The sequence below is a fragment of the Deltaproteobacteria bacterium genome (genome assembly GCA_015233135.1).
Classification (GTDB): Bacteria; UBA10199; UBA10199; order JADFYH01; family JADFYH01; genus JADFYH01.
Map to the genome: position 1 here is coordinate 1 of JADFYH010000019.1, position 53961 is coordinate 53961.

A 53961-nucleotide genomic window follows, 5' to 3' on the forward strand; every position below is an offset into this window, starting at 1 on the left:
AGATAAAAATGATTCCCCAAACCCAAACCGAAACATTTGCCCGCAATTGGATGGATTCCTGGAATAGCCATGGATTATCACTACGGCAAGTGCTTTGCGTATCACAACTGTACTCGAAGAACTGAATGAGGGAACAAAATTTCTGTCATAAGTCTCCATCAATTAAGGTATTTATTTTTTTCTTAGGGATGAGGAATTATGGCAAGTCCCGTGAGATGTGTAGATACCTATGCCCTCGAGGGGAGAGGATTAGGGATTTCTAATAACTCGGGGACTAGGATTCGAACCTAGATAGCTGGAGTCAGAGTCCAGAGTCCTGCCGTTGGACGATCCCCGAAAAAATTTTCTGGATAACTATTGGTTGGTTGGGCCTGAGAGTTCTTTTGCGGCGAATATTTTTTTCGCTAAGATCCCAAGGAGGTACTTCTCATAAACCTTCTAGTCGGCTCTCTCAAATTTTCTAAAGAAATAAAGGGATCCGTAACATCATCCTCTTCGCTGAACCCCGCATCTTCCATACTTAAAAAATCCTTCATCTCTTCCTGAGTAATACTGGCTCTTCTGAAAGGAGTAGGCTTTTTAACTGCCTTGATTTTTGGAAGCGCCTCTACCTGCTGTGCATCAAGTAACAAAGAAAACTGGTTTATTTTTTCCACGTTGGCCGGCTCTGGCCTAGAAGGAGGCAGATTTGTTGCCAAGTTTACTTTGGCTTTAGGCGGAATTTCGCTCTTCCTCGGAAGCTCCAAAAAGGAGGCATGAATCAGTTTCTGTATAGAAACAACAGCATTACTTCCCCTCCGAGTAATCTTCAGCCTGAACAACTCGAAGTTCATTCCTCTTAGGTAGGGAAGCAAGGGTTCTAGCTCGCTATTTACTGCTTGGGTCACTATCCAAAACTTAGGAGCTCGATTTTCTAGGCCTTGTAGCTCTGGAATCTGGCTATAGACCGATTTCGCTTTTTTCTGAATCACTTCAAACTGAGCAAAAAGTTCTAAGAAAGTCTCCACTTCCAATTTTTTAAAGTGCCAAGCAAAAATAGCCTCGCCCATTTGATTCTTGGCCACAAAAGGAACACAAAAGGATTCTGCAGCTAAAGAAAAATTGTACCTCAACAAACTCACCCCTGAATCAAGACGCAGCAACTGCCCCGATAAAAATTTAATCTTCGGGTTAAGTTGGGTGAAATGAATCGGATGCGTTAAATTCACTTCCCCACCACTTTCTGGGGGTCTGCGCTTCAAAAAACGAGGGATCAATCCTTTTACCTTTTTAAACTTCATCGTTAACTCTTTGGCTCTAATAATCCGAAATATGATTTATAAATAGCTTCTTCTTCTTGTATTTTCTCCCAAGCACGAAATTGATGATAAATTTTCTGGGCAATCCCTTTTAGGCAAGCCGTCACAAAAGAGCGAGGATGAGAAAGAACAACCGGCTCCTGAATAGATATGGAATGCAACAAATAATGATCGTAGGGAATATAACCCAAATAATTCATTTTTACGGAAGTTAAATGCTTGGCGACTACCTTACGCAATTTCTGAATAGCCAACAAGGAATCGCGCCTATCCTTCACACGATTGAGTATCACCTGAACCTCGACTGCCTGATGGGAACTCCAGGAATCTAGACATTTCACCAAACCGTAAGCGTCCATCATTGCCGTAATTTCTGGGTTGGTAACAAGAATAATCCCGTGTGCAGGTGTCAAAAAACGCATAATTTGGGGAGAAACCCCCGCAGCCAAGTCCACCAAAATAACATCAAAACTGGGCTCCAAACAGCTTAATTCTCGAGAGAAAGTTTTCCATTCGTGTTCTTCAAGCTCTGAAAGGTGCGAAGAACCTACACCACCTGGGAGCAAATACATCCCGGAAGGACATTCCACCAAAATATCTTTCAGATCTTTTCTACCCGCAAGCACATCCCCAATATCGCCCTTGGTTTCTACCCCCAACAGCAAATGGTCATTCGCCAAGCCAAAATCCGCATCAATCACAAGGACACGAAGCCCAATACTCTGCAGTGAAATGGCCAGGTTGGTGGTAATGGTCGTTTTCCCAGTTCCCCCTTTACCACTCGCTACGGCAATAACCTTGCTTTGGGCAGGAGGAATCGACTCTTGAATAAGAGACTTCACCCGGCCAATTTCAAAAGGAACCACAAAAGCAGAAGTATCTGCTGTCTCCTCCTCACCCAATTCAATCACCCAACTACTGCTTTGGACAACATTTGATGTTTCATTTTCCACAATAGAACTCCAAACACTTGGCCCATAGGAATATAATTCAATCTATGCTCTCTTCCCCATGGGAACATAATCTCTCGTATCGTAGCCAAGATAGATCTGTCGCGGACGGGCAATTTTTTGTTCTGTATCATTCACCATTTCTCCCCACTGCGAAATCCAACCCGCCGTGCGGGGGATGGCAAACAGCACGGGGAACATGGATACAGGAAATTTCAACGCTTGGTAAATGAGACCCGAATAAAAGTCAACATTGGGATAAAGTTTTCTCTTCACAAAATATTCATCTTCCAAGGCAATTTTTTCTAATTCGATGGCGATGTCTAGCAAAGGGTTCACCCCTGTCACCTCAAACACTTCGTAAGCAGTCTTCTTGATAATCTTTGCACGAGGGTCATAATTTTTATACACCCGATGTCCAAAGCCCATCAACTTTCCCTCTCCTGCCTTTACCTTCTTGATGAATTCTGGAATTTTATCTTTATGACCAATCTGCTGGAGCATAAGAAGTACGGCTTCGTTCGCACCTCCATGCAAAGGGCCATAAAGCGCTGCTATGGCCCCAGCCATCGCAGAATAAGGATCCACATCCGAGGAAGCAATAGAGCGCATGGCATTGGTAGAACAGTTCTGTTCGTGATCGGCATGCAAAATAAATAAAACATCCAAGGCCCGTTCCAGAACTGGATTAGGCTGATACTTGGGCTCCGACATTCGATAGAGCATGTTCAAAAAATTTCCAGAATAGGAAAGATCATTGTCCGGATACACATAGGGCATTCCCAAACTATGGCGGTAAGCAAAGGCGGCCAAGGTAGAAATTTTCCCAATCAGACGGTAAGTAGATTCTTTACGAATTTCGGGATCATGAATTTTTTTTGCATTGGGGTAAAAGGTGGAAAGTGCCGCCACCGCGCTCACAAGCATGCCCATGGGATGAGCATCGTAATGGAAGCCATCCATGAATTTTTTAATATTTTCGTGAACGAAGGTATGATGAATGATCTGATTATTCCATTCTTCCTGTTGTTTTTGAGTAGGCAATTCCCCGTGAATTAAAAGATAGGCAGTTTCGAGGTAGTTACTTTTTTCGGCAAGCTGTTCGATGGGAATGCCACGGTATCGTAAAATACCTTTATCGCCATCAATATAAGTGATTTTACTTTTACAGGAGGCCGTGTTGGTAAAGGCGGGATCATAAGTCATGAGACCAAAATCATCTTCCGATGTTTTGATCTGCCTTAAGTCCATGGCCTTAATCGTGTTGTCTTGAATGGAAACTTCGTAAGTTTTACCACTGCGGTTGTCGGTAATACTTAGGGAATTTTTTGGCATAGTGACCTCTGTATTAGGAGTTAAAGTTTTTTCGATGCGTAGTACTAAACTGTTTTATTTATTTTTTGAAGCATTTATCGTTCAGAAAGTAAAAAAAATTACAAAGAGGGCAAAGACTGTTCTGCATCATGTCTTTGAGAGGCATGAACCTCAGTTTCGCCCTCTGGAGCTTCTAAAGTTCTGAGCCGACTCGAGGGAAATACTTCGTGACAGTTCTTGTAATAGGAATAAAAATTTACTTCGTAAAAATCTCCCTCTATTTTTATCACTCTTCCTCTATTCCATTTCCCATTGCGAAACACCTCCACTTTATCCCCGGCCTTGTATACTTCCTCTTGTGCTGAGCTAAGAGAAGAAAAGGGCAAATGAATCACTAAAATGGCAGTCAAAATAAGAAAACACTTTTTCATGAAAATCTCTCTTAGCTGAATAGTGTAAAAAGAGAAGTAAAAAGAGGCGAGCAATTCTTTTTTTATGGATGAAGAAGTGCAGAGTTGCATGTAAACGGCTAGAAGCTATTGAATAAGAGGCTTGAGCAATTGGTCGATATAATCCCAATTGATAGCAGGATTTTGAGAGCTGTCTGCAGAGAGCAAATTCAATTCTTCGGGGATATTGCTCGCAGAGGGAAGGCTGGTTTCTTGAAAAAGGGCCGAAAAATTTACAATCGTCCCCTCTCCCGTTATAGGCTGCGGTGAACGCAAGGTGATGGAATCGGAAACAGTATTCAAGATTTTTTTATAGTTTTGCTCATCCCCGGCAGCGAGTCGCCACGCTATCCAACGGTCTGTCAACGATCCATTTAAAGGAGATTGAACAAAAGTGTCCCAATCGTTAAAAGCCGACCGCAAGAGATCTGCCTTGGAAACAATGCGACTTGCTCCTTGCGAATCCAAATCGCCAAAACGGGTATCCGAAGCGGACAATTGCCCATTGATGTCTCGGTAAAAATTTGGAGAAAGTGGCCAGCTGGGAAACTTGTCAAAACCCCAGTCATAGCTGAAAACTCCCTGAAAACCATAAGCCAAAAGACCTGTCGCAAATTTGGCGAAGCGGAAGTCTTTGGGAGTGATTTCAATTTTCTGATTCATTCCAAACAGAAGACCTTCTATAGAGACATTGGAATTCACATAAGCATCTTCAGAGGCCAGACAGCTTTGAACTTCTGCTAAATCAGACCCCAACTGACGAAGCGAGGTATTTAAATCTTCTGTGGCGATCTGCCCACCCAGCAAAGGCGTCCCCCATTGAACAGCAAGGTCGCCAAGAGAAGTGGACTGGCTGGAAGATTTTAAAAATAATTCACCAAAAATGATTTTTTTGTTCGCCAACAAGTAAGCCGGCGATTGGCCTTGAAGCTCTTCATAACGCAGGGGATTGTAACCGATAAAACTGGAAAGCCTTTGAGTATTTTCGTTGGATAAAATTTGCAGAAACTTGGAGACACAGCAAGAAAGCCCTGCGGTAGCATCGCTCGGGTTTTGATATTTCAGCGCACAATAATTTTCGCTGGCACAACCCAAATCACTTTGTTGCAGACAACTCCTTGCAGCCTCGAGGGAATACTGAGTTGGGGCATGGGTGGTTGAAAGACTGGGACTATTCGTAGAGGCACTCGAACCGCAGGCGGACAAGAAAAGTAAAAAAACAAAAATGATTTTTTTCATGAACATTCCCTCCCTTATGGAAGGGCTAGAGGAGATCTATGCACTTGTCGATAGAAAAGAGCTGTTTTGACGCAAAGTAGTAGTGCAGTGCGGCAATTTGAACCACTGTCGACTAGAAGTCACCCTCTCCCTCGACGGGAGAGGGCCGGGGAGAAATCTTGCGAGGCATTTTTCTTCTCCAGATTTTCATCATAAAAAGAAAAATTCTGGGGATTCCATTTTAAGGTTTCAGACCATTTTTTAGAAACAGAAAAATATCAACAAAGCGAAAATAAATTTATTTTTCATACTTTTTTCACACGAGTGAAATACAGTGATTATGGATTCTTAAACTTCAATCCTTTTACCAATTTAAAATGCTTATCGCAGGTCAGCAGAGTTCCATTTACTTTCAGGGTACAGGCTGCAATCCAGATATCGTTAGTGGGAATGGGTTTACCGATTTTACGAAGATCAGAATAAATCTCTCCATAAATCTTCGCAGTTTCAATATCCACTTCTATTACTTTTATATTATAATGACCCAAAAAATCGTTCAGATGAGAAATGTTCCTATGACAACGTTCACCATAAGAAAAACCATAAAAAAGTTCGCCGTATACAATGGAGGGAAAATAAAACTCTTCAAATGAGGTCAGAATTTCAACTCCATTTTGAGCATAATGATCACAAAAAGTATAGAAACACGTATCAATCACAGCTCTCATTTCCACATTTCCTCATCAATCTCAGAAAACACTTTCAAACGCTTATCAATTTCTTCATATTCTTTCTTATCCATTTTCCCAAAAAACTTTAAAAGTTTTTTCTTTCGCTGAGATTTTTCATCAAAGCCCAACTGCTTCTTCAATAACTCAAGCACCACTTGAGTTTTTGTTTTTCCACTCTTTTTGGCCTGTTGAATAATAGCTTTTTCCAACTCTTTTGGCATAGAACGTATACTTAATACACTCATAGAACCTCCTTGTACTACGTATTAGCATAACTGTAGTACAAGCTTAGTCAAACATAGTTCCGATTACAACCCCATCTTCTTTGCAATAATTTCTTTCATGATTTCCGAACTTCCCCCACCTATCGTCATCAAACGGATATCCCGAGTGTAACGCGACAAATCATATTCTTCCATGTAACCCGCACCCCCATGGGCTTGCAGACAATCATAAGCCACTTTTTGGGCTAAATCGCAGGCAAAAAGTTTTGCCATAGAAACCTCTTTGCTACATTCTACCCCTGCATTAAAAAGTGTCACCGCGTGATAAACGAGTCGCCTTGCGGCTTCGAGGGCAGTGGCATGTTCAGCAAATTTATGTTGCCATACCTGAAAATCAATCACTCTCTTACCAAAGGCTGCTCTTTCCTTTGCATAACGAATGCTGTCTTCGAGGATCAGCTGGGCGCTGGCCACACAGGTAACAGCCGCCACCAGGCGTTCTCCTTGAAAATTTTTCATAATGTAAGCAAAACCCATATTTTCTTGCCCCAAAATGTAACGCTGAGGAATTCGGCAATTCTCAAAATAGAGTAAGGCAGTGTCTGAAGAATGATTCCCCATTTTTTCGAGTTTTTTACCCACCGAAAAACCCAGGGTATCCGTGGGGAAAGTTACCAAACTAATTCCCTTATAACCTGCAGCCCCCGTCCTTACGGCAAGTGTAATAAAATCAGCACGACTCCCGTTGGTGATGTACATCTTGGCGCCATTGATAATGAGATCACTGCCTTCTTTTATAGCTCGGGTTTGAATATTCGCCACGTCTGATCCACAACCTGGTTCGGTAATTCCCAAGGCCGCAATTTTTTGCCCCTGAAGAGCTGGTATTAGAAAAAGTTTCTTCTGCTCTTCAGTTCCCAACACACTAAGGATAGGCGTGGCAATATCCGCCTGCACCATCAAATCCATCGCAAGCCCCGCCATTTTACAGCGAATAATCTCTTCGCAAAAAACCACTTTGAACCAATAATCCCCCCCACTCCCTCCAGACTCTTCTGGAAAACAAACCCCCAATATGCCAAGTTCCGCCGCCCTGGCAAAAATTTCGCGGGGGAAAGTACAGGCTTTCTCCCATTCTTCTTTGTGGGGAAGCAGCTCTTTCTCTGCAAAATCACGCACGGTTTTTCGAAAAAGTTCATGTTCGGAGCTAAAAGGAGAGAGATGGGTCATATTCAATTCCATTCAGTAAGTTTTGAAGTTTTGAAATTAGTCCTAATTTTCCGCAGGAGAACTGGCCCAAAAAACTTCCAACATCTTTATGAGTTCTACATATTCTTTAAACAAAACAGGTTTTTTGATAAAAAATTTAGCGCCTAACTTATAAGAATTATTTCTGTCCTCTTCATTAATGGACGTAGTGAGAACAGTGATTGGAATACCTTTCAAATCGGGAAAAGTCCCAATTTCTTTTAAAACGGCTCGACCATCTTTTTTAGGTAAATTTAAATCCAGAATAATCATCGAGGGAAGCGGATATTTTTTTTTATCCTGGAAAACGCCTTCATGATGAAGATATTGGAGAAGGTCCACTCCATTGGTGACACGACACAACTTTGCTTCTAATTTTGCTCCTTGAAAGGCATTCTGAATCAGAAAATAATGGTCATCATCGTCTTCTGCTATAAGCAGAACATTTTTTTTTGTAATCTGATCTTTCATAAAATCTTGTTTGTCATACCTCCACACTCCTCTCTTTTACAAGGCAAAGTCACTGAGAAAATAGCCCCTTGTTCGGGGACACTTTTTGCCTCAATTTTCCCGCCATGACGGGAAATGATTTTTTGGCAAATCGCCAACCCCAAACCACTCCCTTCGTACTCTCCCCGGCTGTGTAATCGCTGAAAGGGTTCTAAAATTTTACTGGAATATTCTGGTTCAAAACCAATACCATTGTCTTGCAGGCGAATTTCAACAAAGCATCTTTCTGAGGGGTGTACGCTGATTATAAGCTCCAAGGGAACATCCTTCTTCCTGTATTTAATGGCATTCATAATCAGATTTTGAAACAATTGCCTCATTTGGAGTTTATTCGCATACACTTGGGGAAGTGGATTAACCTGTATCATGGCCCTGGATTCTTTGATTTTCAAATCGAGCTCCACCAATATCTCCTGAATCAGGAGATTTAGATCCACCCTTTCGAAAGAGTCTTTTTGGACATTCACTTTTGCATATTGAAGAAGGTCTGTAATGAGCTGACTCATTCGATGAGAGGCCTTCTGAATGCGACCCAACAAAAACAAGGATTCTTCATCCAGATTTTGAGCCCCTTGTTCTCTAATGCTATCTGCAAATCCTCCGATAATATAGAGCGGTTCTTGTAGATCATGGGAAGCGATGTAAGCGAATTGTTCCAGCTCTTTATTAGAACGTTCCAATTCTTCCGTTTTTAGCTTTAAAGCCGCCTCCGCTCTTTTTCGTTCAGCAATTTCTTTTTTTAATTCCTGATTGGTCTTTGATAGCTCCAAAGTCCTTTTTTCTACGTTCTTCTCCAGCTCTGAATGGACTCTTTTAAGCTCTTCTTCATTTTTTTTACGTTCTGTTAAGTCTCGCGTCACCTTTGCAAAACCAAGGAGTGTTTTCTCTTGATCGTAGATGGCAGTAATAACCGTGCTTGCCCAAAACAAGGTTCCATCCTTGCGTTTTCTCCAACCCTCTTCTTCTACTCTTCCTTTCAAGGCAGCAAATTGAATTTCTTGTGCAGGCTTGGCCTTACCTTGATCTTCCTGAGTATAAAAACATGAAAAATGTTGCCCTACAATCTCTTGCTCAGCATAACCCATAATCCGCTCCGCTCCAGGATTCCAGGTTACAACAAAGCCTTTGGAATCGAGCATGAAAATCGCGTAATCCTGAACATGCTCAATCAATAAACCTTGCCGTTTCCAACTCTCCAACAACCCATTTTCTAATTTTTTTCCACGGAGGAGGGAATTTTTCGAAGAGATTATTTTTTTAATAAATTCAAACATAATTTCTCTTTGATCTTAGAAAAGAAAGGTGTAGAAATAAAGCCCTAAGTTGTCTACCCAATCCAGAGGGGAATCATGACCACAAAAAAAATAAAAGTTCTGATCATCGACGACGATATGGATTTACTTCATCTTCTCACAAAAAAACTGCATAAGAACGATGTTGAATGTATGTCTGCCACCCTGCCAGGGGAGGGCTTAAAGAAAGCCCAGGAATATAACCCCGACTTAGTTCTGTTAGATTTGAATTTACCAAAAATGAGCGGCTTTGGATTTCTAAGAGAATTCAAACGTCATTCCCAATTGTCTAATATCCCTGTAGTGGTTCTCACCTCAATCGCTGATGAAGATGTTTCTCAAGAGGCCCTCAACCTGGGAGCAGCCACTTACCTGACCAAAGCTTGCAGCGACCAGGAATTGCTTTCGGCAATCAATAAACATACCCCTTCCCATCCTTACTGGGCCCAAAAAAGCACTTAGACCTCACTTAAGATTTCAGAAACCGCTTCGCTTTTTAAAGGGAGAGTGATAATAAATTGGGTCCACTCGCCTTCTTGACTGAGAGCGCCGATTCTCCCCTGATGTTGCTCCACAATTTTTTTACAGATCGCAAGCCCAATACCGCTTCCTTCATACTGATTTCGACTATGGAGGCGTTGAAAAGGTGCAAAAATTTTCTCGACATATTCCTTCTCAAAACCAATCCCGTTGTCTTGGACTAATATTTTTACAGAAGTATCCGAATTCATTTCGCTCCTTACCTGTATGTGGGGGGCAATGTCTTTTCTGCGAAACTTGAGGGCATTGGAGAGAAGATTTTGGAACAATTGTCGCATCTGGAGTTCGTCAGCACAAACGGTAGGCAGAGAATCATATTCTATTTTTGCCTGACACTCTCGGATACGAATCTCGAGATCTCCTAGAACTTCCTGAAGGGTTTGATTGAGATCTACCCTTACAAAAGGCTTTGAGCACATCGTAATACGCGAAAATTCCAACACATCATAAATCAGTTGGCTCATACGTGCGGCAGCATTCCGAATTCGTTCAAGAAGAATCTGCATTTCCGGATCAATCTTCTTTTTGTACTGAGTTTGGAGGGTGTCGATAAAGGCCTGAATTACGTACAAAGGTTCCTGGAGATCGTGGGAGGCAATATAAGCAAATTGCTCCAACTCGGTATTCGATCGCTTCAACTCCTCTGTTTTTTGTTTTAAAAGATGGTTCGATTTCGCCAACTCTTTGGTGCGGTCTTTGACGCGAATTTCAAGCTCACTGTAGAGTTTTTGCAGCTCTTCTTCCGCTTTCTTACGGCGACTGATATCCCTGCTAATCCCCAAAACTCCCACCACTTCTCCTTTAATCAATTGGGGTTTGGAAGCACTTTCAACCACAAGATACTGCCCTGATTTTGACTGGATACGCATTTCAAAAACCGGAGGAGTGGTTCCCTTAAGCACTCTTTTGAAATTTTCCCTGATGCGGGGTAAATCGTCCGAATGAATAAGCGGGGCAAAATTTTTCCCTATCCACTCCTGAATCGTCCAGCCGGTAATCTTTTCAAAAGCTGGATTCAGAGAAATGATTGCTCCCTCCCTATCCACTATAGAAATTAAATCGGGTGCTGTTTCAATGAGGGTTTTATACCTCTGCTCCGAATAACGGAGAGCTTCTTCTATTTCCTTACGATCCTTGATTTCATCATTTAAACGACTAATGGAAGTTGTGTTTGTTTCGAGAGCTTCTGCCATTTGATTGAGTGAATTTGCCAACATTCCAAGCTCGTCTCCTCGATTGAGTAATACCCGGGCCTTGAAGTTTCCCTTTTTAATTTCCTGGGTGGCCTTTAAGAATATGGGAAGGGGTTTGGTGATAATCGACGAAGTGATGAAAGCCAAGACTGCACCAATAGCCATACAAACCAGGGTAATCAAAATATTAAAACGCGTTGTATGATTAACGATTTGGTACAAGCGCCCAAGCGTAAAGTCGATTTGAAGATAGCCCACCACATTGCTATCGGGAAGCAAAACAGGCCCCCCAATTTTAAGGAGATCTCCTTCTGTCTTAGAAATCCATTCTTTGGCCTTGAGAACTTTTTTATTAAAGGCCCCCTGTAATTTTTGATCACTTAAGCTGTTCTTGAGGGTCCCATCCGAAAGGATATTCCCCTCCATATCCATCACATAAATATTAATGATATCGGGGTTGATCCGAGTGTCTTCCAGATGCAGGCGGATGGCATTCGAATCCAAAAAATAGATGTCATTCATTAAGGTTTGTGCGATAAGATCCGTGATCTGCGTGCATTTTTTTTCATAGGTGCTCAAGATGAGTTGCTGACCTTCATGAATGGAAAATAAAGAAATAGCTCCACCGACAATGAGAATCAGCAAAAAAGTATAAGCAATCAGTTTTAAACGAATGCTGGTCTTCATTGGAAATTGAATTCGGAATTAAGATATTTGTTGGCTTTTAATAAAGGATCCAAGGCGTTGGGAGGGATTTCTACGAACTTAGAAATTTCGTCTAGATCTTTCAGAATGACCTTCCCTTCATCGGTCTTATGCATATTTTGAAGGACGAATTTGAGACGAGTCAGCAGTTTAGGAGATAGATCGGATCGATAGCCAATTAAAAGAGAAGGAAGAGAAATAGTCTTCTCGATAATTCTCAGTTGATCCAGGGATTCCTTCGCCTGTTTTGCATAAATGTGCGAATCTACCGCTCCTGCATCCACCTTTCCTTTTTTTACCCAAAGCAAGGTATTGATGTCGTCCCTGCTGAAGATATAGCCCAATTCTCCCATCCCCACCTCATCGGTAACTTTTTTAAGAAGCTTAAGTTTCAGGCCTTTTTCCATCAATAGCCATTTCGGCAACAGATAACCCTCAGCAGAAAGAGGATCTTCAAACGCGATTTTCCTGCCTTGTAAATCCGTTAACTTTTTCATTGCACTATTACTTTTCACAAAAATGACTGAGGGATGCCTATCTGCACCTTGAGAAAGCGCTTGAAGCAGAAACTTCATTCCGCTTAAACGATTGAGTGCAAGTGCCGTAAAAGGATTTCCAAAGTAGATATCCACTTTGTCTTCTTGAATCAATTGTCCGATTTTAATAATATTTTTCTCAACTCTGAGCTTTACTTTGTCCACTTCCTGCATTTGAAGTCTTTGGGCAATATAGTTGGAAAAGGGAAGCAACCTTTTGATTTCGTTACTCGGAGTTGAATTAAGGGTGGCAAGAACCAAGGGATCAGCCTGTGCAAGGGAAACAGGAGAAAGTAGGAAACCGCAACACAGCAAAATAGAAAGGGTAAAGGCCTGTCCGAAATGATTCGCTTTTTTAGACCCCGTATCCATGCCTAAAAGTGTGAGCCTGATCAAAAATGCTGTCAAGAGTTGTCAATGGGATCACTCATGTCGTAAAGCCTGGATAGGATTAAGCTGGGAGGCTTTCTTGGCGGGCCAAAGACCGAAAACAATTCCAATGCCTGCAGAAAACACAAAGGCTAGAATAATGGAGCCTGAAGAAACAATGGCCGCCCAACCCGAGAGTTTGGACATCAGATAGGTCACCGTCCAACCCAGACTCACTCCGATGAGCCCGCCCGTCACACTCACCACCATCGCCTCGATCAGAAATTGCATTAAAATATCACGACGCTTGGCGCCCAAGGCCTTTCTTAAACCAATTTCCCGGGTACGTTCGGTGACAGAAACCAGCATGATATTCATAATTCCAATCCCCCCCACCACCAGTGAAATGGTGGCAATCGAAGCCAATAACCAGGAAAGGGTTTTGCTGGTTTCGGAAAGTGCAGCCTGAATGTCAGCCATGTTTCGCACTTCAAAACTTTTTTGCTGCTGGTTGGGATCCAAACGATATCGCCGTTGCACAAGCTCCTGAATTTCATTTTGGGCCGTATCCAACAGAGAAGCATCCTTTACTTCGATATCGATAGAATCGACATAGTCTTTTCCTAAAAGGCGTCGCATCGCTGTATTGAGGGGAATCACAATCACGTCATCCTGATCTCTAAAACCGTTGGCCCCTTTCTCGGGCAATACACCGATCACCTGAAAAAGCACCTTGTTGATTTTAAAATATTCTCCCAGCGGATTATTGGTTCCGAAGAGTTCGCGCACAATGGTTTTTCCGATCACGGCTACACGGGCGCGTTTTTGATTTTCTTCTTCGTCAAAAAATCTCCCTGATGAAGGCTCTGAGGCACGCATACTCGCATAATCGGGCCCCACCCCCTGAATTTGAGTACTCCAGTTCTTATCCAGATAAACCACCTGCCCCCGACCTGTCACCGAGGGAGAAACACGCGAAACACTTTCCACATTTTGCTTCACATCTCGCGCATCCTCCAGGGTGAGACGGCTGACTGCTGCAGCCCCCAGAGAAACGCCTTGAGTTCGTGCTGCACCCGGACGAAGCACCAATAAATTGGAGCCCAGGGAGGCCAACTGTGTTTCCACCGAACTCTTGGCCCCTGCCCCCAAAGCAAGCATAGCAATGACTGCAGCGACTCCGATGAGAATTCCCAGCATCGATAAAATCGAACGAATTTTATTAGAAACAATAGACCCGAAGGCTTGACGGAAATGTTCGGCCATTTCCTTGAAAAAAGATCCCGAAGAAAATTTTCTACTTTCTTTTCCCCTCTCCCTCGAGGGGAGAGGGCCAGGGAGAGGGTGATGCTCGACCCGCTCATCCGACTGAATTTTTCCATCTCGCATGCGAATAATACGTTTAGTCCTTGCCCCTATTTCGGGCTCATGCGTCACTATAACCACGGTAATGCCCGCTTCATTTAAGCGCGTTAAAATCTGAATAATTTCTTCTTCACTTGCAGAATCCAGATTTCCAGTGGGTTCATCCGCGAAAACCAGGGGAGGATCATTAATGAGGGATCGGGCGATGGCCACCCGCTGTTGCTGCCCTCCCGAAAGCTCGCTGGGTTTATGGTCTAACCTATTCCCTAAACCTACTTGACCTAAAAGTTCCTGGGCATGATCGTCTGAGGCCTGAAAATTGGAATAAATAAGAGGAAGCGCAACATTTTGCAGTGCGGAACGCCTGGCCAAGAGATTAAATTGCTGAAAGATAAAACCGATCGTCCGGCTGCGGAGCAGGGCCAACTCATCTTCGCTCAAATGAGAAACTTCCTCGCCCAAGAGCTTGTAAGATCCTTCATCCGGCACATCCAGCAAACCCAAAATATGCATCAGAGTCGACTTTCCGGAACCGGAAGGCCCCATGATGGCCACGAATTCTCCCTTCTCAATCGTAAGAGTCACACCATCCAAGGCCTTCACAGGGGTATCACCCATCACATAGGTTTTAGAAAGATTGGTGATTTGTATCATGGTGTTGAATTCACTAATGCCGCGGTGTTCCTAACGGTGAGCCCAAGGGACTCGCCGAAGTCTTACTCTTATCCCCTTTCCCATTTTTATTTTTAAGCATCGCCTTTTCACCTTCCTGCAAACCTGAAAGAATCTCTACTTTCTTACCATCAGTCAAACCTACCTGAATCTCCTTCTGAATGGGATTTTGCGGATCTTGAGGATTGGTCTGCCAAACAAAATTTTTGTTTTTATAATGACTGATGGCTTCCAGCGGCAGAGTTAATACTTGCGATTTATTTTCCACATAAAAAGTGACATTGGCGGTCATCCCACTGCGCATAAACTCGGGAATTTCTTCTGCCAACACATCGACTTCATAAACCGTCACGTTGTTTACCGTCTTGGCTTCAAAGGCAATGTGGTCCACATGGGCCTGAATTTTTTGTTGGCTATAGGCATCCAAAACAAACTCCGCCTTTTGCCCCAGACGTACAGTGCTCATATCCGTTTCATCTACTTGCGCTTTCACGATGAGTTTATCAGACATCACCAAAACAGGATCTTGTCCCGTCACCGTTTGTCCCGATTGAATGGTTTTTGCGATAATCATCCCGTCCAAAGGAGCAATTAAAGGAGTAGGTTTGTAAAGAGTTTCCCAATATTTTAAAGTTTCCGATCCTTGTGCCCGAGCGGCGTCCAACAATACAGCTCTTTCGGTAGAACTCATCCAGGCCAGAATTTGTCCTTTGGTGACCCTATCCCCCTCATTCACCAGAACTTCTTCCGCTCGACCCGCAATAGGAGGCTTTATTTCCAATCGATTGTAAGGTTGAACCAGGCCTGTAGTCAGAATACTTTTTTGAATATCGGAGCGTGTGACAGAAAATATTTTGTTGATAGATTCTTCATCCGCCTGTTGAAAATAAAAATTCCAAATCAAAAAACCTAGACCTAAAATTAGAAGCAGAAGAATAAAATAAACCCATTTTTTGCTTTTTTTCTTCACGGTATTACTCCCTTTCCCTGAGCCTGTTCCCAAGCCGCTTCCGCCAGAACTGCATCATTCAGGCTGGAGAGAGTTGATTTTTGAGTATTGATGAGATCACTTTCGATGAGATCCCAATCTTGAAATGAAACCAGACCGTTTGCATACTGGCTACGGGCAATTTCTGCTCGCATCAGTGAAGATTCAAGAAACTTTTTTTGTACTTCACTCGACTGAATGGCATTCACAAAATCGGAATAAGTTTTTTGTAAATTATAAATGAGACCGTTTTGTACGCTCTGAAGGGCATAAACACTACGGCGATGTTCTGCCTCGGCACCTTTGACATCGAAGTAGGTTTTTCCTCCACTAAAAAAGGGGTAAGAAAGGTTCACCCCCGCTGCCCAGCGAGAGACGGCTTCACTGGTATCATTGCGCACACGCGAAAAAGAGGCAGTGGCATCCAGAGAGGGATACAACCCGCTTTTCGCAATTTTAGTAGATGACTTTGCTGAATCTACCTGTGCCTTGGATTGCAAAAAAGAGGGAGTTGTTTTGGCCAAGGCTTCAAAATCATTTATCTTGCTTGGCAGCGTGGTTTTAAAGTTCCCTTTTACCAAAAAATCTTCTGTGTCTTTTGATCCCAAAACCTGAAGCAACGCAGCACGAGCCACTTTCAGGTTCTGCCGAGCCTGAAGCACCTCAAACTCCGCCTGTTTGGTCTGAGCCTCTGTCCTCAGATAAGACCCTTTATTTTCTCGTCCGACTTCATAACGAAGATTCACCAATTTTAAATTTTGCTCTCGACGAGGGACAATGCTTTCAGTCAATTTCAGTTCTTCCTGAGCAAACAACAATCTATAAAAAGCCGTTTTCAAGTTAAAACTCACCTGTGTTTTCACCAGAGCCAGGTTGGCTTGAGCAGCCTCCAGATCGGCCCTGCTTTTTTCAATAGAAGCCAAGCTCTTAAAGCCTGAAAACAGATTTTGCTGAACACTAGGCCCCACCGAAACCTGATGCTGAACACCCCCATGACTGGAAGCATCAAGCGCGCTGGAGGATGAAATATCGGAATCGGAAGCCCCATAAGTGGCCATTCCCGAAAACTTGGGAACAAAATCGATATAGCTACCATTATAGGCTAACACGGCTTTTTTAACGGATTCTTCAGCGACCGCCAGATCAGGATTATACAGCGAGACTTCTTGCACACAATCTTCAAAAGTAAATATTTTTTGGCCTTGAGCTTGAGTAAAGGCTGGAATTAAAAAAAAGCAGAAAATAAAAATTAAAAGATTTTTTTTCGCAAGAAATTGGGGCACGGTCCGATTAAGGTAGTAAAATCCTCAGGCTTATTCAAGGATAAATAACTTCGATTAACTACGCGCTTCTAAGTGCCGCCAAGAGTTTTTGGTCCTCATTTACGACAAACTGGGACTTTATATCAGACAACACCTTGCCCAAGTTTTACCCTATTTTATCCAAAACTATTTTCAGATCATTCTCGGGCAACTGACAACTCTGATTCTCACACAAATAAAAAGTGACCTGATTATTTTGAATGCGGCGTCCTTTGAGTAAAGGGGGAAAATTCGACTCCTTTTCCGATCCCGTTAAAGTGAGATGAGGATGAAAAACTTGTGAAATCTTTTGAATCATTTTTTCCATTTCAGCGGATGCCGACATAATTACCAATTCCTGCTTGGCCTTGAGCAGAAAATCATAAGCAATCAGCATTTGTGAGCAGGCATGGGGATAGGCAGAGATGAGCTTTGAAAAATGGGAAAAAATAGTGAGGGCATCTTCTTTAAAAGAAGCATCCCCTGTTAAATGATAAAGGCGCAGCAAATTGAAGGCGCTCACCGCATTCCCACTGGGCAAGGCCGTATCCATACAGTCTTTGCTGCGAAGCAAAACGCTTTCGTCTAAGCCGTCGCTAAAAAAGAAGGCGCCTTTTGTAACATCCCAGAAGAGTTCTTTTTGTTTTTGTTGCAGTTCAACGACTCGTTGTAAAATTTGTGGATTCGGAGAGGCCTCTTGGAAATCGAGCAACCCTTGAATGAGAAAGGCATAGTCGTCTAAATACCCTGCGTATTTCACTTCATTTTGTGCATAGCGCGCAAAGAGCTTTCCCTCTTGAAAGAGTCCACTTTTCTCGAAAATAAAATTTATTGTGCCCTTTAAAGCACTCAAATATTTTTGATCCCCTAAAATTCGAAATCCTAGCGCAAAAGCAGAGAGCATTAAGCCATTCCAAGAAGTGAGAATTTTTTCATCTCGATGAGGTCGAATTCTTTTTTCTCGAACTGCGAAAAGTTTTTCTTGAGCCGATTTTGCAAAGAGATTTTCTTTGTCCTTCCAGGTAAATTGATCTTGAGGCCAAAGCACATTCGAGGAGTGCTCGAAATTTCCAGACTCCGTCACCCCATACATTTTTTGAAATAGCTGAAATTCATCTTCACTTAAAACTTGTTTCAATTCAGAATAGGACCAGGCATAAAACTTTCCTTCTTCTCCTTCGCTGTCGGCATCTTCCGCCGAAAAAAATCCGCCTTCCGGATGCTGCAAATCGCGCAACACATAATCCAAAATCTCTTTCGCAACACTAGCAAACATCTCTCGCAAATTCCCCTCTCCCCTTGGGGGAGAGGGACAGAGTGAGGGGTCTGCCAACACCTGACAAGCTTCCAGATAGGTTTTGGCGAGCAAGGCATTGTCATATAGCATTTTTTCAAAGTGAGGAATCAACCATTTTTCATCGGTAGAATAACGCGCAAAACCGCCACCCAAGTGATCGTACATTCCACCACGGGCCATTTTTTCTAAAGTGTATGTGACTGCATGCAAAAGTAACGGGGCCTTATTTTGATGGTAGAGACGCAGCAACAAAGAAAGTTGTGTGGCTTGCGGAAACTTTGGAGCAGATCCAAAACCACCCCATTTCGAATCGAAAGTAGCCAGAGAATGTTCAGTAAATTTTTTGAAAATTTCTTCATCCATTTCCACACGAGTAAGATCCGGATCTTTTTGAGCACGAATGTGTGCTAAAAGTTCTTCCCCCGATTTCTGAAGATTCGCCTGATCGGTTCTCCAAATTTCTGCAATTTTTTCAAGTAAACCTATAAATTGGACGCGAGGCCAGTAAGTGCCCCCATAAAAGGGTTTGAGGTCGGGCGTTAAAAATATTGAAAGCGGCCAACCTCCCCGCTGCCCCATGGCATGTACAGCGGCCATGTAGATTTCGTCGATATCAGGCCGTTCTTCCCGATCAATTTTGATATTGATAAAATACCGGTTCATCACTTGTGCCACCTGCTCATTTTCAAAACTCTCGTGTGCCATCACGTGACACCAATGACAGGTGGAATAACCAATGCTCAGAAAGATAGGTTTGTTTTGTTCTTTGGCAGCCTGGAAAGCTGCTTCACCCCAAGAGTACCAATTTACAGGATTATCTTTGTGTTGAAGGAGATAGGGGGATTTTTCATTTTGAAGTAAATTCATAATAATGAAATGTCTTTCGTTTCCATTCGTCCATGCAAAACACGATTCACAGAAACTGTTTTCTCAATCACTCGATACACGATGAGATATTCCCCCAAGAAAACTTCGTAATCGTTTTCTGAACCCCAATAAAATTTGTCTGTTACTTTTTTCCCACGTAAAGGAAAATACTGGAGAGATTTGATTTTGGATAAGATTTGTTTTTTGAAATTTGTCGCTGCTTTTGGTTTATCAAGACGAATATGGTTCACAATTTCTCGAATATCGTTGTTAGCGGGTCTAGAAATAAAAACGCCGTATTTTATCACATTTTCTCCAGTTCTTTTTTGAACTCTTCAAGGCTAACGCAATCCCCTCTTTCAATGGCGTCAGACCCTTCCTGCAAAGCCTTAATAAAAACCTCTCTTTCAAAACGTTTTTCAAAATCTTTTACATCCATACACACCATGGTCGCTCTCCCATTTTGTGTCACAAAAATAGGACGCTGTGTTTTTTGTAAACGTTTAATCACCTTACTTGCGCCATGTACCAGGTCACTAATGGGAATAATATCTTCAGTTAAAGATCTAATCATAAAATTCTCCTATTTAAATTATATTTAGATATAATCAATTCTTTCAGAAAAAATCAAGGCACTTTCCCCTTAATAAGTCCCGCCACCACACATCCCGGGAACTATCCATGTTTGAGGTGTTGAATCATAGGGAGAACCTTCATATTAAAGTTGACATAAATCTAGGCCCTTATCTAAGTTTATTTTTCTACTTCAATTCTCTTATTGATTTCGTCAAGGGAGGATGTTACCCGCGAACAATTATGGATGCTTCGCTGATTATACCCATCTTTAAGGCTGAATCTTTTTTAGAAGGCACTTTAAAAGCTGTCTCAAGCCATTTGAGTACTTCAACGCTAAATTGGGAGTTGCTCTTGGTTTTAGATGCAAGTCCTGACCGATCTAAATTGATTTGTGAAGCATTCGCCAAGCGAAAACATCCTTTCACAGTTCGAGTTCTGGAAAACTCAACAAATATGGGCAAGGGAGCAACCGTAAAAGCAGGCATGCTTGCGGCTCGGGGAAGATACCGGATGTTCACCGATTGCGATCTGGCTTATCCCATGAGCGAAGTGGAAAAGGTGTTTGAAAGCCTGAAAAATGGGGCGGATATTGCCATTGCTTCTCGCACTCACGATGAATCAAACTATCTCTTCTCCACGCATAAGGTTTCCAAAATTTACAAGCGACATTTCATTAGTCGCAGTTTTAATTTATTCGTCAATGCTATCCTCCCCTTGAACCACAAAGATACTCAAGCAGGCCTGAAAGGTTTTAGGAGCGAAGTTGCCGATTATCTTTTTTCTCAATCCAAACTTCAGGGTTTCAGCTTCGATGTAGAAATTCTTTATCTTGCCCAAAATGCCGGTCTGAATATCCAGGAAGTCGGTATCAGCTATCACCACCGAGACATCTCCACCATCAATTTCTCCCGAGAAGGTTTCCGCATGGTGAGAGATATTTTCAAAATCCGTTACTGGAAATTACGCAAACAATACAGTGACTTTATCTCCACCAATTCGATTGAAGAAATTAATCCTACATGCGGATGATTACGGCTTCGCTCCCAGCATCAGCGACGGCATTCTCAAGGCCTATGAATTTGGTCTTCTAAAATCCGCCAGCGCCCTGGTGAATTTTCCCTGCTCTCAAACTTATCTGAATAAAGCCAAAGAAACCAAGCTGGATCTAGGCTGGCATCTCAACTTGAGTCTGGGCCTTCCTCTTTCGGCTCCCAAAAAAATCCCTTCGCTGGTCGATCACAAGGGCTCCTTTTTTAGCTTAAAAAAACTTCTGCTGAAAAGCTTTTTGGGTTTGCTAGACAAAAAAGAATTAGAACTGGAATTACGGGCTCAATTAAAATTCCTGCAAACACATTATGGCCCTGTATCCCACGTGGATGGACATCAACATATACACGTTTTCCCTGGTATCCGTGAGACTCTGAAAAAAATCTTGTTAGAAGAAAAAATCCCTTACTTGCGCCTGCCGCGAGAAGTAAATTTTTTTCAAGGGAAACGAAAACTCACCCGACTTTTTCTCGCTCTTCAAAAAGGTTCAGGCTCACTTTTTTGGAAAGAAACAAAGGTCCAAAGCCCGGCCTTCTATGGTTTAGGGCTAGGCAAAGATTCTCATAGCCTGCACGCCTGGACCAAACTACTTTCTACGATTCACAAGGACTGCGCTGAAGTGATGTTGCATCCAGGTTTTCTCAATAAAGGAGAAAATCTTTACGGAGATGATTTTCCAGGAAATCGCGAAGCTGAACTTGAGTGCTTGCTCAGCGCTTCTTTTAAAGAATTAATTGCCACTAAAAATTTCGAGTGCAGGAGTTTTCGTTTGCTACTAGAACCCTAACTCTTTACGTAACTGCTCAGGTAGTCCTGGAAATTGCGAGGACTGCCGAGCAATCCTTGAGAAAAAATACAAATGGCCCCCCAATTTCTCGGGGATGATGCGATTTTTGTTTTCGTTACCTCCAAAAGTTGCGAGTTCCGCAGCAATTGGAAGGGGTACCTGAGCAGTTACCTTTTTATGCTAAAATCAAAATCTAATTTTCTTTCTGCCGGGCCCTCTCTTTTTTTTCTTTGGATCTTCTGCATCCTGCTCACCCGACTTCCATCTCTCTATCACGATTTTACTCAGGTGGATGAGGTGCTGTTCGCCCTGGGCACTAAAATCTGGCTAAAAGGCGGCATTCCTTACATCGATTTTGTGGAAACCAAGGCCTTGGGCATTTATTATTTCTACGCCTTTGCCTCTTTGCTCAGCGGAAAAAGCGGACAGGTCTCTTTGCTTTCCATCCATCTGCTCACACTCGTTTGTGTTTTTTTGACGACCTTTTTTATCTATCAAATTGCGCTCAAACTTTATTCGGAAAAGGCCGCGTTTTACAGCAGCTTATTTTTCATCTTCTTTAGTACCAATTTTTTGCCCAACATCATCGCTGCCAACATGGAAGTGATTCTTTTGCTTCCTTACACAATCTCGGTGTTTCTTATTTTAAAGCATGCAAAGGCAGTGCGACTCAAACACTGCTTTTTCAGCGGGATTTTTTTCAGCGCCGCCCTCCTCATCAAGCAACAAGCCGGGATGCTGCTTCCTCTCCAGTTGATCTACTTTCTTTTTCTCCTTCCCCGTCCTCAGCTGTGGACCCTTAGAAAGGGTTTGCTGGCAAGTCTTGTTTTTTTAATCGGATGCGTCCCACTTCCCCTGCTCATGTTGCTGCATCTTCAAAAGCTGGGCAGTTTGAATGCCTTCTTTTTTTGGGTAGTTTCAGAAAGCCTGAATTACGTTTGGCGAGGCGATCTGGCCATCGATGGCTGGGCAAAGTTTTTTTCACGAGGGCTTCCCTTTATTCTTGCCACCGCTCTGCCCTGGATACTTTGCGGCCAACGTCTTATTTACTTTCTTAGAAATCGAAACTTCATCCCCCTGCATTCCAAACTGCAGGAAAACTATTTATGGATCTGGTTCTTTCTCAGTTTTTTCCCTATTGCCGCCGGTCACCGTTTTTTTGATCACTACTTTCTCATCATTTTCCCTCCCTTGTCTCTACTCGCAGGGCTGGCGGTAGATCAATGGGCCCCCGAACAATGGCGACGCTATAAAATTGCTTTTTTCATAGCCTTCTTTTTACCCAGCCTTGGCTTTACTTTGCTTCGATACAACATGCATTCCATGTATGCTTACACGCAGAAAGAAGACCTGGAAACCTATCGCCCTTATGGCGAGCAGCTCAAAAAATTAACCCGGGAAGACGACCGCGTATTTGTTTGGGGTTATGCTCCGTCGATTTATTGGTATTCCGGTCGTTTGCCGGCCACTCGCTTTTTATGGAGCGATCTTCTTTCAGGAAGAGTTCCAGGAATGAACGTCAATAAATTCAGCACGGAAGAAATTGCAAAGTTTAAAATGCCTGAATCCTGGAACATGCTCTGGGAAGATTTTGAAAAACATCCCCCGCAAATTATCATGGATACTGGAACCGCTGGATTTCACGACTATCAAAAAATTCCCATGAGTGTTTATCCTCAGCTTTGGGAATATGTGCAGAAAAATTACGAGGAGCTAGAATCATTCCAAGGGGCGAGAGTGTTTAGAAGGAAAAATCTTTAATATTAAAATGAAGCCTAATTGCAGAAATTTCTTTAGGCGAGGCGCTCGCGAAGAAGCAACCGGAGCGTAGCAGCGCTACGTGAGGATTGCGACTGAGTGAGCAACGAAGCATAAAGAGATTTATGCAATTAGGCACTAAACCTTCCGAAATACCACCGCCCCTATTTCCCCCGCATCCGCTTCAATACTATCTCCTTCTTTAAACTCTCCTTTAAGAATCTTCAGGGCAAGCGGATCTTGAATATACTTTTGAATAGCCCGCTTCAAAGGCCTTGCTCCATATTGAGGATCAAAGCCATGCTTGGCCAGATAGATTTTGGCCCCTTCGGTGAGATGCAGGGTCATTTTGCGATCTGCCAACAATTTCTCCAGGCGTTTCAATTGTACTTCAACAATGTGTTTGATCTGCTCTTCTTTGAGGGCATCAAAAATAATGATGTCATCCACACGGTTCAAAAATTCGGGCCTGAAATGTTTGCGCAATTCTTCCATCATACTAGTTTCCATATCTCTTTCGGGAAGACCCAGATAGGCGAAATGAGAACCAACATTAGAGGTCATGATGATCACTGTATTCTTAAAATCGACCGTACGACCTTGACCATCCGTAAGTCTGCCGTCGTCCAGCACCTGCAACAAAATATTGAAAACATCCGGATGCGCTTTTTCAATTTCATCGAAAAGCACCACTGAATAAGGCCGACGTCGAACCGTTTCGGTGAGTTGACCCCCTTCTTCATAACCCACATAGCCCGGAGGAGCACCGATGAGACGGGACACACTGTGCTTTTCCATATACTCGCTCATATCAATGCGCGTCATGGCGGCCTCGTCGTCAAACATGAATTCGGCCAGGGCTCGGGCGGTTTCTGTTTTGCCCACTCCCGTTGGGCCCAAGAAGATGAAAGAGCCAATGGGGCGATTGGGATCCTGCAAACCCGCACGAGAACGTCGTACGGCGTTGGCCACTTTCAAAAGTGCTTCTTCCTGACCGATCACTCGTTGACGCAGGCGATCTTCCATGTGCACCAGCTTTTCCACTTCCCCTTCCATCATTCGGGAAATAGGCACTCCTGTCCATTTGGCCACCACCTCGGCAATGTCTTCGGCTCCCACTTCTTCTTTAAGCATTTTCTTTTTGCTTTGCAACTTAGCCAGTTTTTCATTTTCAGTTTTCAATTCTTTTTCAAGACCCAGCAGCACCCCATATTTTAATTCGGCCGCCTTATTAAGGTCTCCCGAGCGCTCCGCCCGCTCGCTCTCCTGCTTGGTTTGCTCGATTTTTTCTTTCACAGTTCTAATTTTAGAAATCACTTCTTTTTCATTTTGCCAATGCGCCTTCAGCTTTGAGGTTTCTTCGCGCAAACCCACTAAATCCTTTTCGATACGGGCCAATCTCTCTTGTGAGGCCGCATCTTGCTCTTTTTTCAGGGCCTGGCGTTCGATTTCATATTGGGTGATTTTGCGTTCGATTTCATCGATCACTGTCGGGAGACTGTCGATTTCGATGCGTAATTTGGAGGCCGATTCATCGATAAGATCGATGGCTTTATCCGGTAAAAAACGGGAGGTAATATAACGATGGGAAAGCTGCACCGCCGCCACAATGGCTTCATCTTTGATACGCACGCCGTGATGGACTTCGTAGCGTTCCTTGAGCCCACGCAAAATGGCAATGGCATCTTCCACGCTGGGTTCGCCGACAAAGACAGACTGAAAGCGCCTTTCCAGGGCAGGATCTTTTTCGACATGTTTGCGATATTCGTCTAGAGTGGTGGCTCCCACGCAACGCAGCTCGCCCCTTGCCAAGGCGGGCTTCAGCATATTGGAGGCATCCATGGCCCCTTCTCCCGCACCCGCCCCCACCAAGGTGTGAAGCTCATCGATGAAGAGAATGATCTTTCCTTCTGCCTCGGTGATTTCTTTGATTAAGGATTTGAGTCGATCCTCAAATTCTCCCCGATATTTAGTGCCCGCAAGCAGCGCCCCCAAATCTAAGGACAATAAAGTTTTATCTCTTAAACTTTCGGGAACATCCCCATGGGCAATCCGTTGGGCCAAGCCCTCGACGATAGCGGTTTTTCCAACCCCCGGCTCACCAATGAGTACCGGATTATTTTTGGTCCGACGGGAGAGCACCTGAACCACGCGACGCACCTCATCGTCCCGTCCAATCACCGGATCCATCTTTCCGCGACGAGCCAGGTCCGTTAAATCACGACAATATTTTTTGAGAGATTGATATTTACCTTCCGGATTTTGATCACTCACTCGATGAGAACCCCGGATATCCAGCAGGGCTTTCATCAAGGATTCTCGACTCACCCCTCTCTCCTTTAAAAACCTGGAAAGTCGCGCTTCTTTCAGATCGACAAAGGCCAGCAAGAGATGTTCGGTGCTCACATAATCATCTTTCAACTGAGCGGCTTCCTTCTGAGCCTCCTCAAGGGCTTTCTTAAACGTTGGCGCAATGTATTCTCCCGATCCTCCTGAAACTTTTGGAAATTTTTCGATCAGACCGATTGTATCATTTTGAACTTTTTTGGGGTCCACACCGATTTTTTGAAGGATAGAAGGAACAATCCCCTCCTCCTGCCTAAGCAGGGCCAGTAACAAATGTTCCGGCTCCATTTGCTGATTGCCATGTTCGGCAGCAAGGTTCTGGGCTTCACTGAGGGCCTCTTGGGTTTTTACTGTAAATTTGTCATAGCGCATGAGGTTCTCCAGTTTAGTGTTTACCATTACACCTAACCCCCCTCAAATACGCCCTGATGCGTCAAAGTCAAGAGAGGCCGTTTATATTTTGGACAATGAAAACAGAGTTAATTTTAATTTGAAGAAATCAACTCTTGTTAAAGAAAATTAAATCGTCAAAGGAGAATTATTTTCATTCTTACACTTGTCACTAATCTGTAAAAAACCGATAATGAAAAGATGAGAAAACGAATTTGCGTGTTTTGCGGAGCAAACCCCGGAAGAAATGGTGACTATACCGAAGCAGCCGAAAGATTAGGAAAAGCCTTGGTAGATCGTAACATTGCCCTCGTCTACGGGGGAACCACTGTCGGCCTTATGGGCAGCGTGGCTAAAACAGTGACCGAGCTGGGAGGGGAAGTTCATGGTGTGATTCCTACCTTCTTGAGCAAAGTGGAATTTCCAAATCATCAAGTCACTCACTTTTATGAAGTGGGCAGCATGCACGAACGAAAGCAAAAAATGCACGACCTGTCCGATGCCTTCATTGCTTTGCCTGGCGGATTCGGAACCATGGAAGAAATTTTTGAAACCCTTACCTGGGGACAACTTGGGCTGCACAAAAAACCTTCTCTCTTTTTGAACATCAAAGGCTATTACCGCTCTCTCCTCAGTTTTTTTGATCATGCCATCGCCGAAGGCTTCGTTCGAGATTCACATCGGGGCTTATACCTAATTGAAGAAGATCCTGTGAAGGCAGTGGGAAAACTGGACACCCTCATTGAGGCCACACAGAGAAACCCCAAGGTCAAATCCCTTCTGGCCAAGAAGATGTAAAATTGACGCTGCCTTACAATCAGGCCATAAAAATTCCAAAGATTGCCAAAATCAATACACCTTGGTCCAAACTTGATATGACCAAAGTCAGAATAAAAAATGATTTCCATCATTCTCATCTGGATCTATCTTGTGGAGACAATGAGAAATGGACCAAGCTAGACCTACACCTTTATGACTTTCAAACCAAACTTCATATCGCTCAAACAAAAATTCATTTTAATTTTTTTGACCGTGTGGCTGGTGCCCCTTATTATGTTTGGCGTCTTCAACCATTCTTATGTGAAAAAACTCCTTGAGGATGCCATCCTCCGTGAACAGCATTCTTTCATTTTGAAAAAAACACACGAGGCTATGGATGCGATCACTTCGAATACTAATGCCCTTTTGTTGATAAGGACTATCCCTACAATTTCAGAATTTATGCAGGCAGAACAAACAGCGGCCGGTTCTGTGGATAAAAGCAACCTCCAGCAGTGGAAAGAAAGATTTGTTACAGTCACTTTCGAAGCACTTGAGCTGAATAAAAATTGGGATCAGCTCTTCTGCCTCAATGCCCAAGGGAAGATGCTGCTCCGTGTTTCCAGGTCCCCAGACGGAAAGTCCATTCTCTCTGAAAATGAATTAGAAGACAGGAGCGGAAACGATTACTTCAAAGAAGCCATAAAACCGGATGCCAAAGGGGCCTATGTTTCCCCTTTGAAACTGGAAAAAGAGAAGTCTGGAAACATAGAAGTCCCTCTACTCTATTTTTCCGTTCCTATTTTAGAAAAGGCCGGAAATCTGGAGGGTGTTTTGGTAATCCGCTATCGACCAAATTCCCTTCTGGACGAACTCAGCCAAGCCAGTTTGGGATCTATCACCATCACCGATCAGGATGGCTATTTTATTTCTCATCCAGAAGCACAAAAAAAATTCAGTCTGCAACGTGGAAACAACTACAATCTCTTTTGGGAATACCCCGATCTCAAAAAAGAGACCACTAGCTTCGAGTCCAATGACTATAAGGACGTTCGGGAAAAACAATATCATGTCTGGAGAAAGATCAATTATGCCCCCGACGACCCCCAACATTACTGGATCCTTTTTTCATCCCTTCCAGAAAAGACTTTTTTTGCCGCCATTTACAAGTTTCGGGACATCTCTCTTTCAATTAGTTTTATAATTTTTCTGCTGGGAATTGCACTTATCTACCTCGTCATCAACAATATGATGGAACCTTTGCAACAGCTTGAGGAAGGGGCCAAAATCATCGGGAGCGGCGATCTAAATTACCGCCTGGATATCAAACGAAAGGATGAAATCGGGGAACTTGCCTCTGCCTTTGATCAGATGGCTAATAATCTCAAAAAAATCACCCAGGCAGAACAAGACAATCGGACTGCCTTTCAATCGATGTTTGAACATGCCAACGTGGGGTTAATCATTGTAACTGAAAAAGGGGAAATCAAGGAGGTCAACCCCTATGCAAACCGTTTGTTTGGCTATTCTAAAAAAGAGCTTTTGGGAAAGCCTATTGAAGTGTTGGTGCCAACAAGATTTCAGAAAAAGCATGTGGGGCATCGCGATCATTATATTGAAAAACCCGAATCGGGTCCTATGCGTGTAGGAATGCATCTTTTGGCACTGAGAAAAGACGGGAGTGAATTTCTGGCGGAACTCAGCCTGGCCTCCTATGTGATTGGGGGTGAAAGGGAAGTGGTGAGTTTCGTCACTGATATTACCGAGCGCAAAAAAGCGGAAGAAGCCCTCAAAAAACTCAATCTAGAACTGGAAGAAAAAGTCAACGAACGAACCCACGAACTTTCGCAAACCTTGCTGGAGTTGAATCATATCAATTACGATTTGAATCTGGAAATGGAATATCGAAAAAAGATTGCGGGAGAACTGGCGAAGGCCCTGAAAAAAGAAAAGGAATTGAGCGAACTAAAATTGCGCTTCGTTTCGATGGCCTCCCATGAGTTTCGAACACCCCTGGCAGGGATTCTCACTTCAGTCGATCTCATCAACCGCTATCAAAATCCTGCTGATTATGAAAAAAGATTGCGGCATATCAACAGTATCAAGTCTTCTGTAAGAAACCTCACGCTCATTTTGAATGATTTTCTCTCTCTGGATAAACTGGAAGAGGGAAAAGTGGAGTGTCATCCAAGTTCTTTTCCCTTGTTCAAATTCATTACAAGTTTCTTAGAAGACCTTCAGTTCGTATCCAAAAAAGGTCAGAAAATTCTTACCCAATTTCAGGGAAACGACGATCAGGTATTCATGGATGGAGATATACTGCGGAACATATTAAATAACCTTTTTTCGAACGCCATGAAATATTCTCCTGAAAATTCTGAAATAAAATTGAGCTTGGAATTAAATGACACACAAGTAATTTTAAAAATAGAAGATGAAGGAATTGGAATTCCCGAAGAGGACCAAAAGTATATGTTTGAGCGTTTTTTCAGGGCTCACAATGTGACGGCTATTCAGGGAACCGGGTTGGGATTGAATATCATCAAAAAGTATCTCAACCTGATGCAGGGCTCTATTGATTTTACCAGTCATGAAAACAAGGGAAGCACTTTTACAGTGGTTTTGCCCAAGAAACTCAATATAAAAGTCATTTGAATTTCTGATAAAAATCATATCGCTTTTTGATTGCCATCATCATTTATTTTCATTTTTAAATCTAAAAACCGGCCCGTTACATTCAGATTCCTAACACCCTTTTTGGGAGGTGCTGTATGTTGGACCAAGAAAATGAAAAAGAGGAACTTGTTCGATACCGCCAACTGCTTGAAGCGGAAGTTTTGCAACGTAAAATGCTGGAAAGAGAGGTATTGAATATTATTCACGAAGAACGAAGGCGTTTTGGATCTCAGCTCCACGACGGGCTTTGCCAGGAATTGACGGCAGCTTTGATGTTTGCCAAACACCTCCTTCGCAAAATGGAAACGGATAAAAATCTGGAGCTTGCCGATCTGAAAAGAATTTCGGACATGCTTCTGGATGCGGTGGATGAAGCCCGAAATACCGCGAGAGGGCTCTATCCAGGGGAACTCGAAGGGACCTCTCTCATGCATGCGCTTGAAGAGTTGCTTGCTCAGACCGTGGGGGTTTCGTGTTTTTTCCATTGTCCGAAACCAATCCTTATCCAGGATGATACAACAGCCACTCATCTTTATCGAATCGCTCAAGAAGCAATCAGCAATGCGCTAACACACGGGAGAGCTCAGAATATTGAAATCGAGTTTACTCAAAGTGCCAAGCACATCACCCTTGCCATAAAAGATGATGGAATGGGGATTAACAAAGACCTCAAAAATTCAAATGGAATTGGTTTGAAGACCATGCGCTATCGAGCTGATATCCTGAATGGCTCTCTTCAAATCAAATCCAATACACCTCAGGGAACCATCGTGGAGTGTAGTTTAAAAAGCCACAAAACAAAGGAGACAAAAATCGCTCAACTTTTGAATTATATTGTGCCTTTTAATAAAATTAATTCTGACAAAAATCATATCGCTTTTTGATTGTCGTCATCGTGTCTTCCTTGTTTTTAGCTTAAACACTGGCCAGCTTTAAACATCACCTGTATAAAAAAAAGGAGGGTTTTATGTTTCTCACAAAATGGGACCCATTCGAGACGCTCTCGAATTTGGAAAGCGACGTCGATACTGGATTTGGCCGGATGCTGCGCCCCGGTCGGTTCAGGAAGTTTCTTTTCAAGGAGCCTGATTTTGGCTCGCTGGACTGGCTTCCCTCCGTGGACATCAAGGAAAACAAGGAGTCCTATGAATTCGATGTGGAAGTGCCCGGCATTGAAAAAGAGGCAATCAAGGTATTCATCAGTGACAATAATATCTTGAACATCAAGGGAGAGAGAAAAAAAGAGACCGAAAAAAAGGATGAGAATTATCAGCGTATCGAGAGGGAATATGGAAGTTTTGCACGCTCCTTTACACTTCCTGATAACGTCGATACCGCCAAGGTCAATGCGGATTACAAAAATGGGATCTTGAAAGTGACGGTAGCGAAGAAGGAACTTGTAAAGCCCAAGGAAATACCGGTGAAGGCGGCTTGAGTTTTAAGTTTTCCGCCCTCTCCCTTGACCGTAGGTATCTGCACATTTTTTATAATACAGTGTAGATCGGCATATCCACCCTCTCCCCTGGAGGGAGAGGGCAGGGAGAGGGGGATAAATGGAACGGTACGTTTTTTTTTACAACCTGCGATAAATTTCCAGATATGCTCTTGCCGATTTTTCCCAGGAAAAGTCCTGCAGCATCGCCCGCTGCCTCAAGGACTTGAAACCTTGAGGGTTGTTTTTGTAAAGATGCATCGCCGTTAAGAGAAGTTCTTTCAAGCTTTGAGCTGTAAAAGAGGAGAGGACAAATCCAGTCCCTTGTTTCGGATACTCGTTCGCATCCATCACCGTATCGCGAAGGCCTCCCACCGCATGGACCAGGGGAATGCTTCCATAGCGGAGACTGTACATCTGGCTCAGACCGCAGGGTTCGAAACGGGAAGGCATCACAAAGAAATCCGACCCGGCCTCGATTTGATGGGCAAGAGCCAGATCAAAGTTGATTTGCACCGCAATCTTTTCAGGATGTTGTCGAGCAAGTTCCTTAAGTTTTTCTTCCAGCACAGGATCTCCGCTTCCCAGGAAAACCCATTGAGCCTCTTGATCTATAAGAGTCGGAATTGTTTCCGCGAATAAGTCGATTCCTTTTTGTGGCACCAATCGACTGATGGAGGCAAAAAGAGGAATGCCTGGATGAACAGGAAGCTTCAGTTTCTCCTGTAAATAGGCTTTGCATTTTTCTTTCCCTCCCGGATTTGTTGCAGAAAAAGGAGCAGGCAAATTGGGATCGTGATCTGGGTTCCATTCCTCCCTATCCATTCCGTTGAGAATGCCAGAAAAACAATTCTTGCGATCCCTAAGAACTCCATCCAGTCCGCAACCTCCTTGTGGAGTAAGCACCTCTCGAGCATAGCTGGGAGAAACAGTTGTAACGGCATCTGCAGCCAAAATTCCTGCCTTCATAAAATTGAGGCGACCATAAAATTCCAAAAAACGTGGTGTGAAATATTTTTCATCTAATCCTAAAAGGGGGTAATTATTTCGCTCAAACTGCCCCTGATAGGCCAAATTATGAATGGTCAGCAGGGTTCGAGTCTTTTGAAAAAAAGGATCCGCCCAATAGATCGTCTTCAGATAAAAGGGGATCAACGCCGTATGCCAATCGTGCAGATGAAGGATCTCACAGGGTAATTTTAGTTGTTTGAGAAGTTCGAGAGCCCCTCGATTGAAGGCCGCAAACCGGGCACAGTTGTCCGGATAATCTTTTCCCGCTTCCCCATAGAGTGAATCCCGCTCAAAGAACTTTGGAATATCCAGCAAATAAATGGGGAGCCCCGCCTCATGCTTTAGCCTCCAGACTTGAGCCAGCAGCATGTCAGACCCCAGTGGAATATTTATTTCGATTTCCATTTTTTGCAGAAGATGGCGTGGAACCCTTCCATGTTTTGGCAAGATGACTACTGGATTCACGCCCAAGCTGCCCAAGGCCTGACTCAGCGAAGCCACCATATCTCCCAGCCCACCTGTTTGGGCCAAAGGAGTCATTTCAGAAGAAACAAAAGCCACACGCATAAGCACTCCTGATCAAAATCATCCCCGTTTTTGATGCATCTCATGGTTACAAATGAATCACAACGCTACTGACTTAAGCGTTGGGGGCTTTGTTTTCAAATTTAAAATGCGCAGCTTAAAGGGAATTCTTATGCACACAGCAAATCATTTATGGGCCCTTGTATTGGCGGCGGGAGAAGGTAAACGAGTACAGTCTTTAAGCCGCGATTCCCAAGGACTTGCTGTTCCCAAACAATTCTGCAGCTGGGGGACAGGTCGGAGCATGCTCCGTTGGGCCGTGGACCGGGCGATGGCCTGGGTTCCTCCCGAAAGAACTGTGGTCGTCACCGCCTTTGAACATCGACGTTGGTGGAAGCCCGAGCTGCAAGAATTTCCGGAGGAGAACATTATCGTACAACCTAAAAACCGGGGGACGGCCATTGGAATCTTGTTGCCGCTCCTGCACATTCTTCAGAGGGATCCGCGGGCGACTGTTCTTGTTTTTCCTTCAGATCACTTCGTGGAGGAAGAAGAGGTCCTGGAAGAAGCCATGGGCAAGGCCTTGCAAGAGATGCGATGGATAACAGATTCTTTTATCTTGTTCGGAATGAGTCCCAACAGTGCGGATTCAGAGTATGGTTGGATTATCCCTTCGGAAAATTCAGAAGGCCCTCTGCAAAGTGTAAACTTATTTGTAGAAAAACCAAACCAAGATCTTGCCTCAGCCCTTTTAAAAAAAGGGGGATTGTGGAATAGTTTTATGTTTGCGGCCAAAGGGAATAGCTTGCTGCGCCTCTATCTGCGGAACTTTTCAGAGTTGGTTATTTTATTATTAAAAGAATTTAAAAATCTCCCCCTGCTCTATGAAGATTTCCCCACCCTCGATTTTTCACGAGACATTCTGGAACACAACATTTCAGATTTGAGGGTGTTCCCGGTTCCTTACTGTGGATGGAGCGACTTGGGCACCCCTGAACGATTGAACGCTTATCTGTATCGGAGCCAAGAAAATCGCTATGTTTCAAGTGCCGAGATACAAATTTAAAGGTTTCACTTTACTAGCGGATAAAACTTTATAAGACATTAACAGGAAAACTTTGTCATCTCGAACGGAGTTTACGGAGTGAGAGATCCAGTGGATGCAATTGAGACACCCACTGGATCTCTCGCTTCACTCGAGATGACGCGCACTTTAATTCAAATTTATCCTGTAGCAAGAGGCCTCACATATCTCTCATAGATCTGCCGGCCATTGCCTTCTTCGGGAAGGTTACTCTCTGCCTTGCCCAGCAGAGTCAGGAAAGATTCCTCGAGATCTTTCTCAAAAAGTTTCCGAGCAAGCTGCAAAACTTTTCCGGCATACTGGAGGATCTGAACGCTTTCCAAGCCCGACAGATCATCAAAAAACCAGCCACAGCTGCTGTACATCAGCATGGCATAGCGTTGAAGCTCCAACAGTTTTAACACCGTTTTTTTCTCGGTTTCACTAATGCCTCCCCTGGCATGGCGATATAAAAACTTGAGCCACTGGGGCTCAGAGGGATCCAGAATCAAATCAATAAAATCATTCCGTGCGGCCCAGGGGTCTCGCAAAAAATGACTGGCTTCTTTTTCGTAGAGAGGAACGCAGGCATCTCTCAAGTAGTCGAGTGCCTCTCGCAGAGGGGCACGCCAGCCCTGATTCCAATCCGCAGATCCCCCGCCGCTGTTACAGCCACAGTCTGCACGCCAGCGCTCGATGCCATGACTGCAACTCCAGGAAGTATTTTCAACAATTTCTACTGTATCCGTGGGAGGAAATTTTTCCAGATACTCCGCATAATTGGTGATCTGGGCCACTTGCCGGGCTTCAATCCAGTCCATCGCATAAGCCAGGGCCATTTCTCCAAAGCGATGATGATGGCCATAAGACTCTCCATCCGTCGCCAGATGCAGTAACTCCGCTTTTTCGGAGTCTTCGGAGAATGCCGAAATCAAACGCTGTGCAAAATGATCTCCATTCGAAAGCAGATTTTCAAAGGCCACGGCCTTGGAAATGGAGGCCTCGTAGAAAAATAAAGAGATGCTTTTTCCTGAGGGAAACTTGAGCAGATAAGGAGTTTTTGAATCCATTTCTCCCCCTTCGGATTTTCGCGCCTGATGCGGAGCAAGAATCGTAAATTGAATCCCCAACTCTGCAAGCATTTCCAGACTTTCCAAATCGACTGCAGTTTCCGGCAACCACATTCCTTCGGGCCTGCGACAAAAGCGAAACTCGAAATCCCTGATCCCCCAAAACACCTGGGTGTATTTATCTCGCGCATTTGCGAGAGGCATAATCAAATGATTATAAGCCTGAGCTATGGCGTTTCCATGCCCGGAAAACATTTTTTGGCTCTCTTGATCGGCCTGTAAAATTGCCTGATAAACTTTAGGGGCTTTTTTTTGCATCCAGCAAAAAAGGGTAGGACCAAAATTAAAACTCATCTTCTCAAAGTTGTTTACGGTCTTTAAAACATGCCCTTCTTCATCTAGAATTCGAGCGACTGTATTAGGAGCATAGCACTCCGTCGTGATACGCTCATTCCAGTTGGGATAAGGCTTTGCCGAGGCTTCCACTTCGATTTCTCCCGACCAGGGATTCTCGCGGGGAGGTTGATAGAAATGGCCATGGATGCAAATAAATCGCTTCATAAATTCCTCCATAACTGCTCAGGTAGCCCTTCCAATTGCTGCGGAACTCGCAACTATTTGAAGGTGACGAAAATAAAAATTGTGTCACCCCCGAGACATCGGGGGCCCATTTGTATTTTTTCTCAAGGATTGCTCGGCAGTCCTCGCAATTTCCAGGGCTACCTGAGCAGTTGCATTTCTCTTTAAAAATAAACATCCCAAAGGAGGAAGCGTGAGGGAAAGTAGAAGGGATTCTGTTTTTACCTCTCCCAGATTTCCCAGCCCACTTCCCCCATATTCTTGGGCATCGCTATTGAGTAACTCTCTCCAACATCCATTTTTTGGGACTCTCAGCGGATAATGAAAACGAGGCAGCGGAGTAAAATTAAAAATGGCCAAAATAGAATCTGCCGGATTTTGGGTCTTTCGGATAAAGCTCAAAACACTTTGTTCCGCATCGTCACACTCCATCCATTCAAAACCTTGCGAGTCGCAATCGAACTCGTGCAGGGCCTTCTCTGCGCGATAGAGCCGATTCAAATCCTGCACCCAGCGCTGAATTCCCTGATGGGGAAGCTCCTGCAGTAATTGCCATTGCAGGGCCTCGTCGTGATTCCATTCTTTGCCTTGACCGAATTCTCCGCCCATAAACAAAAGTTTCTTTCCGGGTTGCGCATACTGATAGGCAAGCAGCAGGCGCAGGTTGGCCAATTTCTGCCAGGCATTGCCGGGCATTTTCGAAAGGAGTGAGCCTTTGCCATACACTACTTCATCGTGAGAGAGCGGCAGACAAAAACTTTCCTGATGGGCATAGAGCAGACGAAAAGTAAGATCTTGATGATGGTATCTGCGATGGACGGGATCTTTCGATAGATAGCAAAGTGTATCATGCATCCAGCCCATGTCCCATTTGAGCCCGAAGCCCAAGCCCCCCAAATGAGTCGGACGAGATACCCCTGGCCAGGAGTTGGACTCCTCCGCAAACATCTGCACCTCCGGGTAAAAACGATAGACCACTTCGTTTAAACTTCGCAAAAAAGAAACCGCCTCCAGATTTTCATTGCTTCCATGAACATTCGGAATCCATTCACCCTCCTTTCGGGAATAATCGAGATGCAGCATCGAGGCCACCGCATCCACCCGCAGGCCGTCGACATGATATTGGTCAAACCAGAATAGGGCAGAGTTGATCAAAAAACTCTTCACCTCGTTTCGACCATAATTAAAAATGCAGCTCTTCCAATCGGGATGAAACCCTTGTCGTGGATCTTCGTGTTCAAAAAGGGCAGTGCCGTCAAAAAAAGCAAGGCCATGCTCATCGTTCGGAAAATGGGAAGGCACCCAATCTAAAATTACCCCGATGTCATTCTGGTGCAGGGTATCGATCAGAAACATAAAATCCTGGGGCGAACCATAACGGCTGGTCGGCGCAAAATAAGAAGTGGTCTGATATCCCCAGGAGCCGTAAAAAGGATGTTCCATCAGCGGCAGAAATTCCACATGAGTAAACCCCATCTTTTTTACATAGGCAGTCAAGTGGGTGGCCAGCTCGCGGTAACTTAAAAATTGATTTTCTGCCTTTCTTTTCCAGGAACCCAAATGCACTTCATAAATGGAGAGGGGTGCCTGAAGGGAATTTTTCTCAGCCCGATTTTTCATCCAGACTTGATCCTTCCAGCAATAATCCAGATTCCAGATCTTTGAAGCCGTTCGGGGAGCAAGTTCAGCGGCAAAGGCAAAAGGGTCGGCCTTTTCCGCCTGATAGTGATTGTGACTGGAATAAACGGCATACTTATAAAGTGTGCCCTCTTTTAAATGAGGGACAAAAACACTCCAGAGACCTGACTGTTCCAAAGACTGCAAAGGACATCGTCTCGAATCCCAGCCATTAAAATCCCCGATCAGGAAGACGCGTTCTGCATTGGGCGCCCAGACGGCAAAATGAATCCCTTCCACACCCTCTTGAAGCAGCGGGTGACTCCCCAATTTTTCGTAGAGATGAAAGTGCGTGCCTTTGTTAAAAAGAGAAAGGTCTTCTGGAGTGATGAAGTTGTCTTTATTCATAGACCAACTCCAAATGATTTCTCAGCCCGTTGACTTCCCAAAGCAAGGCAAGCAACTCGGGCAGTTGAAAAAACTCTTCCATCGAATAGCGCATCTTTCGAGACCAATTGCGGGCATCCCTTGTGCCCGGACTATTTTGTGCTTCCTGCTCCAGCCAAAGATCTTCCAGATTAATTAAAAGCATCGCCGCAGAACTTTCACTCAAATAGGACAAATACTTCAAGAGCGCTTCCTGGGCATTTCCTCGATCTTTCCAAAATAAGGCAAAGGGACGCATGTCATAGGTATTCAGGCTGGCCACCGAATCCGAGGGAACAGCGGCAGGCTCATCTTTTTCTTGGAATTCGCCTTGCAGTACATAAGATCTGAAAATCCCCCGCTGTTTCATCATGGGCCTTAACTCCGCGGGCACAGTGCCCAAATCTTCCCCTACCAAAAGAGTTTGGGTACGATGAGATTCCAGACATAAAATTGCATACAATTCCTCAGTGGGATAAGACACATAACAACCCTCTGTGGCGGGAAAACCATGAGGGATATAATAAAGCCGATGCAGTCCCATCACATGATCGATACGCAGCAGGCCGGCAACTTGCATGACCTGCCGCAGACTTTCTATAAAATAACGATAGCCTTGCTCCCGTATTTTTTGGGGGTGCAGAGGCGAAAAGCTCCAATTCTGACCTTGCGAAAAAAAGGCATCGGGAGGGGCCCCCACTGAAACCCCGCGTACAAAGCTTTCTTCTTCTCGCCAGGCATCATAACCCTGAGGATGAACCCCCAAGGGAAAATCGAGAAACAAATCCAGGCCCTTTTGACGCGCATTTTGAGCCAGCGCCTGCACCTGCTCCTGGGCCAGCCATTGCACATAAAGATGATACTGTTCGATTTCTTCCGGGTAATCCCCCTGCTGAACTCTTCCTTCCCTCAACTGAATGGGCCACTCCGTCCAAGAAGACTTTAATTTTTCGTGCAGGGCCCGAAATTGGGCATAGTCTTTCAGGCGAGGATGCAGTTTTAAATATTCCTGAAATTGATTTTGCCGGGCCGAAGTCTCTTTAAAAAAATAGCGCGCCAATTCTGCAAGCACTTTTTGTTTGAGAGACATCTGCGTCACATAATCCACTCGAGGACTGTTTCGAAAAACCTGGAGCTGGGTCTGAAATTCAGCAGAATTCAGGATCGCCTTTGCAGAGGCACATCTTTTAATTTCCGGAATTTTCTCCAGGTCGAGGTAAAACTCATTCCAGAAAAGTCGACTGACAGGAGAGTAAGGACTGACCGATAATGCATGATCGAAAAATGAAGCAAATAGCGGTAAAGTCGCGGCGTAAGAGCCTCCCAACGTTTGTACCCAATGGAGCAACTTTTCAAAATCCGAAAAAGTTCCTGCTCCGCTCCCCTCTTTGGAATGCAAGGCATACAGAGGCGCAAAGACGCCCCATGTTTTTTGTTCCAGATTTTTTTGAGGAATATAGGCCCGGGGAGGCGCTGAAATCAGCAACACTTCATGGCGTCTCAAAAGAGTTTCAAAAACCACACGATGATAGCCCCAGGAAAGATGAGTAAAGATTTTCAGCTGCTTCGAAAAATAAACTTTTCCTGCAAGACTCCCCTGTTCAAGGGTGGGCAGATCTTCGAAGCGAAATGACCAGGATCTTGTTTCACCCGTTTCCAAACTCAGATACACCTGGAGACAACTTGGAACTTCTTCTTTTGAGATGCGAAGTACACAACTCAAGGGACACTGAGTTTCTACTAAAATCACCGGCTCTGAAAACTGATTCCAGTACTGAAAGGGGGCTTCAAAAATGAGCCTCTCTGCCTCCTCAAAACGGGTCAAAGGGAGACCCAGAGAACGAAGCACTGAAAAAAGTGTTTCGGAAGACACTTCTCGAAGCTGTCCAAATCCATCTTCATACTCTGGAAAAATTCCATACAGCCGCGCCAAGTTCCTCAAATTCTGATGAAGCTCGTTATCCATCCGCCCATCCAATGGGATTTTTTTTTAAATAAACATGACTTTAATCATCTATAAATTATTCTTATTTTTCTAGGTTCCCCCAAAGGGGTGAGTGTGTATTCATGAATACCGTGGCCTATTTTTCGATGGAGATCGGACTTCGCTCAGAGATGCCCACTTACTGCGGGGGCTTGGGTGTACTGGCGGGAGACACTTTGCGTGCCGCTGCAGATCTTGGAATTCCAATGCTGGGGGTGACTTTGCTTCATCGTAAAGGTTATTTCAAACAAAGTTTCGATGCCCAGGGAAATCAAGTTAAAAAACCCTATGAATGGAATCCTGAAAATTTTTTGGAACAACTCCCCGTAAAAGCCACTCTTTCGCTTCAGGATCGAAGCATCACACTTTGCTGCTGGCGTTTTTTAATTCAGGGAGTCTCTGGGCATAGTATTCCTGTCTATCTTCTGGACACCCAGCTTGCCGAAAACAATGCCTTTGATCAAACACTCACGGATCATCTTTATGGAGAAGATGATTATTACCGCTTATGCCAGGAAGCCGTATTGGGTTTGGGGGGCATTGCCATGCTCCGTCTTCTTTCAGACAAGAGAAGCTATTCCTATCATATGAACGAAGGGCATTCGGCCCTACTCACCCTGGCGCTTCTGGAGGAAAAAATTCTGGAAAGAAAAACTGGGCAACTGAGCGACGAAGACAAGGAAGCCGTTCGCCAGCAGTGTGTCTTCACCACTCACACGCCAGTTCCTGCCGGACACGATCAATTCCCTTTGGAAATGGTAGAAAAAGTTTTAGGAAAAGAACACAGCTCCAAAATTTCTGAAACCCATTGTTGCCTCAACAGAACTTTGAACATGACTTATCTGGCTCTTTATTTTTCCCGTTACATTAATGGCGTAGCACTTCGACACGGCGAAATCTCCAGGGGGCTTTTTCCGCAGTATCCGATCAACTCCATTACCAACGGCATTCACTCGGGAACCTGGATTTCAAAGGCCTTTGCCCAGCTTTTTGACGCTCGTATTCCCGAATGGCGGCACGATAACATTTACCTTCGTCATGCCATCGACATTCCACTGAGGGACATTGAGCAGGCCCATCAGGACTCGAAAGATCTCTTGTTTACAGAAATCGAAAAAAGAAGTTCTGTACATTTGAATCCCCGCATATTCACGATTGGCTTCGCCAGGCGAGCCACCGCCTATAAAAGAGCGGACCTCTTGTTCACCGACCTGGAACGTCTTAAGAGAATTGCAATCCATATCGGCCCTTTTCAGATTCTCTACGCCGGCAAGGCTCATCCTCACGATGAAGGAGGAAAAGCGCTGATCCGAAAAATTTTCAAAATTAAAGAAGATTTAAAACAAATTATTCCCATTCTTTATCTCGAAGATTATGACATGGCTCTTGCCCAAAAACTTTGTGCTGGCGTAGACCTCTGGCTCAACACCCCACAGAAACCTCATGAAGCCTCTGGCACCAGCGGAATGAAAGCCGCCCTGAATGGCGTCCCCAGCCTCAGCGTGCTGGATGGATGGTGGATTGAAGGCCATGTCGAGGGAGTCACAGGATGGTCGATTGGTGAAAGTTCAGAACCGGAGAATGATGCCGTGAAAGAAAGCGATTTTTTATACGATAAACTGGAGCAAAAGATTCTGCCCCTCTTCTATGGCCATCCCCAGGCCTATGCCAGGGTGATGCGTTCTGCGATTGCCCTCAATGCCTCCTTTTTCAACACGCAGCGCATGGTGATGCAATACATGAGAAATGCCTACCGTTTGGACGACCACTAAAAGCCCTTCGACATCCCCAAAGAAATACGATACTAAAAACCCTCATGACTACCCAAAATCACATCCTCATCTTCTGCGACGGAGCCTGCTCCGGAAACCCGGGCCCTGGCGGCTGGGGCGCTATTGTCTGTCTTCCCTCTGAAGAAGTTTTTGAATTGGGTGGAGCAGCCTCGAACACCACCAATAACCAGATGGAACTCAGTGCCAGTATTGCGGCCTTAAAAAGTATTCAAGATTTGGATGGCCCCGTAAAACTTTGCACCGATTCCACTTACGTGATTCAGGGAATCACGAAATGGATCTATGGCTGGCTGCAAAAAGACTGGAAAACTGCGGAAGGAAATGAGGTTTCCAATCGCTCCCTTTGGAAACAACTCTTTCAAGTTGCTTCAAAACGAAAAGGCGAAAATAAAATCAGCTGGCATTATGTGCGCGGTCACATTGGCATTGCGGGCAATGAACGCGCCGATGAAATTGCGGTTGCTTTCTCGCAAAATAAAAACATTTCTCTTTATCGTGGTGCTCTCAAAGATTATCCCCTCTCTATTTTGGATCTTCCCGAAGATACAAGCCTACCGAATTCCTCTTCTTACAAAAAATCAAAATCCAAAGCCCTCTGTTATCTGAGCCTGGTGGGAGGAAAAGTGGAAAGACATAACACTTGGCCAGAATGCGAAGCCCGTGTAAAGGGAGTTTCCTCCGCCAAGTTTAAAAAAGCGATGAGTGAGGAAGAAGAAAAAGAGATATTGAAGAATTGGGGAGCGTAATCCTTTTCAACTTGGATTAACAGTCCCCTCCCCCTTTGAGGCATAGGTATCTACACAAGTCAGCAAGATACTAATTTTGTTACTCTTGCTGATCCCTCCCCTTAAGCTAAGGGGAGGTTAGGAGGGGTTATGAAAGATTTTGCAAATTAGAGAAGCCCTGAATTTTGCAAGGTTTTCCATAACTCCCCCAACCCCCTCTTAGCTTAAGAGGGGGAAATATCAAAAGATGTGTAGATACCTATGCCCTTTGAGGGGAGAGGGGAAAAATTTTCATGCAAAAAGTAAAACCTGAAGTCTTAAAAGAAATCAAACGCCGCAAAACCTTTGCGATTATTTCCCATCCCGATGCGGGAAAAACCACCCTCACCGAAAAATTGCTTCTGTTCGGAAACGCCATCCACATGGCAGGGGTTGTGAAATCAAAAAAAGCCAGTCATTATGCCAAGTCGGATTGGCTGGAGATCGAGAAGCAGCGTGGCATATCGGTGACTTCCTCGGTGATGCAGTTTTCTTACGGCGGTTTTGAAATCAATCTGCTCGATACTCCCGGTCACGAAGACTTCAGCGAAGACACCTATCGCGTGCTCACCGCCGTGGATAGCGTGCTCATGATTATCGATTCTTCGAAGGGAATCGAAACACAAACCAAAAAACTTTTTCAAGTCTGTCGCGATCGCCATTTGCCCATCATGACCTTCATGAACAAGATGGATCTGGAAGGCCGCCATTCTTTTGATCTCATCGATGAAGTGGAAAAAGTATTGCAACTCCCCTGCTTTCCAATGACCTGGCCCATCGGCCAAGGATCTCAGTTTAAAGGCGTTTATGATCTGATCAAAAAACGCATTCGACTTTTTGATCCGGGTTTAGCCACACGAAATTTTACCGAAGAATTTTTTGAAGATTTGAATGATCCTGTCCTGAATGAAAAAGTGGGCGCGGAACTCATTCAAACTTTAAAAGACGAATTGGAACTTCTGAGTGGGGCGGGGCATGAATTTAGACAGGAAGATTTCCTGCAGGGCAAACTCAGTCCCGTATTTTTTGGTTCGGCCGTGAAAAATTTCGGCATTCAGGAATGCCTGGATGCCTTTCTGGAACACGCCCCCGCCCCCACTCCGCGCCCAGCGGAAGAACGCATGGTGGAACCCGATGAAGCCAATTTCACAGGAGTGGTGTTTAAAATTCAGGCAAACATGGATTCCAAACACCGGGACCGCACTGTATTTGTACGCATCTGCTCGGGAGAATTTGCGCAAGGCATGTCTGTGTATCACACGCGAGACCAACGCGAATTTAAAATCAACAACGCCATTCAATTTTTGTCTCGTGAACGAAACAATATCGACCGTGCTTACGCAGGCGACATTATTGGTATTCGTGAACGCGGCTCACTCATTATTGGCGACACTCTCACGCAAGGGGAAAAAATAAAATTCACGGGTATTCCTCAATTTTCACCCGATTTATTTTGTCGTGTAGAATTAAAAAATCCCATCAAAAATAAGCAGCTTCAAAAAGGCCTGGAGCAACTCTCCGAAGAAGGCGCCTCGCAAATTTTTCGAAAGAATTACAACAGCGAAACTATCATTGGCGTAGTAGGACAGCTTCAGCTGGAGGTCGTCAAATTTCGACTGCTCAACGAATATGGAGCCGATGCCGTTTTTGTGCCTTTGGGTTACGAATTTTCGCGTTGGTTTATCCCCAAAAATAAAAAAGTTTTGGAGTCTTTCGAAAGCCGTTATGCCTCGCATATTGTTTATGACGTGCGCGGTTTTCCCCTGATTTTGCTCAAGAGCGAATGGGAAAAAGACTATGTGGAAAAGGACAGACCGGAGATTCAGTTTTTTTCCAACCTCATCAGTTATGATCAGGCCAGGCGCATGCCAGCTTCGAATTAGGGAAAAGAAAGCCCCAAAAGCACGCAAAGCGCCCATCCTACGAATCCAACAAAAATAGGAATGGTGAGATTGTCATCCAGCTTGATAGGCAACATCTCAAAGGCAGTCGCAGTCAAAGAGAGGATGCTGGAAATCAACAAAATCTGCCACCAGAGGGTGGTCGTGCTGTGAAATAAAATATAAAAAGAACAGAAAAAGGCGACACTGAAAAAAGCGAGGGAACCTTCGATAGTTTTTTCTTTCACCCAGTGCCGTTTTCCAAAACGGATTCCGATAATCGCCGAAAGTGGATCGGCCACTGCCAGAGTAGAAATAGCCACCAAGGCAATAGGCTTTGGGAAACTGAGGATGGTGAGCAGGATGCCGATGGCATAAGGAATCATCGCCGACTCTTTTAATCTTTCTTCTGCCCTCAAAAAGAAATTCGTGAGTCCTTCGAATTTTTTTGCAATTTCCGGATAAGCCACCCGGAAACGATCGGATACGTACGCAATGCAGGCGATGGTACCCAAAAGATGTACCACTTGTGTATGACTAAACAAAAGCCAGTAAGACAAGGTGACGGCAATCCCGCTCGCCATATGTATGAAGCGTCGGCCCAGGTGCAAATCTTTTCGTGTGGCTGTAGGTGGCTCATTTTCTATCATAAAAAGACTCCTCTCAAACAAAATCCTTCCGCTTAATCTTCTCCAAAATAATTTTCTCCGGCATGAGCGGATCGCGCGGATTGACCGAAAAAAAAGATTGCTGTTCGCAACGCCGTTTATTCTGAATCAGCCAGCGTAAAATATCGGCCAGGCCTTTATTTTTTTTATCTTTAAAAAAAGGATCATTCGCCAAGGCGTCGCGAGCTTTTTTCAAGGCGCGACCTTCGGTGACATCACTTTCTTTTACTCCATAATCCGGCAAATCGTAGCGTTTGATATCCTCCGGAAGCACGCCCAGAAATTTCACTTCGGGTGCGCTGAAATCCGCATTGCGAATCAGACTAGCGGCCGAGCCTGCCTTGAGCGTACGAAAAATATTTTGTAGGGTATAGGCGTCGAGATCTCCAAAAAAGAAGCAGGGAATTTCGAGCTGATCCTGAATCAGTTTGGTCCAACCCCGAACGGCATTCGAGGGCACCCCTTGAGCACCCAGGAGGATCACAGGATGTCGCCGCGTAAAACCGCTGTTCACCAAGGTATTGGCCGTACCTTCCGATTCGACAATCAGACAAAAATCGATTTTCTTTTTGGCTTTTAATTTTAAACTTTGGGGACGATTTTTGGGTTGAAAAGGAGAAGTTCCCAGGCTGGATAAATCAATCGTCGCCTTGCTCCCGTCCGGCAAGGTTTCGGTGACCACGAGTTGCTGACTATAAGTCTGGCCTCCTCGATCGTTCGCATAACAATTCAGATCTTCGCGATAACACTCCATCATTTCACAGATGAAATCGATGATGGAATCACTTTCATCCTGATCGGCAAAGTCGAGTGGCTTCAGCGCCGCATTGTGTTTAATTTCACCTTTGGAAATGTAGTAAAGCTCACGTTTGGTGTTGGTGGCCCCCACTTCCAGATTTCGTAAAATCAACTCCAGCATAAAAATCGCCCGCGACATCTTCTGCACCGAGCTCACATTGAGTTCTGTGGAAACTTTTTTATCCCCCGCCGTCAAATAGCCCACTTTGGGACTATAAACAGAGTTGTCCAACGAACATCGGGTCGCCTGCAAAACCGGACGCCGCGCACGCTCCAGGTTGCGCAAAATGCGTTCGCACATTTCGATGGAAAGATCTTTTACGTCTACGTCGGAGGCCATAGGTTTTTCCCTTATCTTTTTAGTTCTTTCATGATTTCACAATCGACCAATAAAGACTCACCAAGCCTTTATTGAGCACCCGGCGACGCAGCAATCTGCGCGCTTTGAATACGCGATTTCAGCTGGTTTAAAAATTTTGAGTAATCGTCGCCCTGAACAAGTTTAGTCATGCTTATACTTCCTCAAAGAGGATTTTACGTAGAATTTTAGACAGTGCCTTCAATATATCAATATTTTTTAAATGACAACCGTATATTGTCAAAAATAAGTTGACGCTACAATAGATTAATGACAACTTAAAGTTGTCATTATGGACAAACCAACAACAACCATAGACTCGGTACTGCAATGGATGAAAGAGGGAGAAGGAGAATCTAGCAAGTTTAAACAAAGCCTTTCAACCGATCTTGGGAAAACCATTGTTGCTTTTGGCAACACCAATGGTGGCGTTATTTTGATTGGGGTTGATGATGAGGGGCAGCTGGTTGGATTAAAGGGGAAAAATGTTCTTCAGGATATTTCGGATGCCATTGCCGGGGTTGTTCCAGCACCCAAGGTTTCTGTAGAAGAAGTTGCTTTTGGCGACAGAAAGGTCGCCATTATTCATGTGGAAAAGGGCGCCCATCTTTATTCCTGCCGCAATGTTGTGTATATCCGCGTGGGTCGAAATAATAGACCTCTTTCCATTCAGGAAGTGATTGAAAAGGGGAGTGAAAGCCTGCGTATTTTTTTTGATGAAATGCCCTCACAGGCTAATATTGCAGCCATTGATAAGAAATTGGTCAAAAAATTTTTGAAGGTAAGAGAAGAGGTTCGTGGCGTTCGACACCCTACTCTTTCCGAAGACCGTCAGCTACAGTTGCTCCGAATTTTGAAATCTGGAAAAAATCAGCTCACACAAGGAGGCCTGCTTTTTTTTGGACGAGATCCCCAGAAATGGATCCCGCAAGCCCGTGTTCATTGTGTTCATTTTTTGGATGACGAAATGCAACGTTATACTAACCAGCGTTTTTTCGAGGGGTCACTTTGGTTAATGATGGAAGAGATTGAAACCTATCTTCGCTCTCACCTACAAAGATCGGGTGGGCAAAAAACTGGCTTTCGTCGTCTTGAAAAATTTGAATACCCACTGGAAGCCATTCGTGAGGCATTGTTGAATGCCATGATTCACAGAAATTATTTTAGTGCTGCAGACATCAAAATGTTTTTCTTTCCCAATCGTCTTCTCATTCGAAATCCCGGATCATTTCCACCGGGTGTGACCCCAGAATTGCCGGAACATCGACCCCGCAATCCTCTGTTGGCCCAGTTTTTTTATGATGTAGGTCTTGTGGAAAAATACGGAAGCGGCATCGAAACGATGCGTCGGCTTTGTGGTGACACGGCTTCTGTAACCTTGTCTTTTGATCTGAGAGAATCTTCCACTACCCTCATTTTTCAGAAAAAAGAGGGAACTGTTCAGCGAGATCTGCTGGATGAAAAAATATTAAAACGTCTCGAACAAGGAGCTGCTAGAAGTGCTGAACTTGTAAGCCTGACGGGCATTTCACGTCAGGCTGTGACAAAGCGATTAAACCGATTGCTCGTTGCTGGCACCATTCGCCGTGAAGGAAGTGGTGCTGGGGTTGTTTATTACCAGAGCTAAGAATCTTAGCCTTTGAAGTGATCACTCCCCCAAAGCCCGATGAATATCCAGCCTCAAAGTTTTAATTAATTCCTCATTCCCCATTTCTGTCAGTACACTTTGTGAACTGCCCTCCAGAATATTTTCGGCCAACTCTTTTTTGGATTCAATCAGTGCGTCAATTTTTTCTTCAATGGTTCCCCGACAGATGAACTTATGCACCAGGACATTTTTTTTCTGACCTATCCGAAAGGCCCGGTCTGTCGCCTGATTTTCCACGGCAGGGTTCCACCAGCGGTCGAAGTGAATCACATGAGAAGCGGCCGTTAAATTTAATCCTGTGCCTCCAGCTTTGACGGAGAGAATAAAATAGGGAGGTCCTTGCTCTTGTTGAAAGGCTTCTACTCTTTCTTTTCTTTTGGGGATGGGAGTTTTTCCATCCAAGCTGACTCCTCTTTTTTTGAAGAGAGAAAATAGATAATCGTCCAAAGGCCCTACGATTTCGCTAAACTGGGTGAAGATCAGAACCTTTTCCTGGCGGCTGAGGATGGGTTCACAGATTTCGGCGAGACGAAGGAATTTTCCACTTTGTTCTGCAGTATAATTTCCATCTCCCAAAAATTGAGCGGGATGATTGCAGAGCTGTTTCAAGCGCATCAAACAAGCCAAGATAATTCCTCGACGTTGAATATCATTTTTTTCTTCGCTTAATCTTTCCAAGTCTTTGCTTAAGGCCTCCACACATTGTTCGTAGAGCACGGTCTGCATTTTGCTTAAACTACAATAAGCCTTGAGTTCCGTTTTTTCAGGAAGGTCTTGAATAATCTTTTTATCGGTCTTCAATCTTCTTAAAAGATAGGGCGCAATCAAGCTGCGAAGAGGGGCGTAGGATTCTGTACTGGAAGCTTCCTGCATTTTTTTAATATAATCTTTGAAAGCCTTCGAGGAACCTAACAGCCCCGGACAAATAAAATCGAAAAGAGACCAAAGATCGGTCAAACTATTTTCCAGTGGTGTTCCTGTCAAAGCCAGGCGGATACTGCTTTTTAACTCTTTTGCGGCTTTTGTTTGCAGAGAGCCCGGATTTTTAATCGCCTGCGCTTCATCCAAAACCAGCACTCCCCAGGTGATTGTTTTTGCCCACGCGAAACGAGTGAGACCTGCATAGCTGAGTAAAATGATATCGTAAGCTTGAAGGGTTTCAGCATTCATCCTGTTCAATTCAAGGGACGAAATTTCAGAAGGATGAGCGATGAGCACTTTTAAATGCGGCGCAAAGCGCTGGACCTCGCTCTTCCAATTGGCAAGCAGGGAAGCGGGCACAACAATCAGGTTCGGAATTTTGGATTTTTCATTTTCTTTTTTTAATCCAGAAAGAAAGGCAATGACCTGCAAGGTTTTTCCCAAACCCATATCATCCGCCAAACAGCCTCCCAAGCCAAGTTGCTGCAAAAGATAGAGCCATTGTATCCCCTGCTTTTGATAAGGTCTCAGGCAGGCCTTTACCCAGCTGTCTATCTTTAATGCAGTGCTCTTTTCAGGATTTTTGAGTTGCTGCAGCCGTGCTTCCAAGCCTTTCCCCACCAGCACTTGAGACCATTCGTGAATTGCGGTTTCTGAAAAATCTTCCGCAGTTCTTCCCAAAGACACGCCCGATAAAAGCCGCATGGCTTCTGCATAAGAGAGCAAGCCTTTTGCAGCGAGACCTTGAACTTTTTTCCAATGATCCAAAGTTTCTTTTAATTTTTCAGGATCAATTTCTACCCATTGGCCTTTCAGATAATGCAAGCCTTTGGTGAGTTTTAAAATTTCATTAAATTCTTTTTCGGAAAGAGAAATTCCGTTCAAACTCAGCTCCATCGAAAAATCGAGCAGAGCGTCAGCACCTAATTTTACAATTTTATTCTCACCAATTTTCACACTCACTTGAGGCCGCGGAACTTTTTGGCTGGCCCACCAGTTGGGGACTTTCACTACCACTCCGCTTGCTTCAAATTTTGGAATCTCTTTTAAAAAAGTAAAAGTATCGCCGGCATTCAAGAGAAGTGGACGATAAATCTTCCCTTCCTCCACCCAGCGTTTTAAAAGCACACTTTTTTCGGCGGCTTTCTGAATGGGTAAAAGCAAATGCAGTAAAGTCTGATGATCTTTGGCATACTCGTCCAAGGCTTTGCCCAAGGGTTTATGTTGCACGCGTGCATCCACCGCAGAAAGGCGATCCGCATAGGTGGCCAGAAAGGCAAAAGGTTTTTGCTCATCACGTTTATTTTCTGCCAGATGAAAACAGATGCGACCGATAAGATTAAACACCGGATTTTGTTGTTTGAGATAATCTTCCAAATTTCCTGAGAAAGAAGCAAAGTCCGTTTCAAAAGCCAGCTGTAAAGAAGCCCATAGCTTTTTTAAAATTTCCAGGTTGAGATATTCTGCTCCCTGCATAGGGGGCGTTTCCAGAAGAAGGTCTTCTAAAAAATCATCGGAAGGAACAGGGATTTGTGCCGAAACAGGAAGATCTTTTTTAAAATCGGGATGTTTGCAAAGCTCTTGAAAAAAAATCTGCGAAAAAGTTCTCCAATATTTCCAGGTCGAATGCAGTTCCTCTTGAGCAAGAACTCCTCCCAAATAAAGAAGAAGGAAGCCCTCTCCTTTTTCAAAAACAGAACGAATTTTCCGCAATGCAGCCTGTGACAGTAAAGAGGAGGCTCCGTCAGATTCCAGGAGATACAAATGTCCCTGAGGACTTAAGGCGAGTTCCACTTTTTAAAGTCTCCGCTTCGTTTTCTTTTTTGCTTTTGCTTTAACTCTTATCGCTTTTATAGATTTCTTTTTTATTTTCCTGTCACTATTCTTTTCAGGCTTTTTCTCAGGCTCAGCTTTGGAACCCAGATCAATTCCGAAAATATTTTCAAGCTCACCCGTGTCAAAAGAATCGTCCGAAGAAGTTTGAATGTTTTTCTTCACATCCATTTGAGTAATCAAATCTTTCTGACTGACTTTGCGAAGAGTAAAAAGCAGCTCGGGTTTTTCATCCAAACGTATAGCCGCTCCATACAAAACCGCCGCCACATGTTTGCACATGTCTGCCCAATCGGGGCAAGAGCAGGAAAGTTTAATTTGTTTGGGATGAGGGAAAAGCCCCGTCTGCGCCTGCGTCATCACTTGCATCACAGGTTTGGAAAGTTTTCCCTGAAGCAGTTCAATTAACGAATCAATCTGCCCCGAACATTGATCCACCAAAAGCTTCCATTGGGCAGCAGGCATTGCCGTAATTGAAATCTCGATTTCATAAAGAGCGCTTCCTTGCACCAAGGCCGCAATCTTTCCTTCACTCATTTTAAGATCCAGCACCGCTCCTTGCCGCAAATACGATCTTCCCCGTGGAAGCCGATTGGAATAATCACTATAGGCTTCCAAATTTTTACACCAGGATTGCCCCCAGAAGGTGTTGGAAATTTTATTACCCTGTAGGCAAACAGGATTTAGATTCATCCCTTTTTTCTTAAGCTGGGCCAGTTTCCTGGCTGCCTTTGCTTTTTTCTCAGCAACAGGAACATAGGGTGGCCAGAAATTGTCGTAGTAACGTGCCATAAAATATCCTTTGTTTTTTTCTACCTGAATTACTTTGTATGCGCGACTTAGCTGGTTTAAAAAATTCGAATACTCGTTGTTCTGAACAAGTTTATTCATTTTAACACTCCCCCAAACAAATTTTTCACAACGCTACTCCAAACGCAATTTTTATCTCAAAAATTAAAAACAAAACCACAACTCTAGTTCAAGTGTAAACCGATAAATACCGTTGGGTGCTGTATTGGACGACTTTTTATTTGTTAACCATTTTTGATGGAGGAAATATGAAACAAAAACTGATTGGCTGTGCCGTGCTGGCATTAGCCTTGCTGGGGGGGGTGAGGCAGGGCTTTGCTCAGTGCACTATCACGACGGTTGCAGGGAATGGCAGCAATGCTTTTTCAGGAGATGGAGGACTAGCAAGCAGTGCTGAGTTAAACCATCCAGTGGGGCTTGTGTTCGATAGTACCGGCAATCTTTATTTCTCTGATGCCTATAATTATAGAATTCGAAAGATAGATACGAGTGAAACCATCACGACATTCGCAAGCAACGGCACTTTTGGCTTTTCAGTGGATGGATTTTGGGATCCAAAAGGGCTTACATTCGATCGAGAGGGAAATCTTTACATCGCTGATGGAAACAGAGTCCGAAAAGTGGATCATATTACTGGTACAATATCGACAGTTGCTGGAATTGATACTAATGATTTTTATGTTTATTCTATGTATTCTGTGGACGATGGAGGGCTAGCAACTATCACTCGGCTGTTAAACCCTTCAAGTGTTGCATTCGACAACGCCAATAATCTTTATATCGCTGAGTTGGATCATTGGGGCTCTGGTAAGAGTAGAATCCGGAAGGTAGACCATATTACTGGCATCATATCGACAATTGCTGGGAATGGTGGTTACGGTTGTTTTGGTGATTCCAGACCAGCGATCAATGCTCAATTTAGAAATCCGCAAGGGCTTGTATTTGATAGCGCTGACAATCTTTATATCCTCGATGATGGTTGCGGAGTAATTCGGAAAATAGATACAAGCGGGGCTATAACAACTGTTGCATATGGGCTGAATAACCCCTTAGGCTTTACTATCGATCGAAATGGAAATTTTTACATTGCTGAGGGTATTAGCGGGGCTAGTGGCAACAGCATAATCCGAAAGGTGCAACATGGTACTGGTATCATATCGACAGTTGCTGGTAATGGTACTACTGGTTATTCCGGAGATGGAGGGCCAGCAACCAGTGCTCAGCTAAGTCAGCCTCAAGGTGTTACGTTAGATAGTGCAGGCAATCTTTATATCGCTGACTGGGACAATTCCAGAATTCGAAAAGTAACCTGTGAATCAACTGCCCCTATTCCTAACCTCATCTACCAACAACTGCCACAGCCCATTCCCCATTTTGAACCCAGACCAATCACACCAATCACACCGATCATTAACAGCAGGCCAGTTGTACAACCGGTGCAGCAAAAAAATGTTTGGTATAATAATCTCTTTAATTTTTTTAAGAAATAATAGAGTTGCAATTCAGCAAAAAGGCAGCCCGATGGGGCTGCCTTTTTTTTTGCGCCGAATATTTTTTAAATGACAACTGTTGGCCCAGTTTTTTTATGATGTGGCCCTCGTGGAAAAATTAAGTTTATTTTCCAAGCAAAAACTCTTCAATGCTAATCCCCTCAATAAAATCTGTTTCGAAAGAGTAAGAATTAATCACTTTTAGTTTCTGTTTGGGAAATGTTTTTGGAAACCAGCCAAATTCCAGAGCATTGGCCTTCCCACGCTTTACTTCAATCCATTCCTGCTGGGGGCTGACAAAATCAATCTCATGCTCGGAAGATTGCCAGAAGCCGATGGCTTCTGGATTTGCAACATTCGCTAAAACAGAGCGCCTCCAAATTTCCTGGGCAACCAGCCATTCGAGGAATTGAGCCTGAATGTGAGGCTCCAGTTTTTCAAATTGGGAAACACTGCGAATATTGGAGGGATGAAGACAAACGGCTGCAGCCAAATTAATAAAGTGAAACTTGCAAGGTCTGCGCAAGATCAGCATCTTTTTATTTACATCCCAGGGCCAGGAAGGCAGCAGACAAAATAAATCAGAAAGCTGTTCGATATAACCACTGGCAATGGTATTATTGGCAAGCCCTGCATCACGTGCCAGACCTGCATATCCTACAGGTGTACAGGCTTTTTGAAAGAGCACCGAGAATAAATTTAACAGAGAACTGCGATTGCGACCACTTCGAATAATTTCTCCAAAAATCCAATCCCGAATGAGTTGAATAAAATATTCATGCAGTCGGCCTTCTTCATACAAATCGTTTAATGCCAGCGGAGAACCTCCCGAGAGAAGATAGGCCATCCAGGTTTTTGTTTGTAATTTTTCATGGGCCTTCGAATGAAATTCTTTGTAAGAAATGGGCAGAAAAATAAACTCGCTTCGAAGAAGTTTTCCTTTTCGACCTGGAAGACGCTCACTGCCTCGACGTAAATCCAGAGCCTTTGAACCCGTCGTCACCACCAAAACATTTTTGAGCAAGCCTTGATCGAGGGCACGTTTAAGGGCTTTTTCCCAATCGGGGATTGCCGTAATTTCATCGATGAATAGACGGCGGACCAATGCTTTTTTGGAATAAGCTTGAGAAAGCGTTTCCAGCTGATCTTTCAATGCTGCGGCATCTGCAATTTCATCCCCATTGAGATAAAAGGCCGAACCCGCACCAAATTTTTCAAGGCTTTCATAGAGCTTTAATTCCATCCAGGTACTTTTCCCATATTGCCTAGGCCCACGAAGGGTGATGAGCCCTGGTTCTGTGGGAAGTTCATCCAGACCAAAATCAAAATCAAGTTTGATTGAACTCTTTTTAAGCTCACTTCGCTTTGGCCACAGCTCGGGGTGATTAAAATTCCCTTCGATAATTTTTTGATTGAATAGGCTAACGTTCATAACGCTAGAATAGTTAACGTTATAAACGTTAGCAAGAAGAAAAAAAATAGATTCCCCTCTATCTGGTTTAAGGGCCCGCTCAAAAATAAATGTTACAACTTACTCTTATGTAATTTTCCAAACCCTCTCTCCCCCAAAGCCTGATGAATATCCAGTTTCAAAAATTTTGAGTAATCGTCGCCCTGAACAAGCTTAGTCATTCTCATATTCCCCCAAACAAATTTTTAATAACGCTACTCTAAACGCAATTTTTATCTCAAAAATTAAAAACAAAACCACAACTCTAGTTCAAGTGTAAACCGATAAATACCGTTGGGTGTTGTATCGTGCGAAATCGCAAGACAGGGACCCAGTGATCCGCAAGGATAGGGACCCACTCGGAGCGTAGCGACGGATCTTATTTTTTCTTTTTATAGGTGGGTCCCTATCGATGCAATTTGTTTTTTTCTGGGC

At 44.0% G+C, this 53961-nt stretch carries 43 protein-coding genes and 1 tRNA gene; 15 read left to right on the top strand and 29 right to left on the bottom strand.

Going from position 1 to position 53961, the window contains the following annotated elements:
• Nucleotides 1-266: 266 nt before the first annotated feature.
• From HQM15_07385 to HQM15_07435, 11 genes are all read right to left on the bottom strand, one after another.
• A tRNA-Gln gene (locus tag HQM15_07385) sits at nucleotides 267-337 on the bottom strand.
• A gap of 67 nt (nucleotides 338-404) precedes the next feature.
• A complete protein-coding gene (locus tag HQM15_07390) occupies nucleotides 405-1280 on the bottom strand; it encodes a hypothetical protein (GenBank protein MBF0492586.1) in 876 nt (291 codons plus the stop codon).
• Nucleotides 1281-1282: 2 nt separating this feature from the next.
• Nucleotides 1283-2293: an AAA family ATPase gene (locus tag HQM15_07395; GenBank protein MBF0492587.1), complete on the bottom strand. Its 1011-nt coding sequence runs from the start codon at nucleotides 2291-2293 to the stop codon at nucleotides 1283-1285.
• On the bottom strand, nucleotides 2294-3583 hold the full coding sequence (locus HQM15_07400) for a citrate synthase (protein MBF0492588.1): 1290 nt from the start codon (nucleotides 3581-3583) through the stop codon (nucleotides 2294-2296).
• Nucleotides 3584-3681: 98 nt separating this feature from the next.
• A complete protein-coding gene (locus HQM15_07405) occupies nucleotides 3682-3993 on the bottom strand; it encodes a hypothetical protein (GenBank protein MBF0492589.1) in 312 nt (103 codons plus the stop codon).
• Between the two features lie 105 nt (nucleotides 3994-4098).
• The gene (locus HQM15_07410; GenBank protein MBF0492590.1) at nucleotides 4099-5250 is read right to left on the bottom strand and encodes a hypothetical protein; all 1152 of its coding nucleotides are present in this window, start codon (nucleotides 5248-5250) and stop codon (nucleotides 4099-4101) included.
• A 317-nt stretch (nucleotides 5251-5567) separates the two neighbouring features.
• Nucleotides 5568-5957, bottom strand: a complete 390-nt coding sequence (locus tag HQM15_07415) for a type II toxin-antitoxin system VapC family toxin (protein MBF0492591.1) — start codon at nucleotides 5955-5957, stop codon at nucleotides 5568-5570.
• Nucleotides 5954-6205 carry a hypothetical protein gene (locus HQM15_07420; protein ID MBF0492592.1) on the bottom strand — a complete coding sequence of 84 codons (252 nt, stop codon included), beginning with the start codon at nucleotides 6203-6205 and terminating at the stop codon, nucleotides 5954-5956. Before HQM15_07420 ends, HQM15_07415 begins: the two co-directional genes overlap by 4 nt.
• A gap of 63 nt (nucleotides 6206-6268) precedes the next feature.
• A complete protein-coding gene (locus HQM15_07425) occupies nucleotides 6269-7414 on the bottom strand; it encodes an acyl-CoA dehydrogenase family protein (GenBank protein ID MBF0492593.1) in 1146 nt (381 codons plus the stop codon).
• A 42-nt stretch (nucleotides 7415-7456) separates the two neighbouring features.
• Nucleotides 7457-7903, bottom strand: a complete 447-nt coding sequence (locus tag HQM15_07430; GenBank protein MBF0492594.1) for a response regulator — start codon at nucleotides 7901-7903, stop codon at nucleotides 7457-7459.
• Nucleotides 7900-9216 carry a PAS domain S-box protein gene (locus tag HQM15_07435; GenBank protein MBF0492595.1) on the bottom strand — a complete coding sequence of 439 codons (1317 nt, stop codon included), beginning with the start codon at nucleotides 9214-9216 and terminating at the stop codon, nucleotides 7900-7902. Before HQM15_07435 ends, HQM15_07430 begins: the two co-directional genes overlap by 4 nt.
• A 75-nt stretch (nucleotides 9217-9291) precedes the next feature.
• Between HQM15_07435 and HQM15_07440 the strand changes: the two genes are divergently transcribed.
• Nucleotides 9292-9696: a response regulator gene (locus tag HQM15_07440; GenBank protein MBF0492596.1), complete on the top strand. Its 405-nt coding sequence runs from the start codon at nucleotides 9292-9294 to the stop codon at nucleotides 9694-9696.
• Here the strand turns inward: HQM15_07440 and HQM15_07445 are convergent.
• From HQM15_07445 to HQM15_07480, 8 genes are all read right to left on the bottom strand, one after another.
• Nucleotides 9693-11654: a PAS domain S-box protein gene (locus tag HQM15_07445; GenBank protein ID MBF0492597.1), complete on the bottom strand. Its 1962-nt coding sequence runs from the start codon at nucleotides 11652-11654 to the stop codon at nucleotides 9693-9695. The genes HQM15_07440 and HQM15_07445 overlap by 4 nt on opposite strands.
• Nucleotides 11651-12580 (bottom strand): phosphate/phosphite/phosphonate ABC transporter substrate-binding protein, encoded by a 930-nt coding sequence (locus HQM15_07450; protein MBF0492598.1) that lies wholly within the window; start codon nucleotides 12578-12580, stop codon nucleotides 11651-11653. The genes HQM15_07445 and HQM15_07450 overlap by 4 nt, the downstream gene beginning before the upstream one ends.
• 51 nt (nucleotides 12581-12631) lie before the next feature.
• Nucleotides 12632-14596: an ABC transporter permease gene (locus tag HQM15_07455; protein MBF0492599.1), complete on the bottom strand. Its 1965-nt coding sequence runs from the start codon at nucleotides 14594-14596 to the stop codon at nucleotides 12632-12634.
• Nucleotides 14597-14609: 13 nt separating this feature from the next.
• The gene (locus tag HQM15_07460) at nucleotides 14610-15584 is read right to left on the bottom strand and encodes an efflux RND transporter periplasmic adaptor subunit (protein ID MBF0492600.1); all 975 of its coding nucleotides are present in this window, start codon (nucleotides 15582-15584) and stop codon (nucleotides 14610-14612) included.
• On the bottom strand, nucleotides 15581-16885 hold the full coding sequence (locus HQM15_07465) for a TolC family protein (GenBank protein ID MBF0492601.1): 1305 nt from the start codon (nucleotides 16883-16885) through the stop codon (nucleotides 15581-15583). The genes HQM15_07460 and HQM15_07465 overlap by 4 nt, the downstream gene beginning before the upstream one ends.
• A gap of 145 nt (nucleotides 16886-17030) precedes the next feature.
• The gene (locus tag HQM15_07470) at nucleotides 17031-19067 is read right to left on the bottom strand and encodes a thioredoxin domain-containing protein (protein ID MBF0492602.1); all 2037 of its coding nucleotides are present in this window, start codon (nucleotides 19065-19067) and stop codon (nucleotides 17031-17033) included.
• Nucleotides 19064-19375 (bottom strand): type II toxin-antitoxin system RelE/ParE family toxin, encoded by a 312-nt coding sequence (locus tag HQM15_07475; protein ID MBF0492603.1) that lies wholly within the window; start codon nucleotides 19373-19375, stop codon nucleotides 19064-19066. Before HQM15_07475 ends, HQM15_07470 begins: the two co-directional genes overlap by 4 nt.
• Nucleotides 19372-19641, bottom strand: a complete 270-nt coding sequence (locus HQM15_07480) for a type II toxin-antitoxin system Phd/YefM family antitoxin (protein MBF0492604.1) — start codon at nucleotides 19639-19641, stop codon at nucleotides 19372-19374. The genes HQM15_07475 and HQM15_07480 overlap by 4 nt, the downstream gene beginning before the upstream one ends.
• Before the next feature lie 242 nt (nucleotides 19642-19883).
• Between HQM15_07480 and HQM15_07485 the strand changes: the two genes are divergently transcribed.
• The 3 genes from HQM15_07485 (at nucleotide 19884) to HQM15_07495 (ending at nucleotide 23238) form a co-directional block, all read left to right on the top strand.
• Nucleotides 19884-20672 carry a glycosyltransferase gene (locus HQM15_07485; GenBank protein ID MBF0492605.1) on the top strand — a complete coding sequence of 263 codons (789 nt, stop codon included), beginning with the start codon at nucleotides 19884-19886 and terminating at the stop codon, nucleotides 20670-20672.
• Nucleotides 20644-21477, top strand: a complete 834-nt coding sequence (locus tag HQM15_07490) for a ChbG/HpnK family deacetylase (GenBank protein MBF0492606.1) — start codon at nucleotides 20644-20646, stop codon at nucleotides 21475-21477. The genes HQM15_07485 and HQM15_07490 overlap by 29 nt, the downstream gene beginning before the upstream one ends.
• A gap of 177 nt (nucleotides 21478-21654) precedes the next feature.
• Entirely contained in the window at nucleotides 21655-23238 is a 1584-nt protein-coding gene (locus tag HQM15_07495; GenBank protein MBF0492607.1) for a glycosyltransferase family 39 protein, read from the top strand.
• 135 nt (nucleotides 23239-23373) lie between these two features.
• Here HQM15_07495 and clpB read toward each other — a convergent pair whose 3' ends face one another.
• On the bottom strand, nucleotides 23374-25953 hold the full coding sequence (clpB, locus tag HQM15_07500; protein MBF0492608.1) for an ATP-dependent chaperone ClpB: 2580 nt from the start codon (nucleotides 25951-25953) through the stop codon (nucleotides 23374-23376).
• 219 nt (nucleotides 25954-26172) lie between these two features.
• Here clpB and HQM15_07505 point away from each other — a divergent pair, with 219 nt between their 5' ends.
• From HQM15_07505 to HQM15_07525, 5 genes are all read left to right on the top strand, one after another.
• Entirely contained in the window at nucleotides 26173-26769 is a 597-nt protein-coding gene (locus tag HQM15_07505; GenBank protein ID MBF0492609.1) for a TIGR00730 family Rossman fold protein, read from the top strand.
• Between the two features lie 77 nt (nucleotides 26770-26846).
• A complete protein-coding gene (locus HQM15_07510; protein ID MBF0492610.1) occupies nucleotides 26847-27068 on the top strand; it encodes a hypothetical protein in 222 nt (73 codons plus the stop codon).
• Complete coding sequence (locus HQM15_07515; protein ID MBF0492611.1) at nucleotides 27052-29385, top strand: PAS domain S-box protein; 2334 nt, start codon at nucleotides 27052-27054, stop codon at nucleotides 29383-29385. Before HQM15_07510 ends, HQM15_07515 begins: the two co-directional genes overlap by 17 nt.
• 116 nt (nucleotides 29386-29501) lie before the next feature.
• Nucleotides 29502-30290 carry a sensor histidine kinase gene (locus tag HQM15_07520; protein ID MBF0492612.1) on the top strand — a complete coding sequence of 263 codons (789 nt, stop codon included), beginning with the start codon at nucleotides 29502-29504 and terminating at the stop codon, nucleotides 30288-30290.
• A gap of 83 nt (nucleotides 30291-30373) precedes the next feature.
• Nucleotides 30374-30841 (top strand): Hsp20/alpha crystallin family protein, encoded by a 468-nt coding sequence (locus tag HQM15_07525; protein MBF0492613.1) that lies wholly within the window; start codon nucleotides 30374-30376, stop codon nucleotides 30839-30841.
• Nucleotides 30842-30979: 138 nt separating this feature from the next.
• On the opposite strand, the gene glgA is transcribed toward HQM15_07525, so the two are convergent.
• Entirely contained in the window at nucleotides 30980-32416 is a 1437-nt protein-coding gene (gene glgA, locus HQM15_07530; protein MBF0492614.1) for a glycogen synthase GlgA, read from the bottom strand.
• A 130-nt stretch (nucleotides 32417-32546) separates the two neighbouring features.
• On the opposite strand from glgA, the gene HQM15_07535 reads away from it, so the two are divergent.
• The gene (locus HQM15_07535) at nucleotides 32547-33440 is read left to right on the top strand and encodes an NTP transferase domain-containing protein (protein ID MBF0492615.1); all 894 of its coding nucleotides are present in this window, start codon (nucleotides 32547-32549) and stop codon (nucleotides 33438-33440) included.
• A 158-nt stretch (nucleotides 33441-33598) separates the two neighbouring features.
• On the opposite strand, the gene HQM15_07540 is transcribed toward HQM15_07535, so the two are convergent.
• The 3 genes from HQM15_07540 to malQ form a co-directional block, all read right to left on the bottom strand.
• Nucleotides 33599-35068, bottom strand: coding sequence for a DUF3536 domain-containing protein (locus HQM15_07540; protein MBF0492616.1), 1470 nt, complete (start codon nucleotides 35066-35068; stop codon nucleotides 33599-33601).
• Between the two features lie 84 nt (nucleotides 35069-35152).
• A complete protein-coding gene (gene glgB / locus HQM15_07545) occupies nucleotides 35153-37111 on the bottom strand; it encodes a 1,4-alpha-glucan branching protein GlgB (protein ID MBF0492617.1) in 1959 nt (652 codons plus the stop codon).
• A complete protein-coding gene (malQ, locus tag HQM15_07550; GenBank protein MBF0492618.1) occupies nucleotides 37104-39095 on the bottom strand; it encodes a 4-alpha-glucanotransferase in 1992 nt (663 codons plus the stop codon). Before malQ ends, glgB begins: the two co-directional genes overlap by 8 nt.
• 101 nt (nucleotides 39096-39196) lie before the next feature.
• Here malQ and glgP point away from each other — a divergent pair, with 101 nt between their 5' ends.
• From glgP to HQM15_07565, 3 genes are all read left to right on the top strand, one after another.
• Nucleotides 39197-40885 (top strand): alpha-glucan family phosphorylase, encoded by a 1689-nt coding sequence (gene glgP, locus HQM15_07555; protein ID MBF0492619.1) that lies wholly within the window; start codon nucleotides 39197-39199, stop codon nucleotides 40883-40885.
• Nucleotides 40886-40929: 44 nt separating this feature from the next.
• Entirely contained in the window at nucleotides 40930-41652 is a 723-nt protein-coding gene (gene rnhA, locus HQM15_07560) for a ribonuclease HI (protein MBF0492620.1), read from the top strand.
• Between the two features lie 272 nt (nucleotides 41653-41924).
• Nucleotides 41925-43553 (top strand): peptide chain release factor 3, encoded by a 1629-nt coding sequence (locus tag HQM15_07565; GenBank protein MBF0492621.1) that lies wholly within the window; start codon nucleotides 41925-41927, stop codon nucleotides 43551-43553.
• Here HQM15_07565 and HQM15_07570 read toward each other — a convergent pair.
• Complete coding sequence (locus tag HQM15_07570; protein ID MBF0492622.1) at nucleotides 43550-44200, bottom strand: hypothetical protein; 651 nt, start codon at nucleotides 44198-44200, stop codon at nucleotides 43550-43552. The genes HQM15_07565 and HQM15_07570 overlap by 4 nt on opposite strands.
• A 13-nt stretch (nucleotides 44201-44213) precedes the next feature.
• Complete coding sequence (locus HQM15_07575; GenBank protein ID MBF0492623.1) at nucleotides 44214-45356, bottom strand: DNA topoisomerase VI; 1143 nt, start codon at nucleotides 45354-45356, stop codon at nucleotides 44214-44216.
• 310 nt (nucleotides 45357-45666) lie between these two features.
• On the opposite strand from HQM15_07575, the gene HQM15_07580 reads away from it, so the two are divergent.
• A complete protein-coding gene (locus HQM15_07580) occupies nucleotides 45667-47001 on the top strand; it encodes a putative DNA binding domain-containing protein (protein MBF0492624.1) in 1335 nt (444 codons plus the stop codon).
• 21 nt (nucleotides 47002-47022) lie between these two features.
• Here the strand turns inward: HQM15_07580 and HQM15_07585 are convergent, their stop codons facing one another.
• On the bottom strand, nucleotides 47023-49737 hold the full coding sequence (locus HQM15_07585; protein MBF0492625.1) for a DEAD/DEAH box helicase: 2715 nt from the start codon (nucleotides 49735-49737) through the stop codon (nucleotides 47023-47025).
• Nucleotides 49738-49740: 3 nt separating this feature from the next.
• Nucleotides 49741-50568, bottom strand: coding sequence for an SWIM zinc finger family protein (locus HQM15_07590; protein MBF0492626.1), 828 nt, complete (start codon nucleotides 50566-50568; stop codon nucleotides 49741-49743).
• A 266-nt stretch (nucleotides 50569-50834) separates the two neighbouring features.
• On the opposite strand from HQM15_07590, the gene HQM15_07595 reads away from it, so the two are divergent.
• Nucleotides 50835-52076: a hypothetical protein gene (locus HQM15_07595; protein MBF0492627.1), complete on the top strand. Its 1242-nt coding sequence runs from the start codon at nucleotides 50835-50837 to the stop codon at nucleotides 52074-52076.
• A 124-nt stretch (nucleotides 52077-52200) separates the two neighbouring features.
• Here HQM15_07595 and HQM15_07600 read toward each other — a convergent pair whose 3' ends face one another.
• The gene (locus tag HQM15_07600) at nucleotides 52201-53508 is read right to left on the bottom strand and encodes an ATP-binding protein (GenBank protein MBF0492628.1); all 1308 of its coding nucleotides are present in this window, start codon (nucleotides 53506-53508) and stop codon (nucleotides 52201-52203) included.
• Nucleotides 53509-53961: the final 453 nt, after the last annotated feature.

Coding starts and splice junctions, on each gene's coding strand:
- HQM15_07390 (MBF0492586.1), bottom strand. CDS start 1,280: ATGAAGTTTAAAAAGGTAAAAGGATTGATCCCTCGTTTTTTGAAGCGC.
- HQM15_07400 (MBF0492588.1), bottom strand. CDS start 3,583: ATGCCAAAAAATTCCCTAAGTATTACCGACAACCGCAGTGGTAAAACT.
- HQM15_07405 (MBF0492589.1), bottom strand. CDS start 3,993: ATGAAAAAGTGTTTTCTTATTTTGACTGCCATTTTAGTGATTCATTTG.
- HQM15_07410 (MBF0492590.1), bottom strand. CDS start 5,250: ATGAAAAAAATCATTTTTGTTTTTTTACTTTTCTTGTCCGCCTGCGGT.
- HQM15_07415 (MBF0492591.1), bottom strand. CDS start 5,957: ATGAGAGCTGTGATTGATACGTGTTTCTATACTTTTTGTGATCATTAT.
- HQM15_07420 (MBF0492592.1), bottom strand. CDS start 6,205: ATGAGTGTATTAAGTATACGTTCTATGCCAAAAGAGTTGGAAAAAGCT.
- HQM15_07425 (MBF0492593.1), bottom strand. CDS start 7,414: ATGACCCATCTCTCTCCTTTTAGCTCCGAACATGAACTTTTTCGAAAA.
- HQM15_07430 (MBF0492594.1), bottom strand. CDS start 7,903: ATGAAAGATCAGATTACAAAAAAAAATGTTCTGCTTATAGCAGAAGAC.
- HQM15_07435 (MBF0492595.1), bottom strand. CDS start 9,216: ATGTTTGAATTTATTAAAAAAATAATCTCTTCGAAAAATTCCCTCCTC.
- HQM15_07440 (MBF0492596.1), top strand. CDS start 9,292: ATGACCACAAAAAAAATAAAAGTTCTGATCATCGACGACGATATGGAT.
- HQM15_07445 (MBF0492597.1), bottom strand. CDS start 11,654: ATGAAGACCAGCATTCGTTTAAAACTGATTGCTTATACTTTTTTGCTG.
- HQM15_07450 (MBF0492598.1), bottom strand. CDS start 12,580: ATGGATACGGGGTCTAAAAAAGCGAATCATTTCGGACAGGCCTTTACC.
- HQM15_07455 (MBF0492599.1), bottom strand. CDS start 14,596: ATGATACAAATCACCAATCTTTCTAAAACCTATGTGATGGGTGATACC.
- HQM15_07470 (MBF0492602.1), bottom strand. CDS start 19,067: ATGAATTTACTTCAAAATGAAAAATCCCCCTATCTCCTTCAACACAAA.
- HQM15_07480 (MBF0492604.1), bottom strand. CDS start 19,641: ATGATTAGATCTTTAACTGAAGATATTATTCCCATTAGTGACCTGGTA.
- HQM15_07485 (MBF0492605.1), top strand. CDS start 19,884: ATGGATGCTTCGCTGATTATACCCATCTTTAAGGCTGAATCTTTTTTA.
- HQM15_07495 (MBF0492607.1), top strand. CDS start 21,655: ATGCTAAAATCAAAATCTAATTTTCTTTCTGCCGGGCCCTCTCTTTTT.
- clpB (MBF0492608.1), bottom strand. CDS start 25,953: ATGCGCTATGACAAATTTACAGTAAAAACCCAAGAGGCCCTCAGTGAA.
- HQM15_07505 (MBF0492609.1), top strand. CDS start 26,173: ATGAGAAAACGAATTTGCGTGTTTTGCGGAGCAAACCCCGGAAGAAAT.
- HQM15_07510 (MBF0492610.1), top strand. CDS start 26,847: ATGACCAAAGTCAGAATAAAAAATGATTTCCATCATTCTCATCTGGAT.
- HQM15_07520 (MBF0492612.1), top strand. CDS start 29,502: ATGTTGGACCAAGAAAATGAAAAAGAGGAACTTGTTCGATACCGCCAA.
- HQM15_07525 (MBF0492613.1), top strand. CDS start 30,374: ATGTTTCTCACAAAATGGGACCCATTCGAGACGCTCTCGAATTTGGAA.
- glgA (MBF0492614.1), bottom strand. CDS start 32,416: ATGCGTGTGGCTTTTGTTTCTTCTGAAATGACTCCTTTGGCCCAAACA.
- HQM15_07535 (MBF0492615.1), top strand. CDS start 32,547: ATGCACACAGCAAATCATTTATGGGCCCTTGTATTGGCGGCGGGAGAA.
- HQM15_07540 (MBF0492616.1), bottom strand. CDS start 35,068: ATGAAGCGATTTATTTGCATCCATGGCCATTTCTATCAACCTCCCCGC.
- glgB (MBF0492617.1), bottom strand. CDS start 37,111: ATGAATAAAGACAACTTCATCACTCCAGAAGACCTTTCTCTTTTTAAC.
- malQ (MBF0492618.1), bottom strand. CDS start 39,095: ATGGATAACGAGCTTCATCAGAATTTGAGGAACTTGGCGCGGCTGTAT.
- glgP (MBF0492619.1), top strand. CDS start 39,197: ATGAATACCGTGGCCTATTTTTCGATGGAGATCGGACTTCGCTCAGAG.
- rnhA (MBF0492620.1), top strand. CDS start 40,930: ATGACTACCCAAAATCACATCCTCATCTTCTGCGACGGAGCCTGCTCC.
- HQM15_07565 (MBF0492621.1), top strand. CDS start 41,925: ATGCAAAAAGTAAAACCTGAAGTCTTAAAAGAAATCAAACGCCGCAAA.
- HQM15_07570 (MBF0492622.1), bottom strand. CDS start 44,200: ATGATAGAAAATGAGCCACCTACAGCCACACGAAAAGATTTGCACCTG.
- HQM15_07575 (MBF0492623.1), bottom strand. CDS start 45,356: ATGGCCTCCGACGTAGACGTAAAAGATCTTTCCATCGAAATGTGCGAA.
- HQM15_07580 (MBF0492624.1), top strand. CDS start 45,667: ATGGACAAACCAACAACAACCATAGACTCGGTACTGCAATGGATGAAA.
- HQM15_07590 (MBF0492626.1), bottom strand. CDS start 50,568: ATGGCACGTTACTACGACAATTTCTGGCCACCCTATGTTCCTGTTGCT.
- HQM15_07595 (MBF0492627.1), top strand. CDS start 50,835: ATGAAACAAAAACTGATTGGCTGTGCCGTGCTGGCATTAGCCTTGCTG.
- HQM15_07600 (MBF0492628.1), bottom strand. CDS start 53,508: ATGAACGTTAGCCTATTCAATCAAAAAATTATCGAAGGGAATTTTAAT.